This is a genomic window from Ralstonia sp. UBA689, assembly GCF_002298975.1.
Classification (GTDB): domain Bacteria; phylum Pseudomonadota; class Gammaproteobacteria; order Burkholderiales; family Burkholderiaceae; genus Ralstonia.
In genome coordinates this window covers 1-54,725 of sequence record NZ_DBMV01000019.1, presented here as the reverse complement: position 1 = coordinate 54,725, position 54,725 = coordinate 1, and the positions used below count along the sequence as shown (strand labels likewise).

57 protein-coding genes, 1 tRNA gene and 1 pseudogene (1 of these 59 running past the window's edge) are annotated in these 54,725 nt (G+C 64.6%); 20 read left to right on the top strand and 39 right to left on the bottom strand.

What is annotated here, in order from left to right; all coding sequences use genetic code 11:
• The 3 genes from sbcB to B4F51_RS08410 form a co-directional block, all read right to left on the bottom strand.
• Nucleotides 1–674: the beginning of an exodeoxyribonuclease I gene (gene sbcB, locus B4F51_RS08420; protein WP_296224697.1), read on the bottom strand. The gene continues 766 nt to the left of window position 1, outside the view; the window shows 674 of its 1,440 coding nt (coding positions 1–674); the start codon lies at nt 672–674; the stop codon falls past the left edge of the window.
• Nucleotides 675–737: 63 nt separating this feature from the next.
• On the bottom strand, nt 738–1,541 hold the full coding sequence (gene eutC, locus B4F51_RS08415; protein ID WP_296224695.1) for an ethanolamine ammonia-lyase subunit EutC: 804 nt from the start codon (nt 1,539–1,541) through the stop codon (nt 738–740).
• Between the two features lie 8 nt (nt 1,542–1,549).
• Nucleotides 1,550–2,953: an ethanolamine ammonia-lyase subunit EutB gene (locus B4F51_RS08410; RefSeq protein WP_296224694.1), complete on the bottom strand. Its 1,404-nt coding sequence runs from the start codon at nt 2,951–2,953 to the stop codon at nt 1,550–1,552.
• Nucleotides 2,954–3,131: 178 nt separating this feature from the next.
• Between B4F51_RS08410 and adhP the strand changes: the two genes are divergently transcribed.
• Complete coding sequence (gene adhP, locus B4F51_RS08405; RefSeq protein WP_296224692.1) at nt 3,132–4,154, top strand: alcohol dehydrogenase AdhP; 1,023 nt, start codon at nt 3,132–3,134, stop codon at nt 4,152–4,154.
• A gap of 56 nt (nt 4,155–4,210) precedes the next feature.
• Entirely contained in the window at nt 4,211–5,206 is a 996-nt protein-coding gene (locus tag B4F51_RS08400; RefSeq protein ID WP_296224690.1) for a 2-hydroxyacid dehydrogenase, read from the top strand.
• Here B4F51_RS08400 and B4F51_RS08395 read toward each other — a convergent pair.
• Nucleotides 5,203–5,832 (bottom strand): HD domain-containing protein, encoded by a 630-nt coding sequence (locus tag B4F51_RS08395; protein WP_296224688.1) that lies wholly within the window; start codon nt 5,830–5,832, stop codon nt 5,203–5,205. The genes B4F51_RS08400 and B4F51_RS08395 overlap by 4 nt on opposite strands.
• A 157-nt stretch (nt 5,833–5,989) precedes the next feature.
• Between B4F51_RS08395 and B4F51_RS08390 the strand changes: the two genes are divergently transcribed.
• From B4F51_RS08390 to B4F51_RS08375, 4 genes are all read left to right on the top strand, one after another.
• Nucleotides 5,990–6,703, top strand: coding sequence for a Crp/Fnr family transcriptional regulator (locus B4F51_RS08390; protein WP_296224686.1), 714 nt, complete (start codon nt 5,990–5,992; stop codon nt 6,701–6,703).
• Nucleotides 6,704–6,809: 106 nt separating this feature from the next.
• Nucleotides 6,810–8,069, top strand: a complete 1,260-nt coding sequence (locus tag B4F51_RS08385; protein WP_296224684.1) for an MFS transporter — start codon at nt 6,810–6,812, stop codon at nt 8,067–8,069.
• A 195-nt stretch (nt 8,070–8,264) separates the two neighbouring features.
• Nucleotides 8,265–9,065: a ferritin-like domain-containing protein gene (locus tag B4F51_RS08380; protein ID WP_296224682.1), complete on the top strand. Its 801-nt coding sequence runs from the start codon at nt 8,265–8,267 to the stop codon at nt 9,063–9,065.
• Nucleotides 9,066–9,135: 70 nt separating this feature from the next.
• Entirely contained in the window at nt 9,136–9,603 is a 468-nt protein-coding gene (locus B4F51_RS08375) for an alginate lyase family protein (RefSeq protein WP_296224757.1), read from the top strand.
• Nucleotides 9,604–9,619: 16 nt separating this feature from the next.
• On the opposite strand, the gene B4F51_RS08370 is transcribed toward B4F51_RS08375, so the two are convergent.
• From B4F51_RS08370 to B4F51_RS08360, 3 genes are all read right to left on the bottom strand, one after another.
• The gene (locus tag B4F51_RS08370) at nt 9,620–12,388 is read right to left on the bottom strand and encodes a bifunctional glycoside hydrolase 114/ polysaccharide deacetylase family protein (protein WP_296224681.1); all 2,769 of its coding nucleotides are present in this window, start codon (nt 12,386–12,388) and stop codon (nt 9,620–9,622) included.
• 103 nt (nt 12,389–12,491) lie between these two features.
• On the bottom strand, nt 12,492–12,725 hold the full coding sequence (locus B4F51_RS08365) for a hypothetical protein (protein WP_296224679.1): 234 nt from the start codon (nt 12,723–12,725) through the stop codon (nt 12,492–12,494).
• Nucleotides 12,726–12,954: 229 nt separating this feature from the next.
• On the bottom strand, nt 12,955–13,743 hold the full coding sequence (locus B4F51_RS08360; protein ID WP_296224678.1) for an SDR family NAD(P)-dependent oxidoreductase: 789 nt from the start codon (nt 13,741–13,743) through the stop codon (nt 12,955–12,957).
• 272 nt (nt 13,744–14,015) lie between these two features.
• On the opposite strand from B4F51_RS08360, the gene B4F51_RS08355 reads away from it, so the two are divergent.
• Entirely contained in the window at nt 14,016–14,513 is a 498-nt protein-coding gene (locus tag B4F51_RS08355; RefSeq protein WP_296224677.1) for a MarR family winged helix-turn-helix transcriptional regulator, read from the top strand.
• A gap of 130 nt (nt 14,514–14,643) precedes the next feature.
• Here B4F51_RS08355 and B4F51_RS08350 read toward each other — a convergent pair whose 3' ends face one another.
• On the bottom strand, nt 14,644–15,351 hold the full coding sequence (locus B4F51_RS08350; RefSeq protein ID WP_296224676.1) for a response regulator transcription factor: 708 nt from the start codon (nt 15,349–15,351) through the stop codon (nt 14,644–14,646).
• 253 nt (nt 15,352–15,604) lie between these two features.
• The gene (locus tag B4F51_RS08345) at nt 15,605–16,219 is read right to left on the bottom strand and encodes a TetR/AcrR family transcriptional regulator (protein WP_296224674.1); all 615 of its coding nucleotides are present in this window, start codon (nt 16,217–16,219) and stop codon (nt 15,605–15,607) included.
• A gap of 104 nt (nt 16,220–16,323) precedes the next feature.
• On the opposite strand from B4F51_RS08345, the gene B4F51_RS08340 reads away from it, so the two are divergent.
• Nucleotides 16,324–17,805, top strand: coding sequence for an MFS transporter (locus tag B4F51_RS08340; protein ID WP_296224672.1), 1,482 nt, complete (start codon nt 16,324–16,326; stop codon nt 17,803–17,805).
• A gap of 30 nt (nt 17,806–17,835) precedes the next feature.
• On the opposite strand, the pseudogene B4F51_RS24560 reads toward B4F51_RS08340, so the two are convergent.
• Nucleotides 17,836–18,006 (bottom strand): annotated as a pseudogene (locus B4F51_RS24560) (undecaprenyl-diphosphatase); the annotation flags it as partial.
• Nucleotides 18,007–18,299: 293 nt separating this feature from the next.
• On the opposite strand from B4F51_RS24560, the gene B4F51_RS08335 reads away from it, so the two are divergent.
• On the top strand, nt 18,300–19,664 hold the full coding sequence (locus B4F51_RS08335; protein WP_296224669.1) for a sensor domain-containing diguanylate cyclase: 1,365 nt from the start codon (nt 18,300–18,302) through the stop codon (nt 19,662–19,664).
• Between the two features lie 600 nt (nt 19,665–20,264).
• A complete protein-coding gene (locus B4F51_RS08330; protein WP_296224668.1) occupies nt 20,265–20,525 on the top strand; it encodes a hypothetical protein in 261 nt (86 codons plus the stop codon).
• A gap of 16 nt (nt 20,526–20,541) precedes the next feature.
• On the opposite strand, the gene B4F51_RS08325 is transcribed toward B4F51_RS08330, so the two are convergent.
• The 8 genes from B4F51_RS08325 to B4F51_RS08290 form a co-directional block, all read right to left on the bottom strand.
• Nucleotides 20,542–21,402, bottom strand: coding sequence for a transglutaminase-like domain-containing protein (locus B4F51_RS08325; protein WP_296224666.1), 861 nt, complete (start codon nt 21,400–21,402; stop codon nt 20,542–20,544).
• Nucleotides 21,403–21,519: 117 nt separating this feature from the next.
• Nucleotides 21,520–21,804 (bottom strand): hypothetical protein, encoded by a 285-nt coding sequence (locus B4F51_RS08320; RefSeq protein WP_296224664.1) that lies wholly within the window; start codon nt 21,802–21,804, stop codon nt 21,520–21,522.
• A gap of 160 nt (nt 21,805–21,964) precedes the next feature.
• Nucleotides 21,965–22,288 (bottom strand): hypothetical protein, encoded by a 324-nt coding sequence (locus B4F51_RS08315; RefSeq protein WP_296224662.1) that lies wholly within the window; start codon nt 22,286–22,288, stop codon nt 21,965–21,967.
• Between the two features lie 117 nt (nt 22,289–22,405).
• Nucleotides 22,406–22,543, bottom strand: a complete 138-nt coding sequence (locus B4F51_RS08310) for a hypothetical protein (protein WP_296224660.1) — start codon at nt 22,541–22,543, stop codon at nt 22,406–22,408.
• Between the two features lie 329 nt (nt 22,544–22,872).
• Nucleotides 22,873–23,247 carry a hypothetical protein gene (locus tag B4F51_RS08305; RefSeq protein WP_296224755.1) on the bottom strand — a complete coding sequence of 125 codons (375 nt, stop codon included), beginning with the start codon at nt 23,245–23,247 and terminating at the stop codon, nt 22,873–22,875.
• Nucleotides 23,248–23,333: 86 nt separating this feature from the next.
• Nucleotides 23,334–23,618, bottom strand: a complete 285-nt coding sequence (locus tag B4F51_RS08300; RefSeq protein WP_296224658.1) for a hypothetical protein — start codon at nt 23,616–23,618, stop codon at nt 23,334–23,336.
• Nucleotides 23,619–23,709: 91 nt separating this feature from the next.
• A complete protein-coding gene (locus B4F51_RS08295) occupies nt 23,710–24,036 on the bottom strand; it encodes a hypothetical protein (protein WP_296224655.1) in 327 nt (108 codons plus the stop codon).
• A gap of 561 nt (nt 24,037–24,597) precedes the next feature.
• Nucleotides 24,598–24,903 carry a hypothetical protein gene (locus B4F51_RS08290; protein ID WP_296224653.1) on the bottom strand — a complete coding sequence of 102 codons (306 nt, stop codon included), beginning with the start codon at nt 24,901–24,903 and terminating at the stop codon, nt 24,598–24,600.
• A gap of 926 nt (nt 24,904–25,829) precedes the next feature.
• On the opposite strand from B4F51_RS08290, the gene B4F51_RS08285 reads away from it, so the two are divergent.
• On the top strand, nt 25,830–26,300 hold the full coding sequence (locus tag B4F51_RS08285; protein WP_296224652.1) for a hypothetical protein: 471 nt from the start codon (nt 25,830–25,832) through the stop codon (nt 26,298–26,300).
• 1,218 nt (nt 26,301–27,518) lie between these two features.
• Here B4F51_RS08285 and B4F51_RS08280 read toward each other — a convergent pair.
• The 15 genes from B4F51_RS08280 to B4F51_RS08210 form a co-directional block, all read right to left on the bottom strand.
• Nucleotides 27,519–30,044, bottom strand: coding sequence for a hypothetical protein (locus B4F51_RS08280; protein ID WP_296224650.1), 2,526 nt, complete (start codon nt 30,042–30,044; stop codon nt 27,519–27,521).
• A gap of 685 nt (nt 30,045–30,729) precedes the next feature.
• Nucleotides 30,730–30,805 (bottom strand) — tRNA-Ala (locus B4F51_RS08275).
• Nucleotides 30,806–30,841: 36 nt separating this feature from the next.
• Nucleotides 30,842–32,557, bottom strand: a complete 1,716-nt coding sequence (soxB, locus tag B4F51_RS08270; RefSeq protein ID WP_296224648.1) for a thiosulfohydrolase SoxB — start codon at nt 32,555–32,557, stop codon at nt 30,842–30,844.
• A complete protein-coding gene (locus tag B4F51_RS08265) occupies nt 32,554–33,072 on the bottom strand; it encodes a TlpA family protein disulfide reductase (RefSeq protein WP_296224646.1) in 519 nt (172 codons plus the stop codon). Before B4F51_RS08265 ends, soxB begins: the two co-directional genes overlap by 4 nt.
• An 8-nt stretch (nt 33,073–33,080) precedes the next feature.
• Entirely contained in the window at nt 33,081–33,731 is a 651-nt protein-coding gene (soxX, locus tag B4F51_RS08260) for a sulfur oxidation c-type cytochrome SoxX (protein WP_296224753.1), read from the bottom strand.
• 17 nt (nt 33,732–33,748) lie between these two features.
• Nucleotides 33,749–34,564, bottom strand: coding sequence for a sulfur oxidation c-type cytochrome SoxA (gene soxA, locus B4F51_RS08255; RefSeq protein WP_296224644.1), 816 nt, complete (start codon nt 34,562–34,564; stop codon nt 33,749–33,751).
• Nucleotides 34,565–34,604: 40 nt separating this feature from the next.
• Complete coding sequence (locus B4F51_RS08250; protein WP_296224643.1) at nt 34,605–35,057, bottom strand: DsrE family protein; 453 nt, start codon at nt 35,055–35,057, stop codon at nt 34,605–34,607.
• A gap of 19 nt (nt 35,058–35,076) precedes the next feature.
• Nucleotides 35,077–35,388: a thiosulfate oxidation carrier complex protein SoxZ gene (gene soxZ, locus B4F51_RS08245; protein WP_296224641.1), complete on the bottom strand. Its 312-nt coding sequence runs from the start codon at nt 35,386–35,388 to the stop codon at nt 35,077–35,079.
• A gap of 16 nt (nt 35,389–35,404) precedes the next feature.
• Nucleotides 35,405–35,875: a thiosulfate oxidation carrier protein SoxY gene (gene soxY / locus B4F51_RS08240; RefSeq protein ID WP_296224639.1), complete on the bottom strand. Its 471-nt coding sequence runs from the start codon at nt 35,873–35,875 to the stop codon at nt 35,405–35,407.
• Between the two features lie 16 nt (nt 35,876–35,891).
• Entirely contained in the window at nt 35,892–36,239 is a 348-nt protein-coding gene (locus B4F51_RS08235; RefSeq protein ID WP_296224638.1) for a c-type cytochrome, read from the bottom strand.
• A gap of 166 nt (nt 36,240–36,405) precedes the next feature.
• The gene (locus tag B4F51_RS08230; protein ID WP_296224637.1) at nt 36,406–37,293 is read right to left on the bottom strand and encodes an EamA family transporter; all 888 of its coding nucleotides are present in this window, start codon (nt 37,291–37,293) and stop codon (nt 36,406–36,408) included.
• 105 nt (nt 37,294–37,398) lie between these two features.
• Entirely contained in the window at nt 37,399–38,694 is a 1,296-nt protein-coding gene (locus tag B4F51_RS08225; RefSeq protein ID WP_296224636.1) for an NAD(P)/FAD-dependent oxidoreductase, read from the bottom strand.
• The gene (locus B4F51_RS08220; protein WP_296224635.1) at nt 38,691–39,038 is read right to left on the bottom strand and encodes a c-type cytochrome; all 348 of its coding nucleotides are present in this window, start codon (nt 39,036–39,038) and stop codon (nt 38,691–38,693) included. Before B4F51_RS08220 ends, B4F51_RS08225 begins: the two co-directional genes overlap by 4 nt.
• 126 nt (nt 39,039–39,164) lie before the next feature.
• Entirely contained in the window at nt 39,165–39,986 is an 822-nt protein-coding gene (locus B4F51_RS08215) for a BON domain-containing protein (RefSeq protein WP_296224634.1), read from the bottom strand.
• Nucleotides 39,987–40,032: 46 nt separating this feature from the next.
• Nucleotides 40,033–40,425, bottom strand: a complete 393-nt coding sequence (locus B4F51_RS08210) for a YraN family protein (RefSeq protein WP_296224633.1) — start codon at nt 40,423–40,425, stop codon at nt 40,033–40,035.
• Between the two features lie 35 nt (nt 40,426–40,460).
• On the opposite strand from B4F51_RS08210, the gene rsmI reads away from it, so the two are divergent.
• Nucleotides 40,461–41,363, top strand: coding sequence for a 16S rRNA (cytidine(1402)-2'-O)-methyltransferase (rsmI, locus tag B4F51_RS08205; protein ID WP_296224632.1), 903 nt, complete (start codon nt 40,461–40,463; stop codon nt 41,361–41,363).
• A gap of 17 nt (nt 41,364–41,380) precedes the next feature.
• Here rsmI and B4F51_RS08200 read toward each other — a convergent pair whose 3' ends face one another.
• Nucleotides 41,381–42,100 (bottom strand): septal ring lytic transglycosylase RlpA family protein, encoded by a 720-nt coding sequence (locus B4F51_RS08200; RefSeq protein WP_296224631.1) that lies wholly within the window; start codon nt 42,098–42,100, stop codon nt 41,381–41,383.
• A gap of 201 nt (nt 42,101–42,301) precedes the next feature.
• On the opposite strand from B4F51_RS08200, the gene B4F51_RS08195 reads away from it, so the two are divergent.
• The 3 genes from B4F51_RS08195 (at nt 42,302) to B4F51_RS08185 (ending at nt 44,206) form a co-directional block, all read left to right on the top strand.
• Nucleotides 42,302–42,958, top strand: a complete 657-nt coding sequence (locus B4F51_RS08195) for an MBL fold metallo-hydrolase (RefSeq protein WP_296224630.1) — start codon at nt 42,302–42,304, stop codon at nt 42,956–42,958.
• On the top strand, nt 42,955–43,656 hold the full coding sequence (locus tag B4F51_RS08190) for an exonuclease (RefSeq protein ID WP_296224629.1): 702 nt from the start codon (nt 42,955–42,957) through the stop codon (nt 43,654–43,656). The genes B4F51_RS08195 and B4F51_RS08190 overlap by 4 nt, the downstream gene beginning before the upstream one ends.
• A gap of 286 nt (nt 43,657–43,942) precedes the next feature.
• Complete coding sequence (locus tag B4F51_RS08185) at nt 43,943–44,206, top strand: hypothetical protein (RefSeq protein WP_296224628.1); 264 nt, start codon at nt 43,943–43,945, stop codon at nt 44,204–44,206.
• A 126-nt stretch (nt 44,207–44,332) separates the two neighbouring features.
• Here B4F51_RS08185 and arsC read toward each other — a convergent pair whose 3' ends face one another.
• The 4 genes from arsC to alc form a co-directional block, all read right to left on the bottom strand.
• On the bottom strand, nt 44,333–44,683 hold the full coding sequence (gene arsC / locus B4F51_RS08180) for an arsenate reductase (glutaredoxin) (protein WP_296224627.1): 351 nt from the start codon (nt 44,681–44,683) through the stop codon (nt 44,333–44,335).
• A 163-nt stretch (nt 44,684–44,846) separates the two neighbouring features.
• The gene (locus tag B4F51_RS08175; protein WP_296224626.1) at nt 44,847–46,121 is read right to left on the bottom strand and encodes a M20/M25/M40 family metallo-hydrolase; all 1,275 of its coding nucleotides are present in this window, start codon (nt 46,119–46,121) and stop codon (nt 44,847–44,849) included.
• Nucleotides 46,122–46,201: 80 nt separating this feature from the next.
• Nucleotides 46,202–46,726, bottom strand: coding sequence for an ureidoglycolate lyase (locus B4F51_RS08170; protein ID WP_296224625.1), 525 nt, complete (start codon nt 46,724–46,726; stop codon nt 46,202–46,204).
• Nucleotides 46,723–47,733, bottom strand: a complete 1,011-nt coding sequence (alc, locus tag B4F51_RS08165) for an allantoicase (protein ID WP_296224624.1) — start codon at nt 47,731–47,733, stop codon at nt 46,723–46,725. The genes B4F51_RS08170 and alc overlap by 4 nt, the downstream gene beginning before the upstream one ends.
• Before the next feature lie 313 nt (nt 47,734–48,046).
• Here alc and B4F51_RS08160 point away from each other — a divergent pair, with 313 nt between their 5' ends.
• Genes B4F51_RS08160 through B4F51_RS08150 form a run of 3 tightly spaced genes read left to right on the top strand, consistent with a single transcriptional unit; the run spans nt 48,047 to nt 50,705 of the window.
• Complete coding sequence (locus B4F51_RS08160; protein WP_296224623.1) at nt 48,047–49,387, top strand: C4-dicarboxylate transporter DctA; 1,341 nt, start codon at nt 48,047–48,049, stop codon at nt 49,385–49,387.
• Nucleotides 49,380–50,111 (top strand): GntR family transcriptional regulator, encoded by a 732-nt coding sequence (locus B4F51_RS08155; RefSeq protein ID WP_414706714.1) that lies wholly within the window; start codon nt 49,380–49,382, stop codon nt 50,109–50,111. Before B4F51_RS08160 ends, B4F51_RS08155 begins: the two co-directional genes overlap by 8 nt.
• A gap of 6 nt (nt 50,112–50,117) precedes the next feature.
• Nucleotides 50,118–50,705 carry an IMPACT family protein gene (locus tag B4F51_RS08150; protein ID WP_296224622.1) on the top strand — a complete coding sequence of 196 codons (588 nt, stop codon included), beginning with the start codon at nt 50,118–50,120 and terminating at the stop codon, nt 50,703–50,705.
• An 8-nt stretch (nt 50,706–50,713) separates the two neighbouring features.
• Here the strand turns inward: B4F51_RS08150 and B4F51_RS08145 are convergent, their stop codons facing one another.
• A complete protein-coding gene (locus B4F51_RS08145) occupies nt 50,714–51,625 on the bottom strand; it encodes a LysR family transcriptional regulator (protein ID WP_296224621.1) in 912 nt (303 codons plus the stop codon).
• 346 nt (nt 51,626–51,971) lie between these two features.
• Here B4F51_RS08145 and gcl point away from each other — a divergent pair, with 346 nt between their 5' ends.
• Complete coding sequence (gcl, locus tag B4F51_RS08140; RefSeq protein ID WP_296224620.1) at nt 51,972–53,747, top strand: glyoxylate carboligase; 1,776 nt, start codon at nt 51,972–51,974, stop codon at nt 53,745–53,747.
• Between the two features lie 43 nt (nt 53,748–53,790).
• Complete coding sequence (gene hyi, locus B4F51_RS08135; protein WP_296224619.1) at nt 53,791–54,573, top strand: hydroxypyruvate isomerase; 783 nt, start codon at nt 53,791–53,793, stop codon at nt 54,571–54,573.
• Nucleotides 54,574–54,725 lie beyond the last annotated feature (152 nt).

Genomic DNA, 54,725 nt, shown 5'->3' with positions numbered 1-54,725 from the left:
AGCAGCGGCCGTGGTGTGTCCCCGATCTCCGCCAGCACGCGCTCTTTCTTGCGCAGCGCAAAACAGAAATCGAACAGGCGCGGCTGCGCATTGCGGATCAACCGTGCCAGCGCAATCGTCGCGCGCACGTCGGACACCGCATCGTGCGCGGCTTCATGCACCAAGCCGTTGGCTTGCGAGAGATGCTCCAGCTTGAAGCTCGGTTTGCCCTCATCGTTCGTCGGCCATTGGATGCCTTCCGGGCGCAGCGCCCAGGTGGTGCGCACCACGTCCAGCAAGTCCCAGCGCCCGCATTCGTTCTGCCACTCGCGCGCATAGGGGTCGATCAGGTTGCGCCAGAACAGGTGGCGCGTGATCTCGTCGTCAAAGCGGATGGTGTTGTAGCCGACACCGATGGTTCCGGGCGTGCCCAGTTCGCGCTCGATGGCCTGAGCAAAACGATATTCCGGGATGCCCTGCTTGGCGCACTGCTGCGGCGTGATGCCGGTGATGAGGCACGAGGTCGGGTCGGGCAGCCAGTCGTTGGAGGGCTGACAGAACAGCTCGACGGGCTCGCCAATCTCGTTGAGTTCGGCATCGGTGCGGATGCCCGCAAACTGCGCGGGTCGATCGCGGCGCGGCACGGCGCCAAAGGTTTCGTAGTCGTGCCAGAGGAAGGTGGAGGTGACGGGCAAGGGACTCTGCTCGCAGGAAAGCCAAAAGATCCCGGCATGCTAACAGCCCGGCCGGCCGGCACATCAATCCAGCAGGAAGTTGCGGCGCGCGGTGCCCAGCGTGGGTACTTCGGCCTCCTCCTTGAGTTGCACGCCGGAGAGCTGCCGCCGCCACGCCTCGCGCATCAGGTACAGCAGCTTGTGCGCGGCCATGGCGTAGCTCAAACCCTCGGGGCGCACGTTCGAGATGCAGTTGCGCGCCGCATCGGTCAGCACGGCCTTGGGCGCATAGGTGAAGTAGATGCCCAGGCTGTCCGGAGAACTCAGCCCCGGCCGCTCGCCGATAAGGATGACGGACATGCGCGCGCGCAGCCGCTCGCCCACCTCGTCGGCGATGGCAACGCGGCCCTGCTCCACCAGCGCAACCGGCGCCATGCTCCAACCCTCGGCGCGGATGTCCTCCGCCACACGGGCGACGAGCGGCGCAGCGTGCCGATGCACGGCGAGTGCGGAAAGCCCATCGGCCACCACGATGACAACATCCACGCTGCTGGCGGGGGCCTGCCCTAATCGCTGCGCGGAAGCCGCGTCCAACCGCCTGCCGAGGTCGGGCCGCTGCAGATAGGCGTGCCGATCCTGAGCGGCGCTGTGCAGCAGCAAGGATGCAATGCCCTGGCCGTCCAGTTGCGCCTGCAACGCGGCATGATCGAACGGCAGGTGCACGGCGTCGCGTGCCTGCGCATGCGCGGCCTGAAACGCGAGTTGCGGCTGCGTTGGCAGGCTGCCCCCGGCTCGGCCGAGCGCGATGCGCGCGGGGGTCAGCCGCCGCAGTTGCTGCCAAGGATTCTGCGTGGCAATGGCTGGCGTGTCGTCATCTTTGTCGGTCATGGCACGCCTTAGGTCAGTTGCGCCACGGCGCGGCGGAAGGTGTCGGGCAACGCATCGGCCAGCGCAAGATGCCCACCCTGCCCCTCGGCTTGCGTGGCGATGCCCATGCGCGCGAGCCAGTCCTCGAACTCCGGTGCGGGCCGCAGGCCCAGCACGCGACGCACATACAACGCATCGTGGAACGAGGTGGTCTGGTAATTCAGCATCACGTCGTCGGAGCCGGGGATGCCCATGATGTAGTTGACGCCCGCCGCGCCCAGCAGCGTCAGCAGCGTGTCCATGTCGTCCTGGTCGGCCTCGGCGTGGTTGGTGTAGCAGATGTCGCAACCCATCGGCACGCCCAGCAGCTTGCCGCAGAAGTGGTCTTCCAGCCCGGCGCGGATGATCTGCTTGCTGTCGTACAGATACTCCGGCCCGATAAAGCCGACCACCGTGTTGACCAGCAGCGGCTTGAAGCGCCGCGCCACCGCGTAGGCCCGCGCCTCGCAAGTTTGCTGATCGACGCCGTGGTGCGCGTTGGCCGACAGCGCGCTGCCCTGGCCGGTCTCGAAATACATCACGTTGTTGCCCACGGTGCCGCGCTGCTGGCTGAGCGCCGCTTCATGCGCCTCCTGCAGCAACGCGAGGCTCACGCCAAAGCTGGCGTTGGCCGCTTCCGTGCCGGCAATCGACTGAAAGACGAGGTCCACCGGCACACCACGGCGGATGGCCTCGATGGAAGTCGTCACGTGCGTGAGCACGCAGGCCTGGGTGGGAATCGCATAGCGCTGGATGACCGCGTCGAGCATCTCCAGCAGGTTGCAGATGGCGGCCGTGCTGTCCGACACCGGATTGACGCCGATCACCGCATCGCCGCTGCCGTACATCAGCCCGTCGAGCAGGCTGGCGGCAATGCCGGCCGGATCGTCGGTCGGGTGATTCGGCTGCAGGCGCGTCGACATGCGCCCGCGCAAACCCAGCGTGTTGCGAAAGCGCGTGACCACGCGCACCTTCTGCGCTGCGAGGATCAGGTCCTGCACACGCATCAGTTTGGACACCGCCGCCGCCATCTCGGGCGTGATGCCCGGCGCGAGCGCGGTCAGTGCGGTTTCGTCCGCCGCGTCGCTCAGCAGCCAATTGCGGAAATCGCCGACCGTGAGATGGCTGACCGGCGCGAAGGCCGCTGCGTCGTGCGTGTCGACAATCAGGCGCGTGACCTCGTCCGTCTCGTACGGGATGACGGCTTCGTTCAGGAAGTGCCTGAGGGGAATCTCGGCCAGTGCCATCTGCGCCGCCACGCGTTCAGCCGCGCTGGCTGCCGCAATGCCGGCCAGCGCATCGCCGGAGCGCGCCGGACTGGCTTTGGCCAGCACGTCCTTGAGGCTGTCGAAGCGGTAAGTCTCACCACCCACGAGTTGGGAGAAGCGGGGCATGCCGGACTCCGTCAAGAAAAAAAGCGGCAGGAGGTTTCAGGCTAGCACTCCTTCCATGACGGGTCGATCAAGCCCCTCCGATGCGTTCGGCATCACACGCGGAAGCGGTTGACTCACATCAACCCGGGCGGGCCGGGCGTCAACCAGACTGGTAGCTCCCCCAACTCGGAGACCAGTGATGGCCCAGATGATGAAAGCCGCGGTTGTCCACGCATTTGGCGAGCCCCTGCGCCTTGAGGAAGTGCCGATCCCCACACCCGGGCGTGGGCAGATTCTCGTCAAGATCCAGGCTTCGGGCGTCTGCCACACCGATCTGCACGCCGCCGATGGCGACTGGCCCGTCCGGCCGCGCCTGCCATTCATCCCCGGGCACGAGGGCGTGGGGTTCGTGGCGGCAGTGGGCGAAGGTGTCACCGCCGTCAAGGAAGGCGACCGCGTGGGCGTGCCCTGGCTCTACACCGCTTGCGGCCATTGCGAACATTGCCTGAGCGGTTGGGAAACCCTCTGTCACGAGCAACAGAACACCGGTTACTCCGTCAACGGCGGCTATGCCGAATACGTGCTGGCCGATCCGAACTACGTCGGCCACCTGCCCGCACAGGTCGGCTTTGAAGAGATCGCGCCCATCCTGTGCGCGGGCGTGACGGTCTACAAGGGCATCCGCATGACCGACACGCGGCCCGGCCAATGGATTGCCATCTCCGGCATCGGCGGGCTGGGGCACGTGGCCGTGCAGTATGCGATTGCCATGGGCCTGCACGTAGTGGCGGTGGACGTGGCGCCCGAAAAGCTGGCACTGGCACGCGAGCTGGGCGCCAAGCTGGCGGTCGATGCCTCCCAACAGGACCCGGCCGCCGTCATCCAGAAAGAGATCGGCGGCGTGCACGGCGTGCTGGTCACGGCGGTCTCGCGCAGCGCCTTCGCGCAGGCGCTGGGCATGGTGCGGCGCGGCGGCACGATTTCGCTCAACGGGCTGCCGCCGGGGGATTTTCCGCTACCGATTTTCTCCACCGTGCTCAATGGCATCACGGTGCGCGGCTCCATCGTCGGCACGCGGCTTGATTTGCAGGAGTCTTTGCAGTTTGCCGCCGAGGGGTTGGTACGCGCTCACATTCACCGTGACAAGCTCGACAACATCAACCAGGTCCTCGCTGATCTGAAGGCGGGCAAGGTGGATGGCCGCATTGTCCTGACACTCTGAGCACCGCCCGGCGGTGCGGGTAAGCTGTCGGCATCACGTCCGCTTGCTCCACCGCCATGCGCATCCTCTTCTTCAGCAGCCACCGTTACGACGAAGACAGCTTCCGCGCTGCCCAGGCGCGCGGCGGCCACGGCTTCGATCTCGTCTTCCAGCGCGCGCACCTCGACGCGCAGACGGCGCCGCTCGCCGCCGGCTTCGAGGTGGTGTGCCCGTTCGTCAATGACAGCCTGAGCGCCGATGTACTGACCGCCCTGGCAGCCGGTGGCACGCGCCTGATCGCCCTGCGCTCGGCGGGCTTCAACCACGTCGATCTGGCTGCCGCGCAGCGCCTGGGGCTGACGGTGGTGCGCGTGCCGGCGTATTCGCCACACGCGGTGGCCGAACATGCGGTCGGCATGATCCTCACGCTCAACCGGCGCTTGCACCGCGCCTGCAACCGCACACGCGAGGGCGATTTCTCGCTGGATGGGCTGCTGGGCTTCGACCTGGCCGGCAAGACGGTGGGTGTGGTCGGCACCGGCCAGATCGGGCAGGTATTCGCGCGCATCATGGCGGGCTTCGGCTGCCGGCTGCTGGCGTTCGATCCGTTTCCGCAAGCCTCGCTGGCGGCGCTGGGCGTGGCCTACGTGCCGCTGCCGGAACTGCTGGCGCAGTCCGACATCGTCAGCCTGCACTGCCCGCTCAATGCCGATACGCACCACCTGATCGACGCCAGCACGCTCGCCAGCATGAAGATGGGCGCCATGCTCATCAACACCAGCCGCGGCGGCCTGGTCGACAGCCCGGCGCTGATCGACGCGCTCAAGACCGGCCAACTCGGCCATCTGGGCCTGGACGTGTATGAGGAAGAGGCCGACCTGTTCTTCGAAGATCGCTCGGCCGACGTGCTGCAGGACGATGTCTTTGCGCGCCTGCTGACGTTTCCCAACGTCATCGTCACCGCGCACCAGGCGTTCTTCACGCGCGAGGCGCTGGCGGGCATCGCCGACACCACGCTCGCCAACGTGGCGGCCTGGGCGGCTGGCGCGCCCGTCAACGTGGTAAAGGCTTAAGCGGCCTCGGCGCCAGCCTTCACCATCGCCGGTTCGCCGTCCTTTACGTAGATGGAGTTGCGCGGCTGCGCCAGCACGCGGCGCACCATCGGCTCGAAGAACGAGAGCGGCAGGTTATCGTAATCCGGCATGAAGGCGGCGGCGTCGTACTTGGCGCAGAACTCGGCGGTGCGCTCGAACAGTTCGGGCTGGCTGCGGTACTGCTCGCGCAGGTTGCGATCAAGCCCGAGGTGGTGGAAGAAGTAATAGCCCTGGAAGATGCCGTGCTTCTCGACCATCCACAGGTTCTCGGCACTGACGAACGGCTTGAGGATGGCCGCGGCGATGTCCGGATGGTTGAAGCTGCCCAGCGTGTCGCCAATATCGTGCAATAGCGCGCAGACCACGTATTCCTCGTCGCGGCCGTCGCGGTGGGCGAGCGTGGCGGTCTGCAGCGAGTGCGCAAGGCGGTCGATGGGGAAGCCACCGCAATCGCCGTCAAGCAATTTCAGGTGTGCCAGCACACGGTCGGGCAGCGCGCGGGCGTAGGGCATGAACTCGGCCGAGATGGCAGCCCAGTCCTCGCGCGTGCCGTGCTCCATGTGGGAAAAGGTCGCGCGCGGGGCGGTATGGGTGTGATCAGTCATGGGGGTGTCTCCTTCGTCGCCTGAACGGGTCTGGGATGCCGCGTCATGGGCGCGCGGCTTGAGGGTGCTTCTGTGGGCCATTCTCTGCCCGGCACTTGCACGCAGACTGTCAAGCGCTTGACAATGCACCGCCCGCCCTTCGCTGCATCCTGCCACCATGCCTGCCGAAGCCTCACAGCCCCAGACCCACACCCACCCTGCGCCGGCGCCCACGCAACTCGCGCAGGGCTGGCTGCGCGATGCGCCGGCCGACCTGCTGGCCGAGATCGCGCCCACCGCCCGCCTCATCACCTACCCCGATGGCGAATGCATCCACCCACACGGCGGCCCGGCGCAGGGCATGTTCCTGATCGCGCGGGGCCGCGTGCGCATCAGCCGCACGACGGATGCTGGCAGTGAACTCGTCTACGGCGTGCTGCGCGCGGGCGAGTGGTTTGGGGAGATTGCGCTCATTGATGGCGGCGGCCGCACGCACAGCGCGCATGCCCAGGGGCCGACCACGCTCATCCTGCTGGGCAGCGCCGCGTTTGCACGTGTCGTGGGCGCCTACCCGGCCGGCATGTGGGCGCTGATGCAGCAACTCTGCCAGCGCATCCGCCTGATCTTCGACGAGTTCGAGCACGCCAGCGAAATGCCCGCCGATGCGCGCCTCGCCCAGCGCCTGCTGCAACTCGCCCGCGCCGGCGACGGGCGCACCGTGGCGGCCAGCAACGAAGAACTCGGTCGCATGCTGGCGCGCTCGCGGCAGACCATCTCCAAGTACCTGCAGGCTTGGCAGCGCGTGGGGTGGATCCGCTGCCACTACCGGACGGTGGAGATCGTCGACGCGGCGCCGCTGCGAAGGCTGGCGGGCAGCCATGCCGCTTCCTGAGCATGCGCTGCTGACGAGGCACGCGCGCCTTGGCCTGCGTCGCTAGAATGGTCGGCACTTCGCGCGGATCTTCCCGCCCGTCGCCGCCATCCCCATCTCCGTCTCCATGACCCCCATGCTCTCGCCGGGCTCGCCCGCAGGCCGGCGCCTTGTATTGCTGCTCGGCCTTGCGCAAACGGTCTCGTGGGGCACGCTGTACTTCACCTTCACGGTGTTTCTTGCGCCGATGCACGACACGCTCGGCTGGGCGCGGCCGTTCCTGGCTGGCGGGTTCTCGCTGGGGCTGCTGGTGTGGGCGCTGTGCTCGTTCTGGGTGGGGCGCGCGCTGGACCGATGGCCGGCGCGGCGCGTGATGAGCGCGGGTACGGTGCTGGCGGCGGGCAGCCTCCTGGCGTGGTCGCTCGTGGGCGGCAAAACGGGCGAGACGGCCTTCCTGCTGCTCTGGCTGCCGATGGGCATGGCCATGTCGACCACGCTCTACGACCCCGCCTTCGTCGTGCTGCGTCAGGCGTTTGGCGATGCGTACCAGCGCCCCATCATCGGCCTGACGCTGATCGCCGGCTTCTCCAGCACGATCTGCATTCCGCTGGCGCATTGGGGCGTGGAGCACATCGGCTGGCGGCATACGCTGCACGTGTTTGCGCTGGCGCATGTGCTGATCTGCCTGCCGATCCACGCACGGCTGCGCGTGCGGCCGCCCGCATATGCGCCGGCGGATGCGATCGATCCGGCGGCGCCGGTACAGCCTTCCGCATGGCGCACGGCGCTGCGCATGCCGGTGTTCTGGGCGGTGGTCGTAGCATTCGTGGCCGTCAGCCTCGTCAACACGGTGCTGGGCGCGCACCTGATTCCGCTGCTGACCGAGAAAGGCGTGCCCACCGGCCGCCTGTTGCTGATCGCCGCGCTCATCGGCCCGGCCCAAGTGCTCGGGCGGCTGGCGATGATGCGCTTCCGGCTGGCGCACCCGGTGCGCATCGCCCCGGCCACTTACGTGGCGATGGCGCTGGCGCTCGTGTTGCTGGCGCTCTCCAGCGGGCCGCTGCTGATCGTGTTCGCACTCGTCTACGGTGCCGCCAACGGCATCAACACCATGGTGCGTGCGATCGCCATGCCGGAACTCGTTTCGCGCAGCCACTACGCCACGCTCAATGGCCTGATGATGACGCCCGTGCTGCTGGCCCAGGCCAGCGCCCCATGGCTGAGCGCCCTGCTGTGGAAGGCCAGCGGCGGCTATGCGGCGGTCGAATGGGCGATGGTGGCAGCGGCGCTCGTCGCGCTCATGGTATTCAGCTACGGCCTGCGGCATGCGCAGGCGCGCCCGCTACCCGCCAGCGCGCAAGACACCGGAGTGACGCAATCGCCATAGCCTTTGCGCCACTTTTGTACGCAGAAGATTGCTTATAGGAACCTTTATTGACGCAAATGTGTCTTGAAACATGAGACGTGATGTTTCATTCTCATGTTAAGGCGGCCCGTTTCTTGCGGCGTTGCCAGCGGAGGACGCACTGTGTCACAGGTTCATCAGGAAACATCTCCCGCTCCCGAACAACTGCCGTGGTCGATGCACGAAATCGCCTACGGCAGCATCGACGTGGCATGCGTGCGCGAAAACCGCACGCTGTTCTATCTCGTAGCCAGCGCTTCGTTTATTGAGAGCGGCTCCGACCTCTACGCCAGCAACCTCGCCCAGTACTACGCCGACCGCCCGGAAGCCGCCCATTGGCTGATCCACCACTGGGAGCGCGAAGAGCTGCAGCACGGCCGCGCGCTGCGCCGCTATGTCGAGACCGTCTGGCCCGAGTTCGACTGGGAGCGCGGCTACACCCGCTTCTTCGACGAATACTCCGTCACCTGTTCGATTGAACAGTTCGAGCCGACCCAGGCGCTGGAAATGGTCGCGCGCTGCGTGGTCGAAATGGGCACCGCCACCTTCTACCGCGCCATCGCCCAGGCCGCCGCCGATGCCGACGAGCCCGTGCTGCGCGATCTTGCCAGCCGCATCTCGGCCGACGAGGTTCGCCACTACAAGCACTTTCTTCGCTTCTTCAACGAGTGCAATGCGCACGAGGGCGTGGGCCGCGCGCGCGTGCTCAAGGCGCTCGCCTCGCGCCTGCGCGAAATCAAGAATGAAGACTCGATGATCGCCCTGCGCAACGTGCTGCGCATCGAGCGCGACCGGGAAGACGTTCCCGAGGACGATGTGCGCGCGCTCAACTCGCGCGTCAGCGCGCTGGTGCGCTCGTACCTGCCGCTCGACATGGCAGCCAAGATGCTGCTCAAGCCGCTGCGCCTGCGCCCGGGGATCGAGCGCTCGATCCGGCCACCGCTGGTGGCGCTGGTGCGACGCGTGATGCTGCACTAGCGCCCCGCCCGCCCGGCTTTTACGACGACCCCGCTGGCTACCAGCAAGCCGTCAAGCCGATGGCGCCTACATCGACAAGCTCACCAAGGCTGCCGAAGCCGGCGACTGGGCCTGCACGCTCGACCTGCTCGACGGCCGGGCACAGGCCGACGCGCTGATGGGCCCGATCCGGGGCTACCAGCGCCACTACGAACGCTCGTGGGCAGGAACGGATTTCGCGCTGGTGTTCATGCGCGCGCAGAAGCTCGGCCATCCGGATGCAGCGCGCACCGCCACCATCACGCACTGGCTCACGCGCATCGCCGTCGCCACGCGCGATACGCAGGAGATCAACAGTCTGCACAACAACCTGACGTACTGGGCAGGGCTCAACCTAGCCGCCATCGGCACGGTGGTACACCGGGGCGATCTGGTGAACGAGGGTGTGGCCCGCGTGCGGGAGGGCATCCGCGACATCGGCCCGCACGGCGAGCTGCAGCGCGAACTCAAGCGCGGCGACCGCGCGCTGCACGACCACACGTTCGCGCCGCTACCTTAGGGCAACCCACTCTGGTTCAGCCACCGCAACGCAACTCCACCCGCTGCGGCACCGGCTTGGCGGGGTTGCCCGCGCCCAGGTCAATGCGCCAGTCGGCACCGTGCGCGCCACCCACTTCGCGGCCGTCGACGGTGGCTCGGCAACCGCCTGCGTTGGCAAAGCGGATGAACGGTCTCGTGTAGCCGGCCACCTCCACTGATAGCGAGCGGCCATCGGCGCCACGCCGCCAGTTCGACAGCCGGCCGCTGGCCTCGCGCACGTAGGGCAGCGCCTGCTGGGCGCCGTCCAGCGTGAAGCGCGCCGAGCCGCTGGCCAGGTGGATGTAGGTACCGCCAGGGCCAGCCAGGTAACCCGCCACATCACGCGCATCGGCCAGGCGCGGCACGCCGGCGCCCGTCCAGCGCACGGTGCGCAGGTCGCCCGCGCCACGCACGACCCAGGCGTCGCCGTCGCGGGCCACGGCGTAAGCGCGGAAATCGAGCACCTTGCGGATGTAGTCCGACGCGTAGATCGGCATAACGGGCTGCGTCAGCGCCCAGTCATACACCTGCCGCAGCGCGGAGAGTGAAGCGAGCTTGGTGCCCGAATACGTGTGGTAGTAGATGCCGATCGGCTTGAAACGATACGGCTTGTCGGTCAGCTCGAACGTTTCGATGGCGCGCGAGAAACCGTAGTACGGGCCGTGCCAGAGGTGGGTGTAGATGTTCTCGTTCTGCTCGGGCGCGAACACCTGGAACAGGCCGTCGCCCTTGTCCGCGCCCAGCGGCGCCACGGCCGTCCAGCTCGGGTTGGAGCGCGTGATGTACGTATCGCCGCCGTTCATGTTGAGCACGCCGGCCTCGTTGGTCTTCTGCACGGCAATCGGCGGCACCTGGCCGTTGCCGCTCCACAGCAGCACCTTCACGCGTTTGCCTGCGGGCGCCAGCCTGGTGTTGATGTAGTCGATGGAGCCGGCGATCTCGCGATCGAAGCTGAAGCGGTAGTTGGGAATGTTCAGCGCGAAGGCGCCCCCCTCGCCGTCTGCCACGTACGGCGGCTCGGGCGGCTTGGTGGTGCGCAGCCAATCGAACGGGTGCGAGAACGTATGGCTGGCCAGCTCCACATAGGGCAGCGCGAAGATGTTGCGCGCGATCGGCTCCAGTTGCGGCGTGAGCTTGGGGTACATGCCGTCGGCCGCCACCTCGCCTTCGATGATCGACACGGTGGTTGGCACCTTGTAGCGCTCGAAGATCTCGCGCAGCAGTGCCTGGCCGGAGAACTCGCCGGGCGGGAATTCGGTGCGCGAGGCAAAACCGTCGCCGTCGATATGCACCGTCATCAGGCGGCGGCCGTTCTCGGTGGTGGTGTCGGGCACCGGCATGGCGGGCAGCGCCAGCGCGCGGCGCAGAAAGTCCAGCGGCTGGATCACCCAGCGCGCCTGATCCACGTCGGGCATGCGAAACACGCCGAACGGCTGCAGCACGTAGCCGCCCCACGGCGTGATGGCCGCGGCGTCGTAGGTGTAACTGCCGGCCGACAGCCGCAGCAGCGACTGCGCGCCCGCCACGTTCGGGTCCACCTGCACGCCCACGGCGGTGCGCCGGTCGGGATGCGGCTGCAGCTCGAAGCCGATCATCGGATCACGCGAGACGATCGACAGCGGCCCGGAGGGCGTGCCCGGAACAGGCTTCAGGCCGAGCGTATGCGCCATCGATGCATCCATGCTCATGCCGAACTGGTTGAACATCGCCACGCGCACGCCGGCACCCACGGTGCGCTTGAGCCACGCGGCCCAGACCGCCGGGCGCGGCGCATTGGCATCGAACCACGTGACGACACCGGCATAGCGGTCTGGCGTGACGTTGGGCAGCGGCTGGTAGGCGTCGGCAAATTCCGTGCGGTAGCCGAGGTAGTTGATCGGCATGGACAGGTACAGCACCGACGGCGCGGTGTTGGCGCTGGTGCCGGGCTGCTTCGGCTCGACCAGCAGCACGCGGCGCGGCATCACCTCCAGGCGGCCGATGCCGATGAAATCCGCGCCGGGCGTGGTGGCGTAGCTGGTGACGCCGGCGGCGCGCGCTACGTTGGCGGTGTCGCGCAGGCAGGTACGGTTGTAGCTGGCGCAGTAGTCCAGCGCAACGGCGGGCAGGTGGTATTGCGCGCCGATGCTGCGCAGTGTGGCGATGCGCGCGGCGCGGTCGGCGTCGGTCACGTCCTGCAGGCTGTCGCTGCCAGCGGCACGTTCGCGCACGAGGCCCGGCGTAACCACGCCGGCCAGTTGCGGAGAGAGCCGGTCGAGCCAGGCAGTGCCGCCGGCCAGCAGCTTGGCCTGCGGTGCGCGCGCCTGCAGCGCCTGCACCAGTGCGACCACGGAATCGGCTGAGGCGGCAGCGGCCGCCGTGTCGGGTGCCGTGCGTTGCAGTGTGTCGAGCCCGTCGAGCAGGAAACCCTGATACCCCTTCGCCAGCAACGGCGCAAACACCTGGTCGATCACCCCGGCAGGCCAGTTCCCGCCGCGCATCGCATCGACCTGCTGCGTCAGGTCCACCCGCGCGAGCCACAGCGTGGGTGACGGCTGCTTCGCGTCGAAGGTACCGGCGACGGCCGGGTCCAGCACGACCCAGTCGAACGCCTGCAGCTCGGGCACCGGCACATCACGGCCGTAGTAGAAGGCGATCTGCGGGTCGGGGGCGGTGGTGACAGGCTGCGCGTGGGTGAAGGTGCCCACCAAGGCCAGCGCGGCGGCGCCCAGCCACGCTGTCCAACGCCACTGCCGATTGCTTCCCACCGCCTGCCTGTCGTGCATCCTGATCCTCGAGGAGTCATCCAAGACTGCATTGTGTCGAGCTGGCGCCCAATTGCAACGTTTGTTGCAGGAGGAAAGGTGATGCCGGCAGGTCCTCCCCCACTCAAGCGCCGACGACGTGGTAGCTCGACTGCGGGAAGCGCTGCGTAAAGTAGGTCTCCAGTTCGTCGGCCGTGGCGGTGGCCGAGGTGTATTTGGCCGTGGTGGTCGACGCGTCGTACTGAAGCGTCACAGCCCAGCCGGGGTGGTCGGTCTGGGCTTGGGTCAATGCGGCCTGGGCGGCAAGCTGGCCGGGGCCGTTGCTGGGGTTGTGTCCGTAGACGCTGCAAGTGGGCATGGCGATCGCTCCGATTGGATTGGCAATGGGAATGCCGCCAACGCACGGGCAGGGACACGCTCGGTCTGGCCGGTCTGTAACATGGGCGAACAGACGCGCTGCCGGCTTGTCCCGCCGGCATGCGCCAGCGACAAGGCCAGCGTACGGCCCGCGCCGGCGCGGCGGAATGGAGCGCACGTCAGGGCCGACGGCCCGGGTCGGCAGCGCGGGAGTCAACCCAGAACGCGGCCTAGAACGCCGACTTCACCACCCCGCCATCCACACGCAGCGCAGCCCCCGTGGTGGCTGCCGACAGCGGGCTGGCCACATAGGCGACCAGATTGGCCACCTCCTGCGGCGTGGCAAAGCGCTTGATGAGCGAGGTGGGCCGGGCGGTCTCGAAGAAGGTCTTCTCGAAAGCCTCGAAGCTCTGGCCGCCCGAGAGCTTGTCCACGAATTCGTCCACGCCCTCCGAGCGCGTCGGCCCCGGCAGCACGGCATTCACCGTGACGGCGGTACCGGCGCACAGCTCAGCCAAGCCGCGCGAGAGGCCCAGCAGCGCCGTCTTGGTCACGCCGTAGTGGATCATCTCGGCCGGAATCTGCACGCCGCTCTCGCTGCTGATGAACACGATGCGGCCCCAGTTCTGCGCGCGCATGGCGGGGAGGTATGCGCGCGACAGACGCACGCCGCTCATCACGTTCACGTTGAAGAAGCGCAGCCATTCGGCGTCGTCGATGGCTTCGAACGGCTTGGGGTCGAAGATGCCGAGGTTGTTGACGAGCACGTCGACCTTGGGAAAGCGTGCAGACAGCGCCGCGGCCTGCGCCGGATCGGACAAGTCTCCGGCAAAGGCTTCGACCTGGGCATTGGGCACGGCGGCCCGCAGGCGCGCGATGGCATCAGCCACCGAGGCCTCGGTGCGGCCGTTGACGATGACACGGGCGCCTTCAGCGGCCAGTGTTACAGCAATGGCATGGCCGATACCCTTGGTAGAGCCGGTCACGAGGGCAAGCTTGTTCTGAAGGTTGAGGTTCATGGCAGTCGAAAAAGGAATATGGGGGAGAACGCGTACGATGCGCCACATCGCGTGGCACTGGCGTTTCTATCATGATACGAACCGCCCCGCCTCTTGGGGGCGCAATCGTTTTGCAGCGATTTCCAACGTGATTTGACGATCGGCGTCGGTGTCGACCCCGGCTTGACGGCCTGGGCAAGCGACGATTAGTGTGCAATGAAGCTCGCTCGCGTTATCGGGGACGCATGGCGCGCCTTACAAGCCGGATCACCGGCAGAACGGGGAGCACCACCATGACAATCGACGTACAAACACCGCCCGGCGCGGTCGCTGCAAGCAACGGCAGTGGCGAGGGGGCGTATCAGCTCGACACAATGGATCGCGACACCAACATCGGCCGGCTCCTGCATCGGGCCCGGCATGCGCTGGTGACGCAGATCGACAGTGCCTTGGCATCGTTGGACCTGACCGCCGCGCAGTGGACGGTGGTCGTCTACCTGGCCGAAGACCTGGCCAGCACGCCGGCCGAGCTCTCTCGCCTGCTGAACTACGATCCGGGCGCAATGACGCGGCTGATCGACCGGCTGGAGAAGAAGAACATCGTCAAGCGCGCGCCCAGCGATGCGGACCGCCGCTCGGTGGTGGTCACGCTCACCGACCAGGGCCGCGCGCTGTATCCGGAGATCCGGCCGCTGATCATCGACGTGCTGAACCACCTGCTGCGCGGGTTCTCGCATGCCGAGGTCAAGCAGTTGGAGAACCTGCTCCTGCGCGTGCTGCACAACGCCTGATCAGCTCGGGCGTTACACGCGGGGCAGTGGCCGATGGTGCTATCGGCGCGCAGGATGTCGCGCCGGCGGTGCCGCTCGGTAATCAAGCGCAGCCAGCAGTCCAGGCAGCGTGCGAGACGCTGCCCGAGGCTTACAGCCCCTCCAGTTCGTGCTTGATCTTGAACAGCTCGGTATCTGAGCGGATGCCCAGCTTGCGGTAGGCAGACTGCTTCTGCGAGCTGATGGTCTTGATGCTGCGCGCGAACTTCTCGGCAATGTCGCTGACGGACATGCCGTCCAGGCAGCAGCGCAGCACTTCGCGCTCGCGCGGGCTCAGTTGCGGGCGGTCGACCAAGTCGGAGAGCTCGGCGCCGTCGGGGGCCTGGGTCTCGATCGGGGCCTCGGCCTCGGCGTGCGCATCGTGCTCCATCTCGACGGCCAACGTGGCATTCAGGCGCTTGTTGCCCGCGGCCACGGTGCGGATGGCCCGCACCATTTCCGACAGCTCTTCTTCCTTGCCGACAAACCCGCGCGCACCGGCATGCATGACCAGCCCGACCGTCGCCTTGTTGTGATGCGCGGAAACCACCAGGATCTTCAATTCCGGATAGCGCACACGGATCAGGCGGATCAGGTTGAGCCCATCGATCTCGGAGGGGCCCAGCGAGTAATCCATCAGCAGGACATCCACCTCGATGGTGTTGGTCTTGAGCGCCTGCACCACCTCCCGCCCCGACGCGAACAGGCCGGTGACCTCAATGTCGGCCTCCTGCTTCAGGCGCGCGGCCAGTCCGTGGCGGACGACCGCATGGTCATCGAGCACGATCACTCGGATCGGTCGGGTCGCGGTCCAGTTCATGTTGGCAGATTCCTATTTGGCGCGTTACGGGATGGCTGGGCGGGCGGGATTGGAAGCGTCATCCGAAGAGGACGACATTTGTACGGCCAATTTAACACTAAGGCACATTTCTTCGACTTGCATAAAACGCTCCCCTCCATCGCTCCTATAAGAGGGGGCCAATCCAAAGTGGAACGCACAAAGGGTCAGATTTTAGTGCCTTTGTGATCTTCGCCAGGCAGGGCTGAATGGGCGGCGCGAACCGCGCCGGGTGTCACTGGCCCTCGACGGCCGCGTCAATACGCGCCTGCGTACTGCGCCGCGCGCGCTCGAAGACCGCCGTTTCGCCCATCAGGAAAGCGACGTTGGCATCGGAGCGGAAGGCCTCGATCTCGAAGATGAGCTGCTCGACATCCAGGTCCGCACGCAACTCGCCCGCCGCCTGGCCCGCGGCAATCACCTCGCGAAAACGCGCCCGCACCCCCTCACGATGGCCACGCACGCGATCCTGGATCAAACCCGGGCGGGCGCGGTACTCATAGCTGGTGGCGCACACGAAGCAGCCGCCCGGCGACTGCCCGCCCGCGATGTAGTCGAACCAGCCGTCAGCCAACGCGCGCAGGCGGGCAAGCGGGCTCTCCAGCGCCAGCGCGGGCCGCACCATCGTTGTGAGGTAGTGCACGACGCCCGCCTCCAGCGTGGCGAGCTGCAGCGTTTCCTTGTCGCCAAAGAGCACCTGGATGTTGCCCTTGCCCACGCCTGCGTCGGCTGCGACCCGGCCGATGGTCAGACCTTCCAGCCCGTCGGTGGAAGCGATGGCGGTGGCGTGCTCCAGCACTTGGGCGCGGGCGCGTTCGCCGCGCAGGCGGCGGCCGTCGGTCTCGTTCATGGCAATGCCCTGTGGGTGTGTAGGGTCAACGCAATCGGCCCTTGACGCGGGTCGATTGCTCTCTAGTATACGTACGACCGTATATTAAGAACCGAGACCCCATTATGTCAACGGACTCCCTTGTCGGCGGCGCTGCTGTCACCCAGGCGCATGCCGCCCGACGCTGGCCTGCGCTGGCCGCCCTGCTCACCGGCAACTTCGTCACCATTCTCGACCTGTTCATCGTCAACGTCGCGATTCCGGACATCCGCGCCAGCTTGCACGCCAGCTTTGCTGAGATCCAGCTCGTAATGGTCGGCTACAGCGCGGCGTATGCGGTGTTCCTGCTCAACGGCGCGCGCCTGGGCGACCTGTTCGGGCGCAAGCGCATGTTCCTGGCGGGCATGGCGCTCTTCACGCTGGCCTCGGCCCTGTGCGGGCTGGCGACCAGCCCGTGGATGCTGATTGCCATGCGCGTGGCGCAGGGCCTGGGCGCCGCCATCCTGATGCCGCAGGTGATGGCCTCGCTGCGCGTGCTGTTCGACGGCGATGCACGACGCCGCGCGTTCGGCACCATGGGCGCGGTGCAGGGCGTGGCCGCGTCGGTGTCGCAGATCATCGGCGGCTGGCTGATCGCGCATCCGCTGGCCGCCGACATGGCAGGCTGGCGCGCGGTGTTCCTGGTGAACGTGCCGATCGGCATCGTGGCGCTGCTGGCCGCGCGCACCTTCGTGACGGAATCGCGCGCGCCGGTGGCGGCCCGCCTGGATGTGCATGGCGCGGTGGCCGGTGCGGTGGCGCTGGGCATGCTGCTGGTGCCGCTCATGGAGGGGCGCGAGTTCGGCTGGCCGTGGTGGTCGTGGGCGGCGCCGCTGGCTTCGCTGCTGGTGTTCCGGCACTTCGTGCGGCACGAGCGGGCGCTGTCAGCCAATGGAACAAGTGGCCGCGTCCCCATCATCGAAATGGCGCTGTTCGCCAACCGCAGCTTCGTGTTGGGCGTGCTGGCGATCTTCCTGTTCTACACGGCCATCAGCTCGTATTTCCTGGCGCTGACGATCCTGCTGCAGTTCGGGCGTGGCCTCTCGCCGCTCACAGCGGGGCTGGTGTTCACGCCGGCGGCGATCGCATTCTTCACGGGTTCGCTGAGCGCCCCCCGACTGGCCGAACGGATCGGGCAGCGCGCGCTGTTGCTGGGCGTGGCGATCTTTGCCGTGGGTCTGATCCTGCTGTCGACGATGGCGCAAGCCGGCACCGCCGTTGCCTTGCTGATCGTGCCGCTGGTGCTCAACGGCTTCGGCCAGGGGATGGTGATTCCGCTGTCGCTCAACACCATCCTGAGTAGCGTGGACACCGCGCAGGCCGGCATGGGTGCCGGCACCGTCACCACCATGCAGGCGGTGGGCAACGCGGTGGGCGTAACGGTGGTGGGCGTGCTGCTGTTCTCGCTGCTCGGCCCTGCGGAGGGCAACAGCATGGCAGATGCGATGGGCTCGGCCGCACATGCCGCACGCTATGGCCACGCGTTTGCCCTGGCGACGCTCTACAACGTGGGCGCCACCGTACTCGCCCTCATGCTGTTCTGGCGCGCATGGCGCCGGCATGCCTGAACGCCCGTCAGGTCGATGCGCGCGGCCATGTAGCGCCTGGCGGCGGGTAGCTGGCTCGCCCCACAGCCAGCCGGCCACGAGCGCGAGCGGCGCCAGCCAGATCGCATATTCGGCAAAGGCCATGGCCAGCCACACGGTAGCGGGCGACGGCTCGGCCGGAGCGTTGATCCAGAGAAACAAGGTGTGATTGAGCGATTCCATGCAGCATCGGCCCTGGGGGCCGGCGGTTGATTCAAAGGCGGAGGTTTGCCCCCAACACGTGGCGGTGTGTTCCCTTGGATGGCACTGCGGCAGGAGGGTACGCCGCCAGGCTTAGGCACAACACAGCAATGCCCCAGTCACTTCCTAGGCTTTTCCCTCCGCCTGCCGGTGCCTATGATGGAGGCACACAGGCAGCGCACGGCCGTCGGCCAGTCGCTTGCTGCACCGCCGGAGAACACGGCGGACACAGGCCGATTGAGCCATTGAGCGCGTACAACCAAACCGGGGGTTGGATGGAAAGCTTCCTGATCCAGCAGGCCACACGCCGGCAAACGGCCTTTGCCGGAGCGATTGCGCTGCTGATCCTGCTCACGCTGGTCGTTTCCGCACCCCGCGCCAGCCTGCCGTGGCCGGCCATCGGCCCCTTCATGCCGATGTGCGCGTTGACCGTGTTCACCACCGCGTGCATCGCCGCGTTCCTGCTGGGCGCGCAGTTTGCGATCACGCGTCAGCCAATGCTGGGCGCACTGGGCGGCGCCTATGCCTTCACCGCGCTGGCCGTGATCCTGCAACTGCTGATGTTTCCGGGCGTGTTCTCACCCACGGGGTTGCTTGGCGCCCACCCCGCCAGTGCGCTGTGGATGTGGGTGTTCTGGCATGGCGGCTTTCCGCTGTTCGTGATCGTGGCGGTACTGCTGCGCGACCGGCTCCCGCGTGGCGCCATCCCCGCGCAGCGCATCGGCCCGTGGGCCTGTCTGCTGATCGGTGGGCCAGTGGTGGTAGGCGCCCTGCTGTGTGCCGTCGTTTTGCTGGCCGACCTGCCGGCCCCGTTCAGCGCGGCGGGCAACGGCACGGTGGCCGTCGTTCTATGGGCAATCAATGCGATTGCGGTGCTGGTGGTGGTTGCCAGCGGCCGCATGCGCGCGGTGCTCGATGTGTGGCTGGTGGTTGCGGCGCTGGCGTGTTTTGCGGATACGAGCCTGAACCTGCTGAGCTCCGACCGCTTTACCGTGGGCTGGTACGTGGCGCGCCTGTTCAGCATGTTCGCGCCGGGGGTGCTGGTGTGCGTGCTGGTGTGGGAGGTGACGGCACTGTACCGGCGGCTGTTCGAGGCGCACATGTCGTTGCGGCAGGCCTCCATGCGCGATGCCCTCACGGGCCTGTACAACCGCAGCTACTTCAACGAGCAGATCGGTACGCGGGTGAGCGCGGCACAACGCAGCGGCCAGCCGCTGTCGCTGGTCATGGTCGACGTGGACCACTTCAAGCGCTACAACGACGCCTTCGGCCACCTCAAGGGCGATGCCTGCCTGGCAGCCATTGCAGCAGCGCTGGCCGGCGTGGTGCGCCATCCCGGAGATTTCATTGCCCGCTATGGCGGCGAGGAGTTCGTCATCGTGCTGCCCGAGACGGGCGCACACGAGACGCAGGCGCTGGCCGAGCGTGCCCGCGAAGCCGTTCTGCGCCTGCGCATGGAAGCCACCGCGCCATTGCGCTACGTGACCGTCAGCGCCGGCTGCGCCACGGCCATCCCTGACTCCGAGGCCGTCTCCGTCGACGTGCTGGTCGAAACAGCCGATGCCGCGCTGTACCAGGCGAAGGCAGCCGGCCGCAATCTCGTGATCAGCGCGCAGGCGATGGCGATTGCAGTGACGTGATGCACGTCGATTCGCCTTCCAAAGATCGCCGCACGAACAGGCCTGCTGTCTGTTTCTGTTTACTTCTTTATCTATATAAAAATAGTAGTAGTAGATAAGGGCACGCCGTTTCTGTGGATAGCTGCGGAAAACGCTTTGGCTTCAAGGGCTTGTGCAATGCACAACTGAGCGGACAGCGTGTGCTGATGCGTGGATGAACGCGGTGGTTCGCGTTGCAGCCTGTCGGCATGGGTGGAAGTTGTTCCCGTGCCGTCGACAGACTACCCCCGGAGAGTCAGCTCGCTTTTCCCTTGAGTTGTTCACAGGGCGAGGTGGGGGTTATCCACATTGATGATTTCGGCTGCCCCAAAGAAAAAAAGAGCCTGAACCGCGAGGTTTAAGACTGGGGGCATTTCTTTGCCCTACCCTGGACCATATCTTCGTGCATCCGCACAGTGGCACCAAGGACCTGCGCGCACCGACGAACAGCCCTTCGAACCCTCTGTCTGTACTTTGTCCAACCGGGACAGAATTCGCTGCACTTTGTCCTTGGGCCCGGCAACGTTGGCGTCGGATCGACATGCGGCAATAGACGAGCGGGCAAAGAACGGGAGTAGCGCAATGACTCGTACGACCGAATACCGTGGTTATCAAATTCACATGGAACTTGTGGGTACCTCCAAGGACATGTTCGATTTGTGGTTCTGTATCGAAGGCCCGATACAGCCCGTCGGCGTCGCGGCAATCGGCAAGCGCATCAAGGTCCACGGCGGTCCTTTCTCCCGACGTTGGGCGCATTTGATTGGCGAGCTAGCCGGGCGGGCGGCGATAGACGTCATCCTTGGTGTTGAAGAGGAACCTCCCGCAACGGACGAGTGGTGAGCCACGCTTACCTCCCTCACCACGTGCTGATCCCCTGTGCGGTGTCGACTGGCATGCTGAATCTCGGGGTACTGCTTGCCATGGCCTGAATTTCCACCAACGGTCGCGACGGTTTGACGTTGCCGAAAACCATAGCGATGGGGACATCCGCTGCATCACGCCCGGTTCCGATTCGCAAGAGCCCCATGGGCACCGCTGCATTCGATGGGTCGACCAGGTACCATCGCTGCCCCAGAAACACCTCCACAAATGCATGGAAATCCGGTGGACCCAACAGCGGGTCAGCACCGTAGTCGAGACTGCTGGAGAAGCGCGCCGGAATACTCAGTGCGCGGCATAAGGCGATCATGAGGTGCGCATAGTCTCGGCACACGCCCTTTCTCTCCACGAGTGTGCTGACAGCAGACGTCCGCTCGTTCGTGGATTGAGGGACAAATCGCACGTAGCGGCAGACCCAGTCCCGAATCGCGATGACAAGCGGATACCCACGTTGATAACCGCCGAACTCCCGCAGCGCAAATTCCATAAGGCGATCCGACTCGCAATAGCGACTGGGAGCCAGGAATGTGATGACATCAAGCGGGAGGTCTGCGATGGGGACTTCGAACAGCAGCTCGGGAGGCATCAGCAGATGGTCGATGTCGACCGTCGCCGCGTAATTGACTGAGAAGTGGCCCTTTGGAGCCCGGACTCGCAGACGTCGATTCAGCAGACATGGTTCGGTGTGCGGCTCTGCTGGCAACTCGGGGCTCAACTGCAATGACTCATCGACGATCGCTTGGCGCGCTGTCTGGGCGGCGTGGAAATTGAAGATGAAATCGGCGGTCGGGTCATGCACCTCGTAAGTCAAGCCGACTGAATAGTGCATGCGAACCATACGACCTCCTGCTACTTGCCTCGAACGTCGTCTGGCTGCCGGCGGAGGCATGCGATGCGCAATTCGGCGCTGTCCGGCGATCCATCTGCACTGGCACTGGCCGCAGGTCCGATTCAACTACTCGGGAATCATGGATTGGCCGGGCACAAATCCATCGATGATGCCTTCGGCCATCTTCGCGGCTGCACGTTTGGCTGTTCCGATGCTCTCCCATTGGATCGCCTGAAGCGGGAAGATGCGGGAATGCTCGGAATTCGGCGGCTCGCCTGCCTGGCAGATCAGCACGGAGGCACTGTAAGACCGGTCCGGACGCCGCTCATGCCATTCACGAGGCGGGTCGAACAGGTAGATCAGGGGATAAACATCGAACCCCTTGTAGCGGCAAGTCGGGTAGGCATCCACAGCAAACTCCGTTGAAGGGGGAGCCCCACTGTACGCTCTTTCCATCTGCGCCAGCGAACTACCCGCTGCCTGACGGCAAGCCGTCAGATTTTGCACGACGACGCGGATATCTCCGTGCCGTCACAACGCTGTCACTCGATCCGGAACCCGCCGATGCTCGCTACTCGTGCGCGTCCTTCCTCATGTTCTCGGCTTCCATGGCAGCGATCCATTCCTCGTATGCCTCAATTGGCTCCATGGCCTCATCCACGAGCGCGGCTGCGCGCTCCGCAGCGGCTGATGCCTCCTGGACGGTGGCGTCACTCGGACTATCGTCGTCGGAGCTGGGCGGCAGAAGCATGTCCTTAAGCATCGCCCGCAACTCCGGCGTATTCCATGGTCTGCCCAGCCGGCGTTGCCTGTTCAAGTAATGGCGAACTTCCGCCTCTTGCTCGGCAGTGAGCGGAAGCCCTCGGAATGTCGGATGTGTGTCGTCGTGGATCATGATGCGCCTCCCGACTCGGTCTGCGCTTTCAACCTTCAATGTAGATGGTTCGATTCGCGCTAGAGAACGTCTCGCTTTACGCGTCGGCCCTATACAGCAGGTCTGCGGCCAACCCGATCACGTCTTCTTCTTTGCGGCACCCTCGTTTCCGACCCGCGACTGAACCGTGTTAAACGGGGTCGCCGGCACCGCAGGCTTCTTCTGTTGCTTAGGCTTCTTCGCTTCGCGGTTGCTTCGCAATTGACTCTTGGCCATGGTGATACTCCTGTTGCGTTGCTTGCCAAGTGGCAGTCCCCAGCATACGCGCTCCACCCTCGGCAAAGGGGAATATCTTTCGCGGGTTGCGGTAAGGTTGGCAATGCTTGCAGACGGCACCTCACGCTGAGAACGCTAGGACCCTGGCTGCCCTGGCAATGAAAGCCGAGCAGTCGGGATGTGTGTCAAGGCAAACACGCTGCTAGCTCAACGACAGTCGACTCAGGTGACCGATTGAGGGGGCACTGGCCGGCAACGCGCGCATCGACTACTTCCAGCCATGCCGCGTCGTTCGCCGTGGCAGGGATGCGCCGCTTGGATCTCCGTTTTCAGCCAAGTGAATGTGGGCGCGGCGACCTTGGTGCACTACGCGATCCTGCCGGCCTGAGCTCACCTTCCCAGGGTTGCGCGCCCATGTCGAGAACATGGTCGCCCTCGACGGTCTTGGCGTAGAGGCCGTCGCGGATCACTTGCCCGATGGCCATTCTGCAGAGGCTTTCGATGCTGCACTCGGCAACAGATGACACGTCTGACTCGCTTGCCAACACTCTGAAGGACCGCCGCCCTTCGCCCACGAAACTGGTGAACTGCACGCAGTTCGGATGCCCGGGATCAATAAAGCCAACCGTGATGGAGTACGCAATGCCTCTTGCCGCTCCGGGAAGCGTGCAGAGAAAGCTCGTCTTGTCGGACGTATAAATCATCTTGTTTCCAGGCTGGTCAAGCACGCAACGCTCCTTCCCAGTGCAAAGCCCAAAGGTAACGGGACCTGGGCGACACGTCGCACCAATTACAGCGATGCCACAGACTCACCGGGTACCAGACCGTTGATGACGTCTTCGCCAAACTTCAATGCACCCCGTCTCGCCGTGCCAACATTCTCCCAGGAGGTAAATGTCATGCGAAAAACGCGTGAGTGCTCGGTTCCTGGCTGATGACCTTCGCGGCAGATCACCACGGACGCGTTGAAGGTGCGGTCGGGACGCTTTCGCGGCCAGGACTGGACAGACTCAGTCTTGTACACGAGCGGATATAGGTCGAAACCTTTGTATGTGGCTGACGGGCTTGCATTCATGGAGACTCCAACTGATGGTAAGTACTACTGAAGCCTCAGCAAGGCATCGATGGGTACTGGACGCGGCAATCTCGTTGATCGGCCCAGGAGGCTATGAATCCACCCCAAGACGATCGACGGTAATCACGATCGTCCGGTTTCCCAGACCTGCCTCGGCATGCATGCCCAAACGTGCCCGTAGAAAGCGGTCAAGCACGCACTGCAACTGACAGAGGTCTGGCCGAGCTGCGTGCATCAACTGATCTGCCACATCCTGCGTGAATGCGATCCTCAGCGTTCTCGCACGCCAGATCCGGCTGCCGAACTCAGGTACCTGCCAGTTCGCCTCCAGCACGTACGGCCCGGTGCTCCAGGTCCGCACGTCCTGCCCGGTAATTTCGTCCAGCACTGGCTTAGCAAACGCGACAAGATTGAGCATCACGAATCTCCACGACACACCTCGCGAGTAGGGTCCTCGGCAGGCAAGCGGCCGTGTGCGGAACCGGCAAGGATGACAGGCTGGAGGGCTCGATCAAGCGTGGGGGCGCCAGCCGACGCGTTGATCATGAGTGCGGGTCGAAATCTTCTTGCGCCGGGGCCCATGATCCGCCCCACTGTTGTCAGTGCCTCACTCTACTCCGATATGCGCGCGGCAGGGGTCACCATCTTCCAAAGCACTGCGCGACACGTTATTCCTGCTCAGTAGCAAGGGCGTATCGGCGTAACAGGTGAAAGCCCGCTCGACCGTGTAAGACGCCCCCTACGTGAGAGCGAAGATCCCCGCCCGTCTCTGAGAACCGTCTTGCTGTGGTGATTGCCCGTAGCCTCGCCGCTCTACGGCGGCTAGCACGTCCCACGTCTGCAGATCGACATCGCGGTCCCCGAGCGATCTCGACAAGTACCGGCAATTTGGCGCGTGCACTGGCGCGGGCCTCCTTCGGCCCCGCCGCCGAAAGAGGGTAAGGATGTCGTTCTTTTTATGTGAGTGGTTGAGAACCGCTTACAGCCTGCGTGCCCGCATCACCGTCAGCGGATTCCAGTTGGCTGGGTCCGGCTGACTCCCCTCCAGGGTCAGACAGATGTAAGCGCCGATGGCATCGAGAAACCCGGCACGATATTCCTTGCACTGCTCACCCACATCGTTTTCAAGCACCTCGCGCAGCTCCGATGGCCGAAACAGCCGATAGCGGGCCAGGGTGAGTTGCTTGTCGAGCAGGAATTCTCGTGCGGCGAGTGCGCCGAGTTCGTAGTTGCTGCGTGGTGGTGATGGGAAGGACGCGGGGCGCGTCACGTCTGCAATAGACATTTGAGCCTCCTTGGGGTTGAAGGAGACCCGCCATCTCGGCGCTAAACGAGGGTGGCGGGCCTGACGATGGCGTTAGCGACCCGGCCCCCAAGGAAACCGGTAGACCCGAAGGTCTCACCACCCGGCCCGCCAAAGTAGGCGCGAACGGAAGCAGCAGTGCGATTGCATGCAGCAATCGTCCGCCTTGGTGTTTCAGGTCGCTAAACCAGGCTGCCGTTGGTGCGGCAGCGGGGCAATTATAGCGACGAGGGCGGGAGGAAAAATCTGATTCTGCGTATCGGGCTCCGGGCGCCAAGATCCGCGCGCCCACCGCGTGTCTCGGCCCAATACGCGCAGCGTTCGAACCTCGGCTTGGCAGATTTGGCCATTTGCTTCTCGCGGCTGCCCCATAGACCGCCGAATGCCGCAGTTTTCGGTTCGCGTGTCACCCTCAAACATTCGATTTCGTTAGGGTGAGAGTGACGCTCCGCCATCAAACAGCGGCGCGTGGGGCTCAGAGGTCCGCACGCCGCCCAAAAACATCCGTTCCATCGGCTCTCCGAAACCCACGCTTCGCCGTCAAAGAGTCGAAGTCGTCGAGTTGAGGCTGATGTTCGGCCGTCTGAGGGTCGAGGCCGCCAGTCTGAGCTCGAAATTTTCGAGCTCAGACTGCGGAATGCGACTGTTTTAGGCTCGCGTTCCGCCCCCAATGGTTCGCGCTCGAACCCAGGAGGTCCACGTTCGGGCCCTGGAGGTACGCAATCGGCAGTTTGGGGCTCGCTTTCCAGCCCTCAACGCTGGCGTATGAGCGCCGCTCAGTTGCAGACGCAGCCGCATCGGATTCTGTCAAAAGTGGTGTCCAGCCTTGATATTGGGCCAGTGGCAAACCAATCTCGCCCGGTCGTACCAACCGGCGCGACCTTGTTAATACGTAGAGAAGGAATGCAATGTCACAGAACCTGATTTCGCTTCAACTCAGCACCGCTGACCTGAGTGCCGTGGATGCTGCGCTGAAGACCCTGGAAGACAAGTTCGGCGGCCTGATCGATCTGTCGATCGAGCAGCGCACCACGCTCACGAAGATGGGCGACAAGTCGGAAGCGTTTTGCCGCAAGGCCGTGGAAGTGCTGGGTAACAACCCCGGCGTGCTGTCGGTCAACTACAACCTGGCGGAAGTCAAACGCGACCTGGCCGCGTTCGATGCCCTGCGGCCTCGGCTCGTTCGCGTGGAGAAGCTTGTTGAGAAGATGCGCGACTCGCAGATGGCGCTGGGTAGCGATCTGATGACGGCTTCGCTGGAGGGGTATGCCTTCCTGAAGATCGCGGGCAAGGGCGAGGCGTTGGATACGGCTCGGGCGGCGTTGTCGGTGCGGTTTGGTCGGGGGCCTAGGAAGAAGGAGGAAGAGGTTGCGCAGTGAGGTGATGGGCTGCTGATGGTTTGAGCGAAGCCTAGACGCAAAAAAAAAGCCCGCGAAACCTCCGGCTCGCGGGCTTTTTCTTGGCATCGCTTGTCAAACGCTGGCAGTGAATTGGTGGCCGAAGGGCAACCGAACAATGGCAAGAAAGCCTTGTGGTTAAGCCAATCTTCTATTCACAGCGCGTAACTTGTCCCCCAAATTGCCCCCATGGTGGACTACGTTGCCCGCCCCGGGTTGATGGGAGCACCGGTTACATCCATCAACTTGCCCCCACTCTTCCAAGCTCCCGCCTCTCAAGCAGGACGCGCAGTACTTCCGGCAGGCCATGGCCAACTTATCCATATGCGATCCATTGATGACGCCTCGGTTCCAGCGAAGGCATCACATGTGACAGCGATGCCTCACGGAAGACCGAAGATCATTCCTTTGGTTACGAATGCTTCGGGCTGCGAGTCGAATTCCATGTACCGAATTACGATTCCTGTTCGCGCTACGCTGGGGTTTTTCGAAAGGAATAGATCAAGGTCTTTGGCGCTATGGTACGTGGAAAAAGATAGCTTGAACCCCAGCGTGTCGCTAGCCAAGAAGAGACCACCAAGATAGGTAATCTCTCCATTCCTAACCGAGAATCGATAAACCGGCGCTTTTGTCGCAACGAAGTACGCATTCCCTGAGTGCGGCACAAAATAGTATGTGCCGGCAGGCAGGCTTAGCGTACGGAGGTTGCAGTGCTCACCTTGAAAGTCAGATGGAAATGGGTAGTCTAAGTTAATCAAAACTTGATCGTACTTCTTCCGCGACTCCCCGTTTACCAGCCAAAGCTCTGTTGTCAACACGGAACGCGTTTCCCTGGCGCACGTAGAGAAAAGGGCAATTCCCTTGTCCTCGGGTGGTTTGGCGATATTTGACACATACCCGCGACCGGTGTGCGCGCAGCCAGAAAGTGTTAGGAGCAGGGATAGCACGAACGCTCGCGTTCTCATTGGCCTTTTCCGTTCTACCTCACGCATGCTAAAGCCACCGCCGAGCAGTAGATGAGTTTTTTGCTTTTTCGCCGTTAAGGCAATCTTCATTTTTTCAAAGCTTCCAGCAGTTTGTTATATGAATCAAATTGCTCTTACTATTCGCCGCGTGATAGGCTCCTTCCAACCAGTAGCAGTCCGTCTGCCTTTAATCCCTAGCCAACCATTGGCTGCGGTCTGCCCGGCAGCGACGCTATCACATCGAAAATGTGTGCATTTTTCCGCACAGATATGCGGATGGTCTATCGTCCCAAGCCGCTACGATCGACGTCGCCTTTATAGTATTCGGCAAAAGCGCCTGAAGTTGGGCAAGTTTAGTTGGCATTACGCCCCGTTCATCCAAGAGAGTACCAAGCACGGCGACATCGACCTGCAAGCTTTTCGCGATCTGTGCGAGGTCTGTAATATCCGAAGTTGCAATCAACTCAGCGCGTGCCTTAGCCTCCCCGATGATGAACTTGCCATCGCTGACGCACAGAATATCCAGCTCGTGATTGGGCGCCCCGCCTTGTTCTTCCGGGTACTTGGCATATATCGCAGTCTGAGGCTGGAAAGTGAAGAACGAGCGCGCCTCTTCTCTAAGAGCCGACAGGATGCAAGCGACTGTGAGCGTGTCGTGTTCGCGCAGGCAGGTGGCAAAAAACTCATTCAACCGGAAGTCCAGCGCCATATCAACTGGCAATTGATGCCCCGAGGCGCAGACTTCGCATGGCAGTTCATCTGTCAGCATTCGTAGTCCAACCCAGTTGCGATGTGAGCAGTTGCGGCAGACCCACTCGTGCCCCCGATAGAACACACCGCGCTCGATGAGGAACGAAAGAGACGATTTCAGCTCGCCTGGCGCTTCGGCGAGGATTGAGTCAGCGCGTTGTTTGAGGTTCTCGTCGAGATCCATCGCCTCGTTGAGCTCCTTGCGCCACCGCTCAAGCAACTTGTCGTAGCGTACGCGTAACTGCGGAATCTTCATGCGAGCTGCGCTCTGTACGACCCTCTGAGCTAGGCGCTCCCATCCCTCGGCGTCGTCTATCAACAGAGTTCCACTTTTGGCGTTCAACCTGCGCTTGAGGAAAGTAATGACCTCTGCGCGTTGGTCGTTCGCTGGCGCGGCCATCGAAAAAAACTGCCGCCGCCAAAACCGCATGTCCATCGTGTGTTCAACGTCGCTAAGCGAGCCAAACATTCCGAGTAGACCTGCGAGGTATCTTCCTTTATCAGAAGTATCTGAGTACCGAAAAGCTGGCGGGACATCCTGTTTAAAGCGAATGTCGCCATAGGCCCACGTTTCCGTCTCGGTGAGGAGTCGTCTAAACAGCAGGCTATCGTCTGGCTGTGTCACCTCCAGCGTTGACACTTCTGCATGGCTTGGCACCGACAGATTGCCCCGGCGCAGTATGCGAGTGCCATCAACCCTGACGAAGTCTTTAATTAGCTGCCGCCGTTGGGGCAACATCCACGCTTGGCGTGCATTAACGAAGCGTCCGTGGTCGTTGACCTTGTCAATCATCAAGTCAACGTACCATTTTCCTTCAGAAAAAATGGGGTGCTGACCTGCGCAGTACTTCAGTTGATGAGGTGAAGGAATACTAACAAACGTGCTCGGCTCCGCTGCGGCAGCTTCATTCATAGCCGGCGCCGGCCGAAGCATGCGATAGGCGGCATGCATAGCGGTGGCGTCAGCGGGGCAGCAATCGTCGAGGGACCCGATGGCCTCAAAGGCTACCTGCGACCGGGAGCCTTGCCTTAGCCAATTAAGGAAGTCTTCGAGAACGGCCTCGCGCAAGGAGTGTGAGCGCACCACAATCTTTGGCGGTCCAGCATTGCCACCAAGCCAGTTGGCACCCCGCAGAAAGGCCGCCACCTTTGCGGTCCTTTCTTCGTCTGTAGCAATCGCGGCGGGAAGGCGTAATGTCTTGATGGACTGAGTTGTCGCATCATCGAACAGCAGGCCGGCGTTCCAGCATGCTATTCGATCTTCGAAGCTGTCGCCGATGACGAGGCAGAAGGCATCATGCCAAGGGTGGTCAGGCCGAAACGGCTGGCAGTTCAAGTTCGAGAGATGTGCCAACGTCGATGTTCCGCTGCGCAGCAGATTCTCGAGCATGTTGTACGGGTCTTGGACCTCCACAGCGTTTGCGATCCGGAAGTGCCATCGATCCCCCGACGGATCTGGTGGCGTCAACATGACAGGCCGCACACCAATCTGTTCGTGAACAGGGAATAGACCTACGCTGTCGCAGAGAGTCCCGAAGTTGTCCTTAATAAGGCCGTCGTCGCGCCATGCTGGGTAGCGGTCAAGAATGAAGTTAATTGGCTGGTTCCGAAAGCCTGATACGGTCTTAAGGAACGGGATCCAAGAAAGCGCAGTCAAGGCGGGAGTTTCAAGCCTCAATGCCGGACGATTCTCAATCTCTCCTGGCCTGCGTTGCCGATGTGCCAATAAGGTGTCGCCCAAGAGGGCGCCGACGTTTGCCGCAGCAGTGGCGTTCTCGTAGGTCAGCAGCATCACCACATCGGGATCAAGCACTTTCAACCAAGCGGCATACCCATCGGAGATGCCTCCCCCCATGCTCGGAACTATCAGCGATTGTCGGCCACCATGCCGCCCGTAACACTGTGCAATTACTTCATCCAGCCAAGCATGAGCGTCCTCGCCGTTCTCCAGAACGTAGGCAACGCGCATAGGCCGAGCAGTCGCCCTGATCTTCGGGTCAGGCTTGTGCATGTAGTTCCCCTCTCTTCTACGGACGCATGCCCGTCAGAATGTATGGCATCAGTTTCAATAGTCACACAGGTTGTTACGGGGGACCGTGCGATCTCATAGCTCAACTGGTGCAGAACGACCCGACGCAGCTACGGGCTCCGAATGCCGATCAACCCAATTGCGGCGATTCTGGGTTGCTGTATCCAGTCTTCCGACCTGTTTCCGGGGGGACACAGGCAAAAAACCCCCGTGGCTCCGTGGCATCCCCCTCCCATCGCCCGCAAAGCCTTACGCTACAAAGAACTTCGCTCCCACGGAATGCCACGAAATGGGGTGTGGCACGCCTCCAATTCCGTGGCCTAAAGAATAGGCAACACCTCGAAACCGTGGGACAGCCCGTCCCTGTTTCTCACTGCTTTCTTTCTCTTTTTCTTTGATTTTTAAAGGAAAAAAGGAAAGAAGTAGGGACGGCGGGCAAAAAGGGCTATGTGGCGGATGTGACCGAAACCGTGGCATTTTTGAGGCAAACCCCGTGCGCCACTTCCGTCGTAAATCAAAAGGGCTAGGCGCATGCCTGCATTATGAGGCCCGACAAGGCACGCAGGAAAATCAGATCGACGCTGCGAAGTGCAGGCAACAAAAAACCCGCGAGCCTCAACGCTTCGCGGGTTTTTTGGGCATTGCTTGTCAAACTTTGCCAGTGATTTGGTGGACCGAAGGAGGATCGAACTCCCGACCTCCGCATTGCGAACGCGGCGCTCTCCCAGCTGAGCTATCGGCCCGTAGCGGATGATTCTATCTGAAATTTTGACGGCCTTTCAACCGGTGGCGGCCTCCATGCCGGGGTTGCCCGCCATGCCGACAATGCGCGGCGTATTCAGCGGCCGGGCGGTCACTTCGCGCTGGTCGCGCAGCCAGTCGGCCAGCACGTCCCAGACCGGGCGGCCGCCAGCCTTGCGGGCTTCGGGGGATACCGCTGCCCAGCCGGCCACCTTGTAGCGGCGGTCGGCGTCGAGCGGTTTGTCGCCCAAGCGCAGTTCGGTAATGCGCTGGCCCATGGGCTTGAGCGGGTCGATGGTGTAGCGCAGGCCACCGGTGCGCACCATGTCGCCGCCTTGCTGGTAGTACGGGTCGGGATTGAACAGGTTGTCGGCCACGTCTTCGAGCACGGTCTTGATGGTGGCGCCGGTCATTTCGGTGAGCGTGGTGGCCGGGTAGGTGATGGCGGTTTGCGCCATCAGCGCTTCCATGGTCAGTGCTTCGCCGGGCAGCAGCGTGGTGCCCCAGCGGAAGCCGGGCGAGAAGGCAATCTCGGCGCCCTGCGCCTGCATCAGGCCGTCGACGATGAGCTGGTCGAACGTGCCGTTGAAGTTGCCGCGCCGGTACAGCAGCCCGCGGTTGACGGCGAGCGTTTCGCCCAGCTTGTCCTTGTACGGCGCACGCACGCGCTCGATGAGCGCGGCCATGGCCGGGTCGGGCGGCAGCAGGTTGGCGAAGACGGGCAACAACGTGTAGCGGATATCGCGCACGGCGCCGCCGCGCACGTCCAGGTCGAGCACGCCGACAAACTTGCCGTTGGCGCCAGCGTTGGTAACGAGCGTCACCCCGCCCGGGTTGCTGACCTTGACCGGTGCGGGCACCGCGTCATGCGTATGCCCACCGAGGATCGCGTCCAACCCGCGCACGCGCGAGGCGAGCTTCAGGTCGACATCCATGCCGTTGTGCGACAGCAGGACAACCACCTTGGCGCCCTTGCCGCGCGCCTCGTCAATCATCTTCTGCAGGCGCTCTTCCTGAATGCCGAACGTCCAGTCGGGCGTGAAATCAGCCGGGTGCGCGATCGGCGTGTACGGGAACGCCTGGCCGATGATGGCGACCGGCACGCCGTTCAACTCGCGCAGCACGTACGGATCGAACACCGGGTCGCCAAAGTCGGCCGTCTGGATGTTCTGCGCGACGAAGGCGACCTTGTTCTTGAAATCGTGATCGACCACGTGGCGCACGCGGTCGGCGCCGTAGGTCATCTCCCAGTGCGGGGTCATCACGTCCACGCCGAGCGCGAGGGCGGCGTCGACCATGTCCTGACCGTTCGTCCACAGCGCGGTGGCGGAGCCCTGCCACGTGTCGCCGCCGTCGAGCAGCAGCACATTCGGGCGCGTGGCGCGCAAGCGCTTGATGAGCGTGGCCAGATGGGCGAAGCCGCCCATGCGGCCGTAGCGGCGCGCGGCCTCGGTAAAGTCGAGCGACGTGAAGGCGTGCGCGGCGCGCGAGCCCGGCGCGATGCCGTAGCGCTTGAGCAGCGCGTGCCCGACCAGATGCGGCGGCTGACCGGCCCATTGCGCCACGCCCAGATTGACGCTGGGCTCGCGGTATTCGATGGGCAGCAACTGCGCGTGGCAATCGGTGAAGTGCAGCAGGTGGACGTTGCCAAAGGGGGGCACGTCGTAGCTGAGCGTATCGGCGTGGGCGTCGGTCAGGCGCAGGCCGGCGGCGGCGGCAATGGCCAGCGCCTGGACGAATTCGCGGCGATTCATTGGGCAGAAGCCTTGGCGGGTTGGGCCGAATGGGCGTAGCGAGCAAGGTCCGCCACGTCGTCTTCAAGCATCTCGCCAACTTCCTTGCGCACGACGCGGCCGTTGGCGTCGAGCACGAGCAACTCCGGCAATCCCTTGCGCGGGCCGGTGGCGGCGCACAGCGCGTCGGTTTCCATCGTCACCGGAAAGGTAAAGCCGCGCTTGGCGACGTAGTCGCGGGCAAGCTGCGGGTTGGCGTCGATGCTGATGGTGAGCATGCGCAGGTCGGTGCCGCGCGTGGCGTCGTAAAGCTTTTGCAGGCGCGGGTTCTGCAGCGCGCAGAACGGGCACCACGATGCCCACGTGGCGATGATGACCGGATGCCCGCGCCACGCATCGCCTGGCACGCGCGTGCCATCGAGCAACTGAACTTCGGGCATCGTCACCACGTCGCCGACTTCGACGGCTTGCGCGGTGCCGGCAGCACACACCACCGCTGCTGCCGCCCACATCACGAACCGTCGAAGCGTGTGCATGGCAATCCCTACTGGTTGACTGGCGAGGCCGGATCGAACAGCAATGCCATCACGTCGCGAATCTGCTGCTCTGTCAGGATGCCCTTGTGCCCGAAGCGCGGCATGTTGGAGCACGCTGCGTACGCGTTGGAGTTGTAGATCTTGCCCCACGTGTAGCGCAGGATTGCCTCGGAATCGCCACGCAGCTTGCCGTACTGGTACAGCGACGGGCCGATGGTGCCGTACGACACCTCGTCTTTCGACAGGCGGTGGCACGCATAGCAATTGGCGCCGTTGACGGTGCCGGCCGGGTCGGAGAACTGCATGCCGCGTCCACTCTGTGCGGTCTTCTCGCCTGCCTTCCAGTCGCCCAGCCACTTGCCGTCTACGGGATAGCGGATGGTCGTCACCTGGGCGTCTTCCAGCTTCTTGGCGACGGCGGCCGGCACGGCGTTGCGGTCGGCGTATTGGCTGCAGGTCTTCTGCACGTCGTCGCGCTCGGTCACGCCTTCCACGGTGGCCGGGCCCTTGGAAACAAAGCTTTCGTGGATGACCTTGGCGAGCGCTGCGTCGGCTTTCGCATCGGGCTTGGGCGCAGTCACGGCTTTGGCGGCGGCCGTGTCAGCGGCGTGTGCCGTGCCGGCAACGAGGGCCAGGGCGATGAGGGTCAGTCGAATCATGTGCGGCATGGTCGGCCTCATCGTTTGATCGACGGCGCGTCCATCTTGCCGCCGTTGGCATTGCGGGCGAGGAACAGCTCAAGCGCGGTGATCACCTCGCTGCCGTAGAGCGGCTCCGGAAAACGTTGCTGACGCAGGCAGTCGTACAGGCGGTGCTGCATCGTGCGCACCTCGCCCTGCGAGACGCGATAGCCGGGCCAGGTCGTGTACGCATAGCGCGCGCCGTCTGCGGTCAGCAGGTCGGGCAGTTCTTGCAGGCGGATGCGCAAACCCGGCTGGGCGTGGCACGTGGCGCAGGCAAAGTCGTAGGCGCCGCCGCGGTAGAAGAACATGCGGCGGCCCAGTTCATACACGCGCTTTTCTTCCGGATGCGCCAGCGGAATATCGATGGCCGCGCCGCGCGATTCCGAGGTGATGTACGCCATCAGGCGTTCAATCTCGGACGGCTTGCCCGGCGACGAGAACGGGCGGGCCGAGGCCTCTTCCTTGGTCAGCCCCTGCAGCGTCATGCGGCAATACATGAGGCGCTGTTCGGCGTCCATCACGCGGCCGGTGTCTTTGAAGTAGCGCGGCAGCTTGGCGTAGGCACCCTTCACCACGCCAGGGCCCAGGCCCAGGTCGCACGCTTCGAGCGAGGCCTGCTTCGGGCCGGCGGGCTTCTTCCAGAGTTCTTCGCCGGCGGCTTCCCACAGTTCAGCCGGGTTGCCGTCTGCCAGCATCTCGCGGTACTGCGCGATGCCTGCAGCGGTGCTGTTCTTGTTCTCGTCCTGCGCGTGGGCCACCACGGCTGTGCCGGTGGCCAGCGCTGCAGCCAGCGCGACGATTGATGTCATTCGCTTCACCGTTCCCTCCGCTGTGCGCTCGTTGGCTTGATTACGGCTTGAGATACGCAAAGCCCTCCTCCTGCTGCAGGCGGGTGACTTCCACCACGCCGGCGGGTACCACCTTGGCTTCCATCAGCAGCTTGGATTCGGGAATCTTGTACGCCATCAACGTGTTATGGCAGACGCGAAACTCCACCCCCAGTCCGGCCAGTGCAGCGACCGGCGCATCGAAGGTGCGGCCCTGTGCGTCCTTGGCGCCTTCCACCAGAAACTCCACGCCGTGCCCAAAGGCCACCACCACGATGCGCGTATTGGGCGCACCATTCAGGTGATTGCGCAGGTTGGCGATGGCGCGCACCGCCTGATCGATGCCCTCGCTCAACTGATAGACGACTTTGTAGCCCTTGCCTGCGCCCTGGCGTGGCGCGTCCTGCGCGGCAGCCTTGCCGGCCAGCCCCAGCGCCGCCAGCGCGGCGGTCACACGAAAGAAACTGCGTCGCATGGCAGCCTCCTGAAAAGCGTTATTGGATTGCGGTTTCGTCGGTGCGCTTGTCGCCGTGGTTGTCGACCCAGGTGACGCTCACCTTGTCGCCCTTGGCGGCGCCCTTGAACTTGAAATTGAGGAATGGGTCTTTTGACACGGCCGGGCCGAACTGTGCGTCCAGCACCGTCTTGCCGTTGTGCTGCACCGTCACGTTGGTGATGTGCCAGGCCGGCACGATCTTGCCGGCGGCGTCTTTGCGCTGGCCGGTTTCCATATCGTGCTTCATCAGGATCTTTACGTCGGTCGTGCCGCCGTTTTCCATTGCGCGAATGCGCATCGGGTCTGCCATGGTGTGCTCCTTATCCTTAACCGCCGCAGCCACCCAGGGTGACCTTCACTTCCTTAGCCGCCAGCACCCACTTGCCGTTGGCGCGCACTGCCGCGTAGACCGTCGAGGTCTCACCCATCTTCACGCGCGTGCTCACAAACGGCTCGGTGCCGGCCGGAATGGCAAACGTGGCGGCCAGCGTGTTCGGGTTCTTCTCCACCAGGATGGCAATCAGGTCGGTGCCCGGCAAGGTGCTGGTGACGACCAGCGGCACCACGGCGCCGTTCTCGGCGATGTCCGGGGCGGTCAGGTGAACGCCAGCACCGCCCTTGTCCACGGCGCCGCCGCCCAGTTGCTTGAGCACATCGTTCACGCCCTTGATGCTGAAGGCGGTCTTGTTCCACTCAGCGGCCTGTGCCGGCGTGGCGAGGCCGGCGGACACCAGCAGCGCCATCATGGCGCCCGCGCGCAGCACGTCACGGCGGGAGAAATTCACGGAATCTGTCATTGCCCTGCTCTCACTTTCACTTGGCTGGGGCGCCTGCGAGCACCCAGTCGATCACGGTCTTCAGATCAGCGTCGCCGATCTTCAGGTTCGCCGGCATCGGGATCTGCCCCCAGCTGCCCGTACCGCCCTCGCGCACTTTCTTGATGAGCTTGGCCTGCGCACCGGCATCGCCCTTGTACTTGGCGGCGACGTCCTGGTAGGCCGGGCCGACCAGCTTGCGGTCCACTGCGTGGCAGCCCATGCAGGCGTTCTGATTGGCAATGGACTGTGCGCGGGCAGCATCGACGGCGGCCAGCGCAGGCGTGGCGGCCAGCGCCAAGCCGGCCAGCACGGCGCCTGCGGCGAGCGTGGGGGCGAACTTCATGGGGTCTCCAAAGGGGATGGGGCGGCACGCATGCATGCGCGGGCCAAATGACCGAATCGGACGCGATATTGTGCCCGAAGTGAGCCAACGGCTATGCCGGCCCCAAAAAGCAGAACGCCCGGAACCTGCCTGGCTCCGGGCGCGTACGTGGTGTCGAGTACCGCACTCAGGCCAGGGCCCGCCGTGCCGCCAGCCGCCCGCCGAACACGTTCAACAGCAACCCCGCCATCACCACGGCGCCGCCCAGCCATTGGGCTGGCACCAGCCGTTCGCCCAGCAGAGCAGCGGCAGACACCAGCCCCACCACCGGCACCAGCAGCGTCAGCGGCGCCACTTGGCTGGCCGCATAGCGCGCCAGCAGGCGGCTCCACAGGCTATAGCCGAAGATGGTGGCGCCAAAGGCCAGATACACGATCGCCCCGATGCTCGACCCGCTGATGTTGGCCAGGCTGTGCACGATCTGCTCGGGCCCCTCCAGCCAATACGACAGCAGCAGAAACGGGATCGGCGGGATCAGCGCGCCCCACACCACCAGGCTCACCACGTTCACCTTGCCGATGCGCTTGGTGACGATGTTGCCGCTGGCCCACGAGAACGCCGCGCACAGCGTCAGCAGGAAGCCGACGGTGGTCATGCCGGTGGCCACGGCGCCGCCCGCCACGCCGATGATTCCCAGCCCGCACGCAGCGACGGCCATGCCGGCCAGATGGAACCAACGGATCGGCTCGCGCAGCACCGCCGCCGCGATCGTCAGCGTGAAGAACGCCTGCGACTGCAGCACCAGCGACGCCAGCCCCGCCGGCATACCCACATACATGGCAGAGAACAGAAAGGCGAACTGGCCAAAGCTGATGGTGGCGCCATAGGCGAGCAACCACTTGAGCGGAATCTTCGGGCGCGGCACGAACAGAACGGCCGGAAAGGCGACCAGCGCAAAGCGCAGCGCGCCCAGCAGCATGGGCGGCACACCGTGCAGCCCCACCTTGATGACGACGAAGTTGACGCCCCACACCAGCACGACGGTCAGGGCCAGCAGCAGATCCTTGGGAGACATGGAATTGGAATAGGCAGACGGCCGCCCGTGCGGCCATATGGCGCACTTTAGGCGCGCCCCGCATGCCCGACTTGCACAATCTTGCGCATTGTTTGTGCCGGGCGACTATCCGAGCATGTCCGACCAGATCGCGCGGCTCCAGCCCTGCGCCAGCTTGCCCTCCTCCACGGAGGGCGCCTCCGACAGCCCGCCCGCCCCCGGCACTGTCACCATGGTGTGCTCGGCAGCGTCGTAGCGGTGCACGGTTGCCACGTGCATCGCCTCGTCCGGCGCGGTGAAGCTGTAGCAGGTGTTGGCGTACAACGGTGACGCATCGGGCGTGTGGCCAGCCAGCATCGCCACCACGGCGGCGGCGGCCACCTTGCCGTGCTGATTGGCCATGTGGCCCGACTTGGGCATCAGCGGCGCGGTCTGGATGGCATCGCCGATCACGTGCACGCCCGGCGCCACTTTCGATTCGAACGAGAGGAAATCCACTTCGCACCAGCGTCCGTTGGCCGTCGCCAGCCCGGCTTGCACGGCAATCGCCCCGGCGCGCTGCGGCGGAATCAGGTTGACCACATCGGCCTGCACGTCGTCCTGCACGTCGAACTGGAGCACGCGGCCGGTGGGGTCGATGTCGACCGCGTTGTATTGCGGGCGGTATTCGATGTGATCGGGATAGCGCTGCGCCCATACGCGCTTGAAGAGTGCGCCCTTGGAAGTCACGTCGTCGTTGGCATCGAGGATGAGCACGCGAGAGGCTGGCTTGGCGCGCTGCAGCCAGTTGGCGATGAGGCAGGCGCGCTCGTACGGCGCGGGCGGGCAGCGGTACGGCGCCAGCGGAATGCTGATCGCTACCGTGCCGCCATTGGGCATCGCCTCCAGGAGGTGGCGCAGCGCCAGGGTCTGCATGCCGGCCTTCCAGGCGTGCGGCGCCTGTGCGGCGGTGGCCGCGTTGGCAAGACCCGGGATCGCACCGGGGATGAACTCAATGCCGGGTGAGAGGATCAGCCGGTCGTAATCGAGCGCGCCACCACCGGCCAGGCGTACCTGCTTCGCGCCGAGGTCGATGGCCGAGGCGCGGTCGCGCACCCAGCGCACGCCATGGCGCTCGACCAGCGCATCGTACGGCACCGTCAGCGAGGCGAGGTCGCGGTCACCTGACAGCACGAGATTCGACTGCGGGCAGGAGACGAACGCCGCATTCGGCTCGACCAGCGTCACGTCGACGCGACCGCCAGAGAACACGCGCACATACTTGGCCGCCGTCGCACCGCCGTAGCCGCCGCCGACTACCACCACGCGCGCATTGCGTGTGCCTGAGAGCGAAGCGCATGCGGCCAGCGGCCCCGCCAATGCCGTCGCCCCAAGCGCGCGCAGCACGGCGCGCCGGTCCCTGGTGAACGTGGATGTCGTCATGGCGCCTCCTGCGGCTGGCGCGACAGCCAGCCGGCGATGGCGGCGATCTGCGCGTCGTCGTAGCCGCGCGCGAGTTGGCCCATCACCGTGGACGGACGCGCGCCGTCGCGGAACGCCTGCAGCCTGTCGATCAGTTCGGCCTGCGAGCGGCCGGCCAGCGATGGCAGCGTCTGCACGGGCGGCTTGGCGCCGGGTGCCTCTGGCGCCGTATCAGCGTGGTGACAGCTCGCGCATGAGGCCGCCCAGATGCGTGCCTGCGCGTTGGTGGGGGGAGCGTCGGCCGCATGGGCCGTGGACAGCGCTGCAAGCAAAGCTGCGGCAGCGAGGCGGTGGACAACGGGCATGGGGGGGCAGCGAAGTCTCTGGAGCGGCATACGCTAACACGCCCCGCTTGCCACGTGCTGCGCGACGCACGCGGGCAACAAAAAAACGCAGCGCGAAGGCTGCGTTCTTTGCGGCGTACGGCGGCTTTACGGCAGTTGCTTGCCCGGCGGCAATGCCGGCGTGGTGGCCGGCGAGACCGTCACCCCCGCCCCCGGCTGGCCCGGCGACGACGATGTGACCGGCGCAGGCGCCTGCATATCCGTCGGCGTGCCCCGCACCGGTGCCTGGGTGCCCGACGTTGCGGCGGGCTCGACCTGCGGATTGGTCGACGTGGCGCCGGCATCCAGGCGCTTGCGCTCATCTTCGCTCACGTAGTCGAACACCTTCACGACCTTGGCCACGCCGCCCACGGTGCGCACCGCCTCGGTGGCGCGATTGCCTTCGGCCTCGGTCACCACGCCCATCAGGAAGACGGTCTGGGCTTCGGTGGTCACCTTGATGGAATTCCAGGGCACGCCGTCCGTACCGGCCAGCACGCTCTTCACCTTGGCGGTGATGTACGTATCGTTGGTGCGCGAGCTGATCGTGCTGGTCTCGCCGGTCACCACCATTTCGTTGACGACCTCGCGCGCGTTCCCCAGCTTCTGCGCGTACTGGCCGATCTCCTGCTTGGTCTGCTCGCTACCGACCTCGCCGGTCAGCAGCACCTTGCGGTTGTAGACCGTCACGTTGACGTGGGCGCGGCCGTCGTAGCGCGAGATCAGCGTGTTCTCGGCTTCCATCTGCAGGCCGCGGTCGATGGTCTGGGTGGCAGTCGGGCGACGGTCGGTGGCCAGCGCCACACCGCCGGCCACGGCACCGGCAAACAACGGGAAGCAGGCAGTCAATTGCGTGGCGGTGATACCAGCCAGGGCGGCCAGCACAACGGTGCGCTTGAGGCGTGCAGACATGGGCGACAAGAGTTTCATGCTGTCCTTGAATGAAGTCCGGAGACGATTGGAAAGAGCGCGAGTTTCATGCCTCGACGCCAAATGCATCGCGCATCCACTCAATGCGTGTGCCATCGATGGCGATGACATCGAAACGGCAGGCGGGCACATCGTCGGCCTGCCGTGCGAGAAAATCTTCGGCCGCCGCAATCAGGCGGCGCTGCTTGGCGGGCGTCACGCTCGCGGCCGCACCGCCAAAGCGCTGCGCGGACCGCGCCACGCGGGCGCGCACCTCGACAAACACCAGCACACCGGCCGTGTCGCGCATCACCAGATCGATCTCGCCGCCCTTGCAGCGATAATTGCGGGTGACCACCGACAAACCGCGCGCCTGCAGATAGCGCAGCGCACGGTCTTCACCGGCCTCTCCGGTGACGGCGGTGGTGGGCTGCGATGGAACGGGCTGCGGCGCGTGCATTGGCGGTTTGAATCGACTGACTTAGAGAAGTTCTCGTGAGTGATCCTGACTGGACCCTGCTGGCGCACGACCAGCACTATCCCGCCGGCGCATTATATGTGGTGGCCACCCCCATCGGGAACGCCGCCGACGTGTCGCTGCGCGCGCGGCACGTGCTCGGCATAGTCAATGCGGTGGCCTGCGAGGACACGCGCAACACGGGGCAACTGCTGCATCGCCTGGGCCTGTCGCGGCCGATGCTGGCGGCGCACGAGCACAACGAGCGCGAGGCCGCCGCACGCATCGTCGAACGCCTGGCGCGCGGCGAGCGCATCGCCTATGCGTCGGATGCCGGCACGCCGGGCGTGTCTGACCCGGGCGCGCGCATCGTCGAAGCCGTGCGCGCCGCCGGACATCGCGTGATCCCGCTGCCGGGTGCGAGCGCGGTGGTGACGGCGCTCTCTGCGGCGGGCGAGTTGCTCGACACGTCGAACGGGCAATTCACCTTCGTGGGCTTTCTGCCAACCAAAGCGGGCGCGCGCGATGCAGCCATCCGCCAATGGGCCGCGCATGGGCCGGCGTGGGTTCTGTATGAGGCACCGCATCGCATCGATGCCACGCTCGCTGCGCTGGCCGAACACCTGCCCACGCGACGCCTTCTTATCGGCCGCGAGCTGACCAAGCTGTTCGAGCAGATCGTCGTGCTGCCGGCGGCCGATGCCCCAGCGTGGCTGGCCGCCGATGCATCGCACGGCAAGGGTGAGTTCGTGCTGGTGGTGCAAGGCGCGGGCGCGCAGGAGGCGAGCCCGACGGCGATGGCGGCAGATCAGGTCTTGCGCCTCTTGCTGGCCGAGTTGCCCGCCAAGCGTGCGGCCAAGCTGGCTGCGGCAATCACCGGCGCGTCGGTCGACGCGCTGTATCAAAGCGCGCTGGCGTTGAAAAACGAGGGGAAGGACTAGCGCTGAAAAAAGGCAGATCAGCGGCGGGCTTTCGCGCGGCGCTTGACGGCCTTCTTCGGCGGCGCCGGTTCGTCGGCACCCACATCGGCATCGCCATCGTTGCTGGCGACGTCGGTTTGCGTCAACTCCGGACGCAGGGCTTCCACTTCGGCGCGCGACAGGCGGCGGATCTCCACCTGCGTTGAGCCACGCCTGACGAAGTCCAGCCGCTTGGCGGCTGCATACGACATGTCGAGGATGCGCTTGCCGTGGTACGGGCCGCGGTCGGTCACCTTGGCGACGACCACGCGGTCGTTGGCAAGGTTGCGCACCAGCACCCAGCTTGAGAGCGGCAGCGACGGATGCGCCACCGTGAAGGCGTTCATGTCGAAGCGCTCGCCGCTGGCGGTGCGGCGGCCGTGGAAACTGCGGCCGTACCAGGAGGCGAGGCCGCGCTGCTCGAACGTGCCGAGATCGGCGCGCAGGCCGGGGCTTGTGTCGGCGTTCTCGTCGAGCTTCAGGCTGCTCGAGTCCGATGCGCCCCGGAACGACAGCGTGCCCCATGCGTCGGGGTTGTCGCGCACGTCGGCCACCTTGGGCGCGGGCGCGGCGGGCTTGCCAGCCTGCACGCTGCCCGGCGGCTCGCTTGGCACGGCGGCACAGCCCGCCAGCACCAGCAGCGCGGTGCCATGCATCGCCCAAGCACGCAGCGAGCGGCCGGACGGAAGGCGGGAGAACGGGCGGGGAAACTTGAGCATGGGCGCGAGTCTACCATGCACTTTCCGCCCGGATATTTACATTTCCTATTAAAACGGCCGCATCATGCAGGCATCTTGCGGCAATTTTGTAAAATTTTCTTTCCGATGTAACAGCGCGCGCCGCCAGTCCAGTGCTGGCGCGGGCTCGGCCCGATACAATCGGCGTATCCACCTTTCGCGTAGATGTGCGCAAAAAACCACATGAAAGTTGTTGTCGTCCCCGTTACGCCGTTTGAACAGAACTGCACGCTGCTGATCGGCGACGATGGTGCGGCCGCCGTCACTGACCCAGGCGGCGACATCGAACGCATCCTGGCAGCCGCTCAGCAGCACGGCGCGCGCATCGAAAAGATCCTGCTCACGCATGGCCACGTCGACCACTGCGCCGCCGCCGATGCACTGCGTACGCAGCTTGGTGTGCCCATCGAAGGCCCGCACAAGGACGAGGCGTTCTGGATTGATCAACTCCCGATGCAGAGCCAGCGCTTCGGTTTTCCGCCCGCCAAGGCCTTCGTGCCCGACCGCTGGCTGGACGACGGCGACACGGTGGACGCCGCTGGCCGCACGTTGCAAGTCTTCCACTGCCCCGGCCACACGCCCGGCCATGTCGTCTTCTTCAGCCCGGAAGACCGCATCGCCATCGTCGGCGATGTGCTATTCGCGGGCTCGATCGGCCGCACGGACTTCCCGCGTGGCAACCATGCGGACCTGATCCGCTCGATTCGCACCAAGCTCTGGCCGCTGGGCGACGACGTCACCTTCGTGCCGGGTCACGGGCCAGTGTCCACCTTCGGCGATGAGCGCGCGACCAACCCGTACGTCGCCGACCGCTTGTTCGCCAACGAAGGCGCCTCATGAGCAACGACGATAGCTTCGCCGACACCGCGCCGCCCTCGCCTCCCGCGCCGGAAGACAAGCCCCGGCGCAAGCGCGGCAACCAGTCACCCGACATACGGCCCGAGATCTACGTCAGCACCGACATCGAGGCCGACGGCCCCATTCCCGGGCCGCATTCGATGCTGAGCTTCGCCAGCGCGGCGTACCTGGCCGACAAGACACTCGTCGGCACCTTCGAGGCCAACCTGGAAACGCTGCCCGGCGCCGCGGGCCATCCCGTTCAGACGCACTGGTGGGCACAGCAGCCCGAAGCGTGGGCGGCCTGCCGCCGCAACCTCGAAGCGCCCGAGGTGGCGCTGCCGCGCTACGTGGAGTGGGTCGAAAACCTGCCGGGCAAGCCGGTATTCGTGGCGTTTCCGGCGGGCTTCGATTTCACGTTCATGTTCTGGTACATGATGCGCTTTGCCGGGCGCTCGCCGTTCGGCTGGGCGGCGTTGGACATCAAGACGCTGGCCTTCGCGCTCACGGGCCTGCCGTACCGGCGCAACGTCAAGGCGGCCTTCCCGGCGCAGTGGCATGACCCGTTGCCGCACACACATATCGCGCTGGACGATGCGAAGGAGCAAGGTGCGCTCTTCTGCAACATGCTCGCCGAGTTGCGCAAACGCGAGGCCGAACACGCCGCCGAACAAGCGGCCCGTCAGAGCGCGCAAGACTGAGCGCGAAATTGGGCGTCGCACGCATCACGCGTGTCACGAAGAGCCGCATACCGTTTGCGTCTTGCCCGCGTGATGCACACACCATGCCGCAACGCAACTTGCGGCGCTGCAAACCCGCGTCTACGCTGGGCTTGTGCGAGGCGACCAGACGACTGTGCCACCCGGCGCCGACAGGCAAAGCCACTCGCATACGCCATTTGCTTGTCGTATCGTCATCCGGCCGCACGTACCCCCGACGCCGGTGCGTGCCGGCGTCGGCTATCAGTCAACGACGGGAGGTGCCGCGATGCGATTTTCCCGTGACGCGTTCGATACGCACCATCTGCGAGCGATGACGGAGCGCTTGCATTGGCATCGCAAAGCATCCGCCAAGGCGATCCCGCTCGACGCGCGCGCGCATCTGCATCGCGCCCGCAGTGACGAGAGCGACGATGCGGAAGTGATGAAGGTCACTGTAGTCTCGGCCGCAGTGGCGCTGGCAGTGGTGTTCGCAGCGCTGCTGGCGATCGGTTTCGGGTCAGAAATGGCCCGATGGATGGGCCTGGAATGATCCGGAGCCCGTGCGCGTCTTGACGGACGCAGCCCAGGCCCTCGCGAGATGCGATACGGCCGCCCCTGAACGGCCTGCCCGATGGAAATCGGCAGGCCGTTCAACTTTTGGGGCGCGGGATTGGATTTATTTCAAGAATGCGTCGAGCGCTTCGGGCGTGCGGCCGATGGTGGCTTTGCCGTTGCGGACAAGCACCGGGCGTTGCAGCAGCTTGGGGTGCGCCGCGATGGCTTCGAGCAGTGCATCGTCCGAAGCCTGGCCAAGGTTGAGTTGGGCGTACTCGTCTTCGTTTTCGCGCACGAGGCTGCGGATGGGCGTGTCGAGCTGGCTGGCGAGCTTCTTGAGGTCGGCCAGAGTGGGCGCGGTTTTCAGGTACTCGACCACTTCGAGTGGTTCGCCCTTTTTCTCGGCAAAGGCCTCGGCTTGTTCGAGGGCGGTGCGTGATTTGGAGCAGCGGGGGTTGTGATAGATCTGCATGGTTGCGATGGCTTGCTGGTGCTGAGGGTTGCCATCTTAATGGCTTGGCGTCGCTCCGGATTTCTCCTCTTGTTAAGGGGGGATTCGTTCTTTTGTTTGTGGTCCATCAAAAGCAAAAGGGCCGACAAAAGCCGGCCCAAACCGAAGGGTCAAGCGGTAATGTTCACCCGCCCAGCAACTCAGCCACCGCACAGCCGACGACCACGGTCGCCCCGCGCAGATCATTCAGGCGCAGGTTCTCGTCCGTGTTGTGCCCACGCGCTTCCATCAGCGTGCGAGGGCCGGCGCCGTACAAGACCGTCGGTACGCCCTTGGCCGTGTAATGGCGAGCATCGGTATACAGCGGCACGCCATGCACCGGCATCTCCCCGCCAAACACCGCCAACGCACTGCGCCGCAGCGCGCCGATCAAGGTCTGCACGCCGGGCAGCTCGGCCAGCGGCTCGGCCAGCAGGATGCGCTCAACCGAAACCTCAATGCCCGGCCGCTCAGCGGCAGCGCGTTCAATTACAGCACGCAGTTCGCCTTCCGCATCGTGCCCAGCCTCTTCGGGAATCATGCGCCGGTCGATGCGGAACGTGACGAGATCGGGCACGACGTTGGTGTTGATGCCGCCGTGGATCAGCCCGACGTTCAACGTCGCATGGTCGATACCCGGCACGGCGGACTGGCGCGTCGCCAGTTCCGCGCGATACCCGTACACGGCTTGCAGGATGTGCGTCGCTGCCTCGATGGCATCGATGCCGGTATGCGGCATGGCGGCATGCGCCTGCTTGCCCCGTACCGTCACCTGCACATGGAGGCACCCGTTGTGCGCCGAAGTGATGCCATACGCAAACCCGGCCGAGATGGCGTAGTCCGGCTTGGAGAGACCTTGATCCAGCAGCCACTTCGGGCCGATGTCGCCGCCAGTCTCTTCGTCGTACGTGAAATGCAGTTCGACCGTGCCATTGAGTGTCGCCCCGCGCTTCTCGGCGTCGATCAGCGCAAGCAGCGCCCAGCTGTAGGTCGCGAAATCCGATTTGGAGACGGCCACGCCGCGGCCGAACATGGTGGGGCCGTGCTCGGTCTCGACGATCTCGCCGCCGTACGGGTCGTGCGTCCAGCCCAGACCAGGCGGGACCACATCGCCGTGCGCATTCATGGCGACCGTCGGACCGCCGCGGCCGAACGTGTGCCGCACGATCAGGTTGGTGGCGCTGACCATGCCTGCGGCGCGCACCTGCGCCTCTGGCACGGCATGCGCCTCGACAGTCAGGCCCAGCGCCTCCAGCAGCGCCTTGGCGCGCGCCGCGTGCGGGGCGCAGTCGCCGGACGGGTTGTCCGACGGCACCTTCACCAGCTCGCGCAGGAATTCGATCTGCTGCGCGTGCGCGGCCTCGACAAAGGTGCGGATATCCGCATCAATGCCGGGGGTGGTCAGTTGAGCCTGAGTCATGTCGATGTCTCCTCGTAGGTTTGAAAGTGACTGAGCCCCCGTTGTGCGGGGGCCCAGGGGCAGCGCTGATGGCGAGCGGGTTACTGCGCGGCGCGCATCGCCTCTTCGGTCAGCCACACCGATTCGGGCAGATCCTGCTCGTCGCAGTTGTGCCCTTCGCCGCCGCGATCGACGACGAGGAAGTCGCTCACCTCACCCAAGGCCAGCAGCGGGTGATGCCACACGCCACGTGCGTAGTTCACGCCCTGCCAGCCGCGCGAGACGAACGCACGCAGCTTGCTCGGGTCCAGCTCGCCAGCCGGCGCGACCACCACCAGATACGGCTTGTCGTTCATCGGAATGAAGGCCTGGCTGCCACGCGGGTGGCGCTCCAGCATCTTCACCTCGAACGGCAGCGTGCGCGGCTGGCCACGGAACAGGTTGATCAGCGCTCGGCCGCCTTCGCCCACGTCCACGTTGGCGAGATCATGAAAGCGCGTGGTCGTGCCCTGGTTGATGGGGAACTGCTTGCACCCCTCCAACTCGATCACGTCGCCGAACGGCGCGAATGCTTCACGCGTGAGCGGCTCGATAGTGAGTGCTACGCGGGCGGCGTCTTGGTTCATTCGAGAACTCCCCACAGACGCAGGCGCGACACGCCACCGTCCGGGAACATGTTGAAGCGCACGTGGGTGACGATGCCCAGGTCGGCGATCTCGGCTTCGTAGTAGTGCTGCAGGTCCATCTGCAGCTTTTGCTCGGGCAGCAGGGTCTGCCAGAACATGGCTTGCGTCTTGAGCGAGCTGTCAGTGCCGCCTACCACGCGCGCGGCCTGAATGGAAACGCGGTCGGCAAAGTTGCCCTTGAAGTGCGCGGTGTCGACTTCGATCTTGCGGATGCGGCCCGGGTGCGCCAGCGCGATCACGCACCAGTCGTTGCCCGGCTCGCGGCGGCGGCGCGTTTCCCAGCCGTCGCCCATGTTCTCGCCACGGCCCGGCATCAGCATGCGGGACGCCGGCCCGAAGTGCTCGTTGTTCGCTTCCACCACGTAGGCGCCGTTTTCCATGGCGGCCAGGTCGAATAGCTTGATGCGGTCCGCGCCCTTCCAATCGACTTGCGGCTGGCCGTACACGCGCAGACGGGCGATACCGCCGTCCGGGAAGATGTTCACGCGCAGGTGCGTGAAGGCGCCCGGGTTGCTCACGGCCACGTAAGCGTGGCTGTTGCCCTGCAGGGTGGTCGACGGAACGATTTCGGTCCACTGCGTGGCGTCGGTCGGCTCGCCGTCGGGCAGGTAAGCGGCTTCGATGGACGCAGCCGGCGGGAAGTTGCCGGTGAAATGGCTGGTGTCGATGTCCACGCCCTTCACAACGCCCGGGCGGGCCAGCTTGACGATGCAGTGGTCATAACCACCGTTGCGGCGACGGCGCGTTTCCCAGCCATCCATCCACTTGCCGTGGTCGTCGTACTTGCCGGGGATGAAGACGGCGGGCTCGGGGTTGAGCATGCGGTCTTTCGGTGCGAAGAATTCGTCGGTCGCGAACGTGGCCACGGCACCCAGGCGCGGATCGGCCAGGTTCGGATAGCGGCGGGTGAATTCAGGGGCGTTCGGATCGAGCGTAGGCAGCGCCATGGGGATCTCCTTGGTATCGGTCTCGTGGATGTTATACGGCGGGCCATATCGGGCAAGAACAGCGCAACGGGCGGGCCGGAGGTGCAGCGTGTGGAGGCAAATGCGCAAGGCATTGCAGGACTGCATGCGGGTCATCCTAGCACGTGAATTCAAGAATTGCATACAAAAAATGTATCGCCTATGATGCCGTCACCGCTCAACAATTCAGCACGACACTTTTGTGCGATGCGACGAGCGCGACAGAGCTTTTCCGACAATCGCGGTAGACGAGAAAGGAGGCTCACGACATCTGAAATCCAAAGGAGGATTCACCATGCAACGCTTCACGCGCCCGTTGTTCGGGCAGGTTTTGATTGCCCTGGCGGTGGGCATCGCGCTGGGCATCTGGGCGCCGGAATTCGCCCAGAAGCTGCAGCCGCTCGGCGACGGTTTTCTGAAGCTCATCAAGATGCTGATCGCGCCGATCGTGTTCTCGGTGGTGGTGGTGGGCATCTGTGGTGCCGGCGAGTTGAAGAAGGTCGGGCGTGTGGGCGGCAAAGCCGTCATCTACTTCGAGGTGGTGACGACGATTGCGCTGGCGCTGGGCATTGCGCTGGCCTATCTGTTCGGGCCCGGCCACGGCATGAATGTGGATCCGAAGACGCTCGACCCGGCAGCCATGGCGTCGTACATGAATACAGCCAAGCAGGTGGAATCGACGGGCGTGGCGGCGTTCTTCCTCAAGCTGATTCCGGATACGTTCGTCAGCGGTTTTGTGAAGGGCGACATCCTGCAAGTGCTGCTGGTGTCGATCCTGTTCGGCTGCTCGCTGTCGCTGCTGGGTGAGCGCACCAAGCCGCTGGTCAGCCTGATCGACCAGCTCTCGCACGTCTTGTTCCGCATGATGGCAGTGATCATCCGTCTGGCGCCGCTGGGCGTGTTGGGCGCGGTGGCCTTCACGGTGGGTAAGTACGGTGCGGGCTCGCTCAAGCAGCTCGGCTTCCTGGTGCTGCTGTTCTACGTGGCGGTGACAATCTTCGTGGTGGTGGTGCTGGGCGGCATCCTGCGCCTGGCGGGCTTCAACATCTTCAAGCTGATCCGCTTCCTGCGCGCCGAGTTGCTGGTGGTGCTGGGCACGGCCTCGTCCGACGCGGTGCTGCCGTCCATCATGAACAAGCTGGAGAAGATGGGCATCAAGCGCTCGGTTGTGGGTCTGGTCATCCCGACCGGCTACTCATTCAACCTCGATGCATTCTCGATCTACCTGACGCTCGCTGCCGTGTTCATCGCGCAGGCCACCAACACGCCGCTGGCCTTCCAGGATCTGTTGCTGATCCTGGGCGTGGCGCTCATCACCTCCAAGGGCGCACACGGAATTCCGGGCTCGGCCATCGTCATCCTGGCGGCCACGCTGTCGGTTATTCCGGCCATTCCGGCCATCGGCCTGGTGCTGGTGCTTTCCGTCGACTGGTTCATCGGCATTGCCCGCGCGCTGGGCAATCTGATCGGCAACTGCGTGGCCACGGTGGTGATTGCGGCGTGGGAGAAGGACATCGACCGCATGCGTGCCAACGCGGTGCTCGACGGCAAGATCGACATCACCGAAGAAGGCGAGGCGATCCCCCACGCGCACAGCGCGCCAGCTGCGGCAGCGCATACGCTGCCGCATGCCTGAAGCCGGCATCCTGTCGGACGGCGGTAAAATTCGTTTTATGACCGAAACCACCGCCGCCGACATCTCCTCCGAAGGCATTGCCGACGACATCGCCCAGGCGATCGTCTTGCACCGGCTGCCGCCGGGCACCAAGCTGCGCGAAGAGGCGCTGGCGCGGGTCTACCACGTCAGCCGCACGAAGATTCGCGCGGCGCTGCTGATGCTGGCCAAGGACAAGCTGATCCGCATGGAGCCGGACCGCGGCGCGTTCGTCGCCAAGCCGGACGAGACCGAGGCGCGCGAGGTATTTGCCGTGCGCCGCGTGCTGGAGGTGGCGCTGGCGCGCGAGTTCATCGCGAAAGCCACGCCCGCCGATTACAAGCGGTTGGAGAAGCACCTGGCCGAAGAGCACAAGGTGGCGGCCAGCACCGACGTGCCACGCCGCAACCGCCTGATGGCCGACTTCCACCTGCTGCTGGCCGACGTGGTCGGCAACAGCGTGCTCAAGGAAATGCTGCGCGAGCTCTCCGCCCGCAGCTCGGTCATTACGATGCTGTATCAGTCCACCTACGACGCCGTGCGCTCGTCCAACGAGCACACCGCTTTCCTGGAAGCCGCCAAGCGCGGCGACGTGGAAGGCGCCATCGCCCTGATGGAAGAGCACATGGCGCACACCGAGGCCTCGCTCAAGTTCGAATCGCCGGGCGGCCGCGCGACGGACCTCGTTGCCGCACTCTTGGCCTGACCGCGCGTGCCGACGTACACGCTGCGCGCACCGGTCTCGGCCGAGCTGGAGATCAGGAAGAGCCGCTTTATCGGATGGGCCGTGCCGGTCGAGGATCGTGCCGCGGCCATGGATGTCATCGCACGCCTGCGCGCCGAGCACCCTGCCGCCACGCACGTCTGCTGGGCGCTATTGGCCGGCGGGCAGTCCGGCATGTCCGATGACGGCGAACCCTCGGGCACCGCTGGCCGGCCGATTCTGGAAGTGCTGCGCCACCATGATCTGGACAGCACGCTGGGTGTCGTGGTGCGCTACTTTGGCGGAGTGAAGCTGGGCGCGGGCGGCCTCGTGCGCGCTTACACGGATGCCATCGCCACCGCGCTCATGCAGGCCGAACGCGTGGAGCGCATTGCCAACACCACCCTCACGCTCGTCACTGACTACGCTGATGAGGCGCGCATCCGCCGCTGGATTGATGGTGGCGGCTATGTGCTGGTGGATGCCACCTACGATGCGGGCGTCACGCTCACCGTGCGGTTGCCGGTGACGGATGAGGCAGCAGCGCGCGTCGCACTCAGAGACCTGACACAAGGGCGCATCGTCATCGCCGACTGAGTAACGCGTCAGCTACTGCGCGACCAATACCCCGCCTGCCCATACACCGCCTTCAGGTGTTCGATAAAGAACCGGATCTTCGCCGGCACCGGCCGCTGCTGCGGGTACACGGCGAGGATGTCGTAGTCGGGCAGCGCGTAATCATCCAGCACCGTCATCAGCGCGCCGGATTCCAGCTCAGGCTGGATCTCCCACGTTGAGCGCCAGCCAAGGCCCAGGCCCTCGCCCATCCAGCGGTGCAGCAATTCGCCATCGTTGCAGTCGAGGTTGCCGCTCACCTTGACGGTGACGGCCTTGCCGTTCTGCTGGAAGTACCAGCCGCGCTGCTGGCCGCCCTGCAGGTTGAAGGCCAGACAGTTGTGGCGCGCGAGGTCATCCAGCGTGCGCGGCACACCGTGCTTGGCAAAATACGCGGGCGTGCCGCACACCACGCGCTTGTTCGACGCCAGGCGGATCGCCACGAAGTTTGGGTCGATCGCCCCGCCGATGCGGATGCCCACGTCGTAGCCTTCGCGCACGAGGTCGACCACGCGATCGGTCAGGTTGAACGAGATACGCACGTCCGGATTGGCGTGCAGAAAGTCCGGCGCGTGCGGCGCCACGTGCTTGCGCCCGAACGCGGCGGGTGCGGAGACGATCAGGTGCCCCGTCGCCTTGTGGCGACCTTCGGCCACCAGCAGCTCGGCGCGGTCGAGTTCGCCCAGCGCCTTCTTGCACTGCTCCATGAACACCGCGCCCTGCTCCGTTACGGCAATACGGCGCGTGGACCGATGCAGCAGCTTCACGCCCAGCCGCGCCTCCAGCGCGTTGATACGTCGACCGATCATGACGGGCGTCACGTCCTGCGTGAGCGCGGCGGCGGCCATGCTGCCGTGCTCCACCACGGCGATGAACGCCTCGATCTGCTTCAGCTTGTCCATTCCATCATTCCAGTTCGCAATGTCAGTACATTGTATGGAGGATTCCGTACCTGGATTGCAGCTTTCTGGCGCATATCACTTGTGACGAATGGCGGAAATGCTGGAGAACGATTTGATCGACGCTCGCGCGATATGCCAAATTACTGCGTTGCACCAAATGCCCGGAAAATGGCTTAACCGCGCGCGTTTTCCGCGCCTTCGCTGCTTCGGCATTGCTGCGGCACGAAAAACAATTCGATACACGAGGTTCGCAATCAACTGACGAAATCTGCGTTTATCCATATCGGCATGCGGGAATAGGATCAGTTCAAAGCTATTCCCACCTTCCCCTTCCTGGAGATACGCCATGCCGAAGATGAGAGCGATTGACGCCGCTGTTGCGGTGTTGGAGAAAGAAGGCATCACCGTCGCCTTCGGCGTGCCGGGTGCCGCCATCAACCCGCTGTACTCGGCCCTGCGCAAGGCCGGCAGCATCGAGCACGTGCTGGCCCGCCACGTTGAGGGCGCCTCGCACATGGCCGAAGGCTACACGCGTGCCGAACCGGGCAACATCGGCGTGTGCATCGGCACCTCCGGCCCCGCGGGCACCGACATGATCACTGGTCTGTACTCGGCCTGGGCGGATTCGATTCCCATCCTGTGTATCACCGGCCAGGCACCTCGTGCCCGCCTCTACAAGGAAGACTTCCAGGCCGTCGATATCGAGTCGATCGCCAAGCCGGTGACCAAGTGGGCCGTGACCGTGCGCGAGCCGGCGCTGGTGCCGCGCGTGTTCCAGCAAGCCTTCCACCTGATGCGCTCGGGCCGTCCGGGTCCGGTGCTGATCGACCTGCCGTTCGACGTACAGGTTGCCGAGATTGAATTCGACCCCGACACGTACAGCCCGCTGCCGGTCTACAAGCCCGCTGCCACGCGCGCTCAGGCCGAGCGCGCCATCGAGATGCTGTGCCAGGCCGAGCGCCCGCTGTTGGTGTGCGGCGGCGGCGTGATCAACGCCGACGCAGCCAAGCTGATGGTCGAGTTTGCCGAGCTGGTGAACGTGCCCGTGGTGCCCACGCTGATGGGCTGGGGTGTGCTCGCCGATGACCACCCGCTCAATGCCGGCATGGTCGGCCTGCAAACGTCGCACCGCTACGGCAACGCCACGCTGCTCGCATCCGACTTCGTGTTCGGCATCGGCAACCGCTGGGCCAACCGCCACACCGGCAGCGTCGACGTCTACACCAAGGGCCGCAAGTTCACTCACGTCGACATCGAACCAACGCAGATCGGCCGCGTGTTCGGTCCGGACCTGGGCATCGTGTCGGACGCCAAGGCGGCGCTGGAGAAGTTCATTGAAGTGGCGCGCGAGCTGAAGGCCGCCGGCAAGCTGCCGTGCCGCAAGGCTTGGAACGCCGACGTGCAGAAGCGCAAGCGCACCATGCAGCGCCGCTCCGACTTCGACAACGTGCCGATCAAGCCGCAGCGCGTGTACCGCGAGATGAACCAGTACTTCCCGCGCAACGTGCGTTACGTGTCGACCATCGGCCTGTCGCAGATCGCCGCTGCGCAGTTCCTGTCGGTCAACGAGCCGCGCCACTGGATCAACTGCGGCCAGGCCGGCCCGCTGGGCTGGACGATTCCCGCCGCGATCGGCGTGAAGGTGGCCTCGCCCAACAGCGACGTCGTGGCCATCTCGGGTGACTACGACTTCCAGTTCATGATCGAAGAGATGGCAGTAGCCGCGCAGTTCAAGGTGCCGTACATCCACGTGGTGGTGAACAACTCGTACCTGGGCCTGATCCGCCAGGCACAGCGCAATTTCGAGATGGACTACTGCGTCCAGCTCGCCTTCGACAACGTCAACGCCCCCGAGCTGAACGGCTACGGCGTCGACCACGTGAAGGTGGTGGAAGGTTTGGGTTGCAAAGCGATCCGCGTGTTCAAGCCGGAAGACATCGAACCCGCCTTTGTGCAGGCTCGCCTGCTGATGGCCGAGTTCTCGGTGCCGGTGATGGTGGAAGTGATCCTGGAGCGCGTGACGAACATTGCCATGGGCACAGAGATCGACAACGTGGTCGAGTTTGAAGAGGTGCTCGACCTGGAAGACACCCTCACTGAAGCCGAAGGCGTCACCGCATAAAGACGGCGCGCCGTTCCCTCACCGTCCGATAAAAGGAGAAACCATGACAAAGCTGGCAGCCAACCTGACCATGCTCTTCAATGAGCAGGCCTTCCTCGACCGCTTCGAAGCTGCCGCACGGGCGGGCTTTCGCGGTGTGGAGTTCCTGTTCCCCTACGCGTTCCACGCAGACCAGATTGCCGATCGCCTGAACCGCTTCCAGCTTGATCTGGTCCTGCACAACCTGCCGGCCGGCAACTGGGACGGCGGCGAGCGCGGCATCGCCATCCTGCCGGACCGCGTGAGTGAGTTTCAGGACGGCGTGGGTGAAGCCATCAAGTACGCCAAGGTGCTCGGCGCGCGCCAGCTCAACTGCCTGGTGGGCATTCGCCCCGAAGGCTTGAGCGAAGACGCTGCACGCAAGACGCTGGTCGAGAACCTGAAGTTTGCGGCGAAGGCGCTGAAGGCCGAGAAGATCGATCTGCTGATCGAGCCGATCAACACGTTCGATATTCCCGGCTTCTACCTGAACCGCACGCAGCAGGCGCTGGATCTGATCAACGATGTGGATGCGTCCAATCTGTACGTGCAGTACGACATCTATCACATGCAGCGGATGGAAGGCGAAGTGGCTAGCACGCTGAAGCGCCATCTGGACAAGATCAAGCATGTGCAGCTGGCGGACAACCCTGGGCGCAATGAGCCGGGGACTGGGGAGATCAATTACCAGTTCCTGTTCCGTTGGTTGGATGAGATTGGCTACAAGGGCTGGGTTGGGTGTGAGTACAAGCCTAAGGCTGGGACTGTGGAAGGTCTGGGTTGGCGGGCTGCGCACAACGTTGCTTGAGATTTTGTTCGGTTTGGTTTTGCTCCGGTGGTGCATCCCTTGTTTCATCCCCTGCCGGGGCTGACTCACTTTCTTTGTCTTGCCAAAGAAAGTAAGCAAAGAAAGGCGCGCCCGAGTTGGCGACTTCCCCTTGGATTTGTGTCACGGGGAGG

What these genes read in the sequence shown, in the direction of transcription:
- adhP (WP_296224692.1), top strand. Translation starts at nt 3,132, where the DNA reads ATGGCCCAGATGATGAAAGCCGCGGTTGTCCACGCATTTGGCGAGCCC.
- B4F51_RS08285 (WP_296224652.1), top strand. Translation starts at nt 25,830, where the DNA reads ATGTCACAGAACCTGATTTCGCTTCAACTCAGCACCGCTGACCTGAGT.
- B4F51_RS08290 (WP_296224653.1), bottom strand. Translation starts at nt 24,903, where the DNA reads ATGTCTATTGCAGACGTGACGCGCCCCGCGTCCTTCCCATCACCACCA.
- B4F51_RS08350 (WP_296224676.1), bottom strand. Translation starts at nt 15,351, where the DNA reads ATGAACTGGACCGCGACCCGACCGATCCGAGTGATCGTGCTCGATGAC.
- B4F51_RS08250 (WP_296224643.1), bottom strand. Translation starts at nt 35,057, where the DNA reads ATGCGACGCAGTTTCTTTCGTGTGACCGCCGCGCTGGCGGCGCTGGGG.
- B4F51_RS08355 (WP_296224677.1), top strand. Translation starts at nt 14,016, where the DNA reads ATGACAATCGACGTACAAACACCGCCCGGCGCGGTCGCTGCAAGCAAC.
- B4F51_RS08360 (WP_296224678.1), bottom strand. Translation starts at nt 13,743, where the DNA reads ATGAACCTCAACCTTCAGAACAAGCTTGCCCTCGTGACCGGCTCTACC.
- B4F51_RS08370 (WP_296224681.1), bottom strand. Translation starts at nt 12,388, where the DNA reads ATGCACGACAGGCAGGCGGTGGGAAGCAATCGGCAGTGGCGTTGGACA.
- B4F51_RS08185 (WP_296224628.1), top strand. Translation starts at nt 43,943, where the DNA reads ATGCGATTTTCCCGTGACGCGTTCGATACGCACCATCTGCGAGCGATG.
- B4F51_RS08410 (WP_296224694.1), bottom strand. Translation starts at nt 2,953, where the DNA reads ATGCCCCGCTTCTCCCAACTCGTGGGTGGTGAGACTTACCGCTTCGAC.
- B4F51_RS08315 (WP_296224662.1), bottom strand. Translation starts at nt 22,288, where the DNA reads ATGATCCACGACGACACACATCCGACATTCCGAGGGCTTCCGCTCACT.
- B4F51_RS08335 (WP_296224669.1), top strand. Translation starts at nt 18,300, where the DNA reads ATGGAAAGCTTCCTGATCCAGCAGGCCACACGCCGGCAAACGGCCTTT.
- B4F51_RS08145 (WP_296224621.1), bottom strand. Translation starts at nt 51,625, where the DNA reads ATGGACAAGCTGAAGCAGATCGAGGCGTTCATCGCCGTGGTGGAGCAC.
- B4F51_RS08300 (WP_296224658.1), bottom strand. Translation starts at nt 23,618, where the DNA reads ATGAATGCAAGCCCGTCAGCCACATACAAAGGTTTCGACCTATATCCG.
- soxA (WP_296224644.1), bottom strand. Translation starts at nt 34,564, where the DNA reads ATGACATCAATCGTCGCGCTGGCTGCAGCGCTGGCCACCGGCACAGCC.
- soxB (WP_296224648.1), bottom strand. Translation starts at nt 32,557, where the DNA reads ATGAATCGCCGCGAATTCGTCCAGGCGCTGGCCATTGCCGCCGCCGCC.
- alc (WP_296224624.1), bottom strand. Translation starts at nt 47,733, where the DNA reads ATGGCGCTGCCTACGCTCGATCCGAACGCCCCTGAATTCACCCGCCGC.
- B4F51_RS08380 (WP_296224682.1), top strand. Translation starts at nt 8,265, where the DNA reads ATGCACGAAATCGCCTACGGCAGCATCGACGTGGCATGCGTGCGCGAA.
- B4F51_RS08385 (WP_296224684.1), top strand. Translation starts at nt 6,810, where the DNA reads ATGACCCCCATGCTCTCGCCGGGCTCGCCCGCAGGCCGGCGCCTTGTA.
- B4F51_RS08280 (WP_296224650.1), bottom strand. Translation starts at nt 30,044, where the DNA reads ATGCACAAGCCTGACCCGAAGATCAGGGCGACTGCTCGGCCTATGCGC.
- B4F51_RS08155 (WP_414706714.1), top strand. Translation starts at nt 49,380, where the DNA reads ATGCCTGAAGCCGGCATCCTGTCGGACGGCGGTAAAATTCGTTTTATG.
- B4F51_RS08230 (WP_296224637.1), bottom strand. Translation starts at nt 37,293, where the DNA reads ATGTCTCCCAAGGATCTGCTGCTGGCCCTGACCGTCGTGCTGGTGTGG.
- B4F51_RS08225 (WP_296224636.1), bottom strand. Translation starts at nt 38,694, where the DNA reads ATGACGACATCCACGTTCACCAGGGACCGGCGCGCCGTGCTGCGCGCG.
- B4F51_RS08325 (WP_296224666.1), bottom strand. Translation starts at nt 21,402, where the DNA reads ATGGTTCGCATGCACTATTCAGTCGGCTTGACTTACGAGGTGCATGAC.
- B4F51_RS08330 (WP_296224668.1), top strand. Translation starts at nt 20,265, where the DNA reads ATGACTCGTACGACCGAATACCGTGGTTATCAAATTCACATGGAACTT.
- B4F51_RS08295 (WP_296224655.1), bottom strand. Translation starts at nt 24,036, where the DNA reads ATGCTCAATCTTGTCGCGTTTGCTAAGCCAGTGCTGGACGAAATTACC.
- B4F51_RS08340 (WP_296224672.1), top strand. Translation starts at nt 16,324, where the DNA reads ATGTCAACGGACTCCCTTGTCGGCGGCGCTGCTGTCACCCAGGCGCAT.
- B4F51_RS08365 (WP_296224679.1), bottom strand. Translation starts at nt 12,725, where the DNA reads ATGCCCACTTGCAGCGTCTACGGACACAACCCCAGCAACGGCCCCGGC.
- B4F51_RS08220 (WP_296224635.1), bottom strand. Translation starts at nt 39,038, where the DNA reads ATGCCCGTTGTCCACCGCCTCGCTGCCGCAGCTTTGCTTGCAGCGCTG.
- soxZ (WP_296224641.1), bottom strand. Translation starts at nt 35,388, where the DNA reads ATGGCAGACCCGATGCGCATTCGCGCAATGGAAAACGGCGGCACGACC.
- soxY (WP_296224639.1), bottom strand. Translation starts at nt 35,875, where the DNA reads ATGACAGATTCCGTGAATTTCTCCCGCCGTGACGTGCTGCGCGCGGGC.
- B4F51_RS08190 (WP_296224629.1), top strand. Translation starts at nt 42,955, where the DNA reads ATGAGCAACGACGATAGCTTCGCCGACACCGCGCCGCCCTCGCCTCCC.
- B4F51_RS08345 (WP_296224674.1), bottom strand. Translation starts at nt 16,219, where the DNA reads ATGAACGAGACCGACGGCCGCCGCCTGCGCGGCGAACGCGCCCGCGCC.
- B4F51_RS08170 (WP_296224625.1), bottom strand. Translation starts at nt 46,726, where the DNA reads ATGAACCAAGACGCCGCCCGCGTAGCACTCACTATCGAGCCGCTCACG.
- hyi (WP_296224619.1), top strand. Translation starts at nt 53,791, where the DNA reads ATGACAAAGCTGGCAGCCAACCTGACCATGCTCTTCAATGAGCAGGCC.
- B4F51_RS08210 (WP_296224633.1), bottom strand. Translation starts at nt 40,425, where the DNA reads ATGCACGCGCCGCAGCCCGTTCCATCGCAGCCCACCACCGCCGTCACC.
- arsC (WP_296224627.1), bottom strand. Translation starts at nt 44,683, where the DNA reads ATGCAGATCTATCACAACCCCCGCTGCTCCAAATCACGCACCGCCCTC.
- gcl (WP_296224620.1), top strand. Translation starts at nt 51,972, where the DNA reads ATGCCGAAGATGAGAGCGATTGACGCCGCTGTTGCGGTGTTGGAGAAA.
- B4F51_RS08195 (WP_296224630.1), top strand. Translation starts at nt 42,302, where the DNA reads ATGAAAGTTGTTGTCGTCCCCGTTACGCCGTTTGAACAGAACTGCACG.
- B4F51_RS08215 (WP_296224634.1), bottom strand. Translation starts at nt 39,986, where the DNA reads ATGAAACTCTTGTCGCCCATGTCTGCACGCCTCAAGCGCACCGTTGTG.
- B4F51_RS08235 (WP_296224638.1), bottom strand. Translation starts at nt 36,239, where the DNA reads ATGAAGTTCGCCCCCACGCTCGCCGCAGGCGCCGTGCTGGCCGGCTTG.
- B4F51_RS08265 (WP_296224646.1), bottom strand. Translation starts at nt 33,072, where the DNA reads ATGCACACGCTTCGACGGTTCGTGATGTGGGCGGCAGCAGCGGTGGTG.
- B4F51_RS08200 (WP_296224631.1), bottom strand. Translation starts at nt 42,100, where the DNA reads ATGCTCAAGTTTCCCCGCCCGTTCTCCCGCCTTCCGTCCGGCCGCTCG.
- B4F51_RS08400 (WP_296224690.1), top strand. Translation starts at nt 4,211, where the DNA reads ATGCGCATCCTCTTCTTCAGCAGCCACCGTTACGACGAAGACAGCTTC.
- B4F51_RS08175 (WP_296224626.1), bottom strand. Translation starts at nt 46,121, where the DNA reads ATGACTCAGGCTCAACTGACCACCCCCGGCATTGATGCGGATATCCGC.
- B4F51_RS08395 (WP_296224688.1), bottom strand. Translation starts at nt 5,832, where the DNA reads ATGACTGATCACACCCATACCGCCCCGCGCGCGACCTTTTCCCACATG.
- soxX (WP_296224753.1), bottom strand. Translation starts at nt 33,731, where the DNA reads ATGATTCGACTGACCCTCATCGCCCTGGCCCTCGTTGCCGGCACGGCA.
- eutC (WP_296224695.1), bottom strand. Translation starts at nt 1,541, where the DNA reads ATGACCGACAAAGATGACGACACGCCAGCCATTGCCACGCAGAATCCT.
- B4F51_RS08310 (WP_296224660.1), bottom strand. Translation starts at nt 22,543, where the DNA reads ATGGCCAAGAGTCAATTGCGAAGCAACCGCGAAGCGAAGAAGCCTAAG.
- B4F51_RS08305 (WP_296224755.1), bottom strand. Translation starts at nt 23,247, where the DNA reads ATGATTTATACGTCCGACAAGACGAGCTTTCTCTGCACGCTTCCCGGA.
- B4F51_RS08160 (WP_296224623.1), top strand. Translation starts at nt 48,047, where the DNA reads ATGCAACGCTTCACGCGCCCGTTGTTCGGGCAGGTTTTGATTGCCCTG.
- B4F51_RS08390 (WP_296224686.1), top strand. Translation starts at nt 5,990, where the DNA reads ATGCCTGCCGAAGCCTCACAGCCCCAGACCCACACCCACCCTGCGCCG.